This window comes from Brachybacterium sp. SGAir0954 (assembly GCF_005490785.1).
Classification (GTDB): Bacteria; Actinomycetota; Actinomycetes; order Actinomycetales; family Dermabacteraceae; genus Brachybacterium; species Brachybacterium rhamnosum.
The window spans coordinates 450,656-507,452 of sequence record NZ_CP027295.1 but is presented as its reverse complement, the minus strand read 5'-3'; the positions used below and the strand labels follow the sequence as shown (position 1 = coordinate 507,452).

Sequence of the window (56,797 nt, the reverse complement as noted above, 5' to 3'; positions counted from 1 at the left end):
CGCGGGCCCGATTCGTCGAGGCGAACGGATGACCGTCGCCGAGCCGCGCACCGCGGCGCCCCGACGGCGCAGCGGCGCGTGGAGGCGGGCGCTGCGACGCGACTGGCCGCTCTACGTGATGGCGGCGCTCCCGCTGCTGTTCCTGCTGATCTTCCGCTACCTGCCCATGGCCGGGAACGTCATCGCCTTCCGACGCTTCCGTCCCGGCGGCAGCATCTTCGGCGACGAGTGGGTCGGCATGCGCTACGTCGGCATGTTCATCCAGGACCCCGCCTTCTGGAAGGTCTTCGCGAACACCGCGATCATCGGCGGGACCACCCTCCTGGTCTGCTTCCCGCTGCCGATCATCCTGGCGCTCATGCTCAACGAGGTGCGGCGCCGGCACTTCAAGAAGATCGTGCAGTCGATCAGCTACCTGCCGCACTTCCTCTCCGTCGTCATCGTGGTCGGCATGGTCTACCAGCTGCTCTCGCTGCAGGGCACTGCGAACCAGATCGTCGAGGCCCTCGGCGGGGACCCGATCACCTTCCTGCAGCGACCCGAGTGGTTCCGCGTGATCTACGTGGTCTCCGAGGCGTGGCAGACGGTGGGCTGGGGGACGATCCTCTACCTCGCGGCCCTCACCGCCGTCGACGACGCCCTCTACGAGGCCGCACGGATCGACGGCGCGAACCGCTGGCAGCAGACCTGGCACGTGACCCTGCCGGGCATCCGGCCGACGATGGTGACGCTGCTGATCCTCAACATCGGTTCCTTCCTCAACGTCGGGTTCGAGAAGGTCCTGCTGCTCTACAACCCCATGACCTACTCGACCGCGGACGTCATCTCCACCTACCTGTACCGGGTGGGCCTGGTGTCCAACAACCTCAGCTACGCGGCGGCCATCGGCCTGTTCCAGGCGGTCATCGGCTTCGTCATGGTCATGGCCGCGAACTTCATCTCGAGACGATTGGTGGGGACGAGCCTGTGGTGATCGAGGCGATGGCGCCCGAGGCGGCGCCCACGACGAGCCCGCGCAGCACGACGACCCGGATCCGGGACTCCCGGTCCTACCGGATCTTCACCGTGGTCAACACGACCGCGCTCCTCCTGCTGTGCGCGGTGATGCTCTATCCGTTCGTCATGCTGCTGGCGCAGTCCTTCAGCTCGGCGGGCGCGATCAGCGCGGGCAAGGTGAACCTCCTGCCCGTGGACCCGAACCTGGACACGTACCGGGCGGTCGCGAACAACGACACGTTCTGGCGCAGCTACGGCAACACCGTGCTGTACACGCTGATCGGCACCTCGATCGCGATGGTGCTGACCACGACCTACGCCTACGTGCTCTCCAAGAAGCACCTGCGGGGGCGCGGCCTGCTGATCGGCATCGCGGTGTTCACGATGTTCTTCAACGGCGGCATCGTGCCGAACTACGTGCTCATCTCCTCGCTCGGCATGAAGAACACGATGTGGGCGGTGATCCTGCCGCCGGCGCTCTCGGTGTTCAACCTGCTCGTCATGAAGGCGTTCTTCGAGAACCTGCCCACCGAGCTCGAGGAGGCCGCGCACATCGACGGCCTCGGCTGGTTCGGGATCTTCTTCCGGATCGTGCTGCCGCTGTCGAAGGCCGTCATCGCGACGATGGTGCTCTTCTACTCGGTGCAGTACTGGAACGACTGGTTCGCCGCGTTCCTGTACCTCGACCGGACGGACCTCTTCCCCGTGACGCTGTACCTGAGGAACCTCATCGCGGGCGCCTCCACGGCGGCCTCCGAGGGGGCCGCGGCCTCCGGCTCCGCGGTCGCGGACATCAACGCCAACATCCAGTCCGTGACGATGATCCTCATCCTCGTCCCGATCCTGTGCGTGTACCCCTTCGTGCAGCGGTACTTCGTCTCGGGCGTCATGCTCGGCTCGGTCAAGGGCTGAGCGGCCCACCACGCGGCACCCCCTCTGCAGCACCCTCATCACCGTCGAAGGAGACACCATGAGACGCCGTCAGATCCTCACCGCCGGAGCCGTCGCCACGACGCTCGCCGCCGCGACCGCCGCCGCGGCGCACGCGGAGCGGAAGCCCACGCCTCCGGGCCTCGCGAAGAAGGACACCCTCGCGTTCGCCGCGGGGGACGTCCTCGAGATCGGCTGCGCCGTCGCCGGCGGCGGGCACCACCTCTCGCAGCCCTACCCCGACCCCTTCACCCACGACGAGCCCTACCGGAAGGTGCTCGCCGCCGAGTTCACCTCGCTCTCGGCGGAGAACCAGATGAAGTGGGACCATCTCCGCCCGGCGGAGGGCGTCTACGACTTCACCGATGCGGACGCCATCGCGGACTTCGCCGCCCAGAACGGCCAGGTCATGCGCGGGCACACGCTGCTCTGGCACAACCAGAACCCGGCCTGGCTCGAGGAGGGCGACCACACGCCCGCGCAGCTGCGGGAGATCCTCCGGGACCACATCCAGACCGTCGTCGGCCGCTACGCCGGTCGCATGCAGCAGTGGGACGTCGCCAACGAGATCTTCGACGACTCCGCCGCGCTGCGCACCGAGGCCAACATCTGGATCCGCGAGCTGGGGCCGGGGATCATCGCCGACGCCTTCCGGTGGGCCCACGAGGCCGACCCCGAGGCGCAGCTGTTCCTCAACGACTACAACGTCGAGGGGATCAACCCCAAGTCCGACGCGTACCACGCGCTCGTCCAGGAGCTCCTCGCCGACGGCGTGCCCGTGCACGGGTTCTCCACCCAGGGGCACCTCTCGACCCGCTACGGCTTCCCGGACGACCTCGCCGCGAACCTCCGCCGCTTCGCGGACCTCGGCCTGCGGACCGCGATCACCGAGCTCGACGTGCGGATCGACCTGCCCGAGGGCGGCGAGCCGACGGCGGAGCAGCTGGCGACCCAGGCCGAGTACTACCGCCGCACGACCGAGGCGGTGCTGGCCGTCGAGGGCTGCGGCTCGCTCACCCTGTGGGGCGTCGTGGACCGGTACTCGTGGGTCCCCGTGACCTTCCCGGGGCAGGGGGCGGCGACCGTCCTGCGGGACGACCTCACACGCAAGCCCGCCTACGACGCCGTCCAGCACGCGCTCGCTGCGGCGAGCGGACGAGCGGGGCACCCCGCGCTGAGGGACTAGGACGCCCCGCTTCTCCTAGTAGCCTGAGCCGTCGGTGAGCCACGAGAGGGGAGTGCTGATGGCGCACAGCGCAGCGCGTCAGGACAAGGTGACGCTCAAGGACGTCGCGGAGCGGGCGGGGGTCTCCCTCGCCACCGCCTCCAAGGTGATGAACGGCCGCTCCGACGTGCGCGACTCGACCCGCCAGGAGGTCGCCGCGACCGCCGAGGCCCTCGGCTACCGCCCCCGCCGCCGCGAGGTCGAGCGGCGGCGCGCCGTGATGATCCACTTCGACACGCTCACGAGCCCCTACGCGCTGCAGGTGCTCGAAGGGGCGGAGCAGGCCGCCCGCCGGGCCGAGGTCGACATCATGGTCTCGAGCGCCGACGGCGGCGACGGTGCGGTCCCCGCGGGGCCCACCCGCGCCATGATGGCCGACCTCGCCTCCCGCGGCGTCGAGGGGCTCATCGCCGTGACCTCGCCGATCGGGCCGAAGCACGCCCGCTGGAGCAAGGACCTCTCCCTCCCGCTGATCGCGATCGACCCCGTGACCATCGAGCCGGACACCCGCGGCGTCGTCGCGATCTCGGCGACGAACTGGGAGGGCGGCAGCAGCGCCGTCCAGCACCTCCTCGAGCTCGGCCACCGCCGCATCGGGATCGTCGGCGGGCCGGAGGACTCCGTCCCCGCGCGTCAGCGCGTCCAGGGGTACCTCAGCGCCCTCGCCCAGGCCGGGATCGCCGTGGACCAGGAGCTCATCGAGCACGGCGACTTCGGCTACCGAGCCGGGCAGGACGGCGCCGACCGGCTGCTCGCGCTCGCCGAGCCGCCCACCGCGATCTTCGCCGTCGCGGACACCCTCGGCGTCGGCGTCATGCGCGCCGCACGCCAGCGCGGGCTCTCCGTCCCCGAGGACCTCAGCGTCGTCGGCTTCGACGACACGATGATCGCCCAGTGGACGCACCCCCAGCTCACCGCCGTGCGCCAGCCCCTGTTCCAGATGGGGCAGGTCGCGGTGGAGCGTCTGCTCGCGCTCTCCGCGGATCCCGGGCTGTTCGCCCATCCGTTCAAGCTCGAGACCCAGCTGGTCCAGCGGGAGTCGACGGCGCCGCGGCGCGCGTGATCAGCCCCGCAGCGTCCCCCGGTCCAGCAGCACGGGCTGGGGGCGGCGCTCGTGGAGCACGCGCGGCGGCTGCTCGACGAGGGCGCTGAGGGCGCGGCCCACGGCGGCGCCCGTCGCGCGGGGGGCGGCGCCGAGGGCGGCGAGCGGCGGCTCGTGGAGCTGGCAGGCCATCGAGTCGTCCCAGGAGACGATCGAGAGCGTGCCGGGCACGGCGATGCCGCGCAGCCGCGCCCGCTCGAGCGCGCCGAGGGCCATGGCGTCGTTGTCCGCGAGGAGCACGTCGGGCCCGTCGTCGGCCGCGGTGAGCAGGGCGTCGAGGGCGCGGGCGCCGCTGTCCCCGGTGTAGTCGCCCTCCGCGGTGCGCGGGGTCTCCCCGGCCGTGTCGCACCAGTCGAGGTAGGCGCCGCGGCGCAGGGCGGAGTGCACGAGCCCCTGCGGGCCGCCCAGGTGGGCGATCCGCTCGAGGCCGCGGGAGCGCAGGGCGTCGAGCACGCCCCGCATGACGGCGGCGTTGTCCACCGTCACCGAGGGCGCCTCGCCGTCCTGGACCACGTCCCCCTCGAGGACGTGGCCGAGGCCCAGCTCGGCGAGCAGCGCGGGCCGCGGGTCCTCGGGCACGAGGTCCCGCAGCACCACGGCCGCGACCGTGCCGCGCGCCGCCCAGTCGCGGTAGGCGGCCATCTCCTCCTCGCGGGAGGCGACGGCCCGGGTGAGCACCGTGTGGCCCGCTCCAGCGACCGCGTCCTCGATCCCCGCGAGGACCTGGTTGAAGTACTGCTCGGAGCGGGCCGACCAGATGTCCTCGGGGGCGATGAAGCCGAAGGTGCTCATGGGGCCATGGTGGCCCCTGCGAGCGGCTCCGTGCGACGCGAGCGCGCCACGAGCTCGCCCACGTGGCGCACGACGCGCTCCGCGAGGAACGCCTCCGGGTCCAGCTCCACGCCCTCCGGCGCGCTGACCTGCACGGTCACGGCCTCGCCGGGGAGCAGGTCGATCATCTGGCGATCGGCCACGGCACCCGGGTGCACGCGGTCGGCGACGATCACGACGTCCCGCACGAGGGAGTGGGCGCTGAGGGTCAGGGCGACCCCGTCACCGCGGCGCCGGGCGCTCACCGAGAGGGCGTCCGGGTCGAGCTGGAGGTCCTTGTCCTCCGCGAACCAGTGCAGCGCGCGCAGCACCTCGGCGCCCGGCACCTCGAGCTCGAGGACGAGCGCCTCGAGCGCCGGGTCCGCGGGGGAGACGAGCGCCTCGGGCAGCGGGAGCAGGCCTGTGGAGCGCGGGGCGACCTCGGCCTCGAGCGCGGCGGAGGCGAGCACGGTGCCGTCCACGTCGATCCGGCGCAGCCGCAGGGTCCCCGCGAGGGTCCCCTCGGTGTCGTTGCCGATCGCCGCTACCGGCCCGCCCTCGCGCGGCTGCACGGTGAGCAGCACGGGCGCGTACAGGTCCCGCATGGCGTACCAGAGCAGCTTGCGGCGGCCGTCGCCGTCCACCGCGGCCCACGAGGTCACCGGCCAGCAGTCGTTGAGCTGCCAGATGATCGTGCCCCCGCAGTGCGGCCACAGGGCCCGGTAGTGCCCGATCCCCACCCGCAGCGCGCGCGCCTGGTTGAGCGCGGTCGTGAGGTGGAAGTCGACGAAGTCGACGGGGTCGGGGAAGTGCGGCCGGTAGCCGGCGACGAGCTTCCTCTGCCCGTCGATCGCCTTCTGGTGGGCGAGCATCGTGGGGGAGTCGGCGACGAGCGGCCGCTCGCTGATCGCCCGTTCGACGGTCGCCCAGGAGGCGGGGCCCTGGAAGCCGAACTCGGCGGCGAAGCGGGGGGAGGTGTCGCGGTAGTGGGTGTAGTCGTTGTCCTCGTCGCTCGCCCACACGACCCAGTTGTGCACGGTGCCGTGGTCGGGGTCGCGGGGCCGGTCGAGGGCGCCGCGCGAGTAGGGGCTCGAGGGCGTGTAGCTGCGGGTGGGGTCGAGCTCGGCGAGCACGGCCGGCAGGATCTCCGTGTAGTAGGCGTTCCCCCAGCCCGTGGTCTCGGGGAGCGTGTCCTTCCAGCCCCAGTGGTGGTAGCCCTCGACGTTCTCGTTCGAGCCGTTCCAGTGCACGAGCGAGGGATGCCAGGCGAGGCGCACGACGTTCTGCCGCGCCTCCGCCTCGATCTCGCCGCGCAGCGGCTGCTCCTCGCTGTAGGCGGCGCAGGCCATGGCGAAGTCCTGCCACACGAGCACACCCGCCTTGTCGCACAGGTCGTAGAGGAGGTCCGACTCGTAGAGCCCGCCGCCCCAGATCCGCAGCATGTTCATGCCGGCGTCGAGGGCGTCGGCGAGGCCGCGCGCGTAGTCGTCGCCGGTGAGGCGGGTGGGGAAGCAGTCGTCGGGGATCCAGTTGGCGCCCTTGACGAGCACGGGGCGGTCGTTGACGACCATCGTGAAGGAGGTGCCCACCTCGTCGGTGCGCTCGACGAAGCCTGCGGTGCGGAAGGCGACGCGGTGCTCGACGCTGTCGAGCTCGGCGCCGGCGGCGTCCTCGAGCACGAGCCGCGCCGTGTACAGGGGCTGCTCGCCGTGGCCGCGCGGCCACCAGCGCTCGACCTCGTCGAGGTGCACGGCGATCGCGGTCTCCTGCGCGTCCGCGTCGACGGCGATCTCCGCCGCGGCGAGCGCGGCGCCGTCGGGCCCGGCGACCTCGAGGTGCGCGGTGAGCGCCCCGCCGTCCGTGCTCTCGCGCTCGATCGGCACGGTCAGGGCGACCGTGCCGCCCGGGCCCTCCGCGTCGGGGGTGACCTGCGGGCGCACGGCGTCCAGTCGCGCGCCCGTCCAGCTCTCCAGCCCGATCGGGCCGGCGATCCCGCTCGTGACGAGCACGGGCCCCCAGTCCCAGCCGAGGTTGCAGGCCATCTTCCGGATCGCGTTGTAGGGCAGCAGGTTGCCGATGTACGGCAGGTCCCCCTGCGCGGCGGCGTTCTCGCGGGCCGTGCGCAGCGGGGAGGCGAAGCGGATCTCGAGCACGTTCTCCCCGGCGCGCAGCAGCGGCCCCACGGCCCAGCGCCACGAGCGGTGCTGGTTCTGCACGGTCGCGACCTCGGTACCGTTCAGCACGACCGTCGCGGCGGTGTCGAGGGAGGCGGCGACGAGGTCCGTGCGGCCCGCGGGCACCTCGTCGAGGGTGAAGGCGGTGCGGTAGAGCAGGTCGCACTCGCCGCTCCAGGCGAGCTCCGCCTCGTGGCGGTCCAGGTACGGGTCGGGGATGAGCCCCGCGTCCAGGAGGTCCGTGAGGAAGGTGCCGGGGACCGTCGCGGGCAGGTCCTGCACCGGGAAGGGCACGGGGCCGTCCACGACGGTCAGGGTCCAGCCGTCGTGGAGATCGGTGCGGGTCATGCGAGGTCCTCCTGGGGGGCGAGGTGGTCGGGCATCGGCACGCCGCGCCGACGGGCCTCCGCGAGGAAGCGCTGGTTGGTGCCGGGCTCGGGGGCCGCGGCGAGGAGCTTGCGGGTGAACTCCTGCTGCGGGTTGAGGATCACCTCGTCGGCGTCACCGCGCTCGACCACCTCCCCGCGGTACATCACGAGGATCTCGTCGGAGAAGTGGCGGGCGGTCGCGAGGTCGTGGGTGATGTAGAGCATCGCGAGCTCCTCCTCCCGCTGCAGGCGGGCGAGGAGGTTCAGCACGCCCAGGCGCACGGAGACGTCGAGCATCGAGACGGGCTCGTCGGCCACGAGGACCGTCGGCCCCGGGGCGAGGGCGCGGGCGATCGCGACGCGCTGGCGCTGGCCGCCGGAGAGCTCGTGCGGGCGGCGGGCCATGAAGGCGTCGTCCGCGGGGAGGTTCACGCGGTCCAGCAGCTCCTTCGCCGCCCCGGGCGCGGTGCGGGAGGTCGCCCGCCCGTGCACGATGAGCGGCCGCACGAGGTGGTGGCCGATCGAGTGGTACGGGTTGAGCGAGGCGAAGGGGTCCTGGAAGACCATCTGCACCTGGTGGCGGTAGTCCGCGAGGGCCTTCCCGCGGCGGCCGATCGGCTTCCCGTCCAGCAGCAGGCTGCCGGAGGTGGGCCGCTCGAGCTGCATGAGCAGCTTCGCGATCGTGGACTTGCCGGAGCCGGACTGGCCGACGAGCGCGACCGTGCGGCCGGGGCGCAGCTCGAAGGAGACGCCGTTGACGGCCCGCAGCTGCGAGAAGCGCAGGCCGCTGCGCAGGGTGTAGGTCTTGTCGAGGTCCTGGGCGGTGAGGGTGGTCATCGGGTGCCCTCCGTGGAGTAGCCGGCGCGGAGGAAGTCCCCGGCGTCGCCCGTGAGCGAGGGGAAGGATCCGAGCAGGCGGCGGGTGTAGGGGTGCTGCGGGGCGAAGTAGAGGTTCTCCGCGGTGTCGAGCTCGACGATCCGTCCGGCGCGCATGACGGCGATGCGGTCGGAGATCTCCAGCAGCATCGGCAGGTCGTGGGTGATGAAGACGACCGCGAAGCCGAGCTCGCTGCGCAGGCGCAGGATCTCCTGGAGGATCTCCCTCTGCACGACCACGTCGAGGGCCGTCGTCGGCTCGTCCATGATCATGAGGTCCGGGTCCAGGGCGAGCGCCATGGCGATCATGACGCGCTGGCGCATGCCGCCGGAGAGCTCGTGGGCGAAGGCGGTGATGCGGGAGGGGTCCACGCCCACGAGCCGCAGCAGCTCCTCGCTGCGGGCGCGGCGCGCGGCGGCGTCCATGCCGGGGCGGTGCGTGGTGAAGACGTCCTCGAGCTGCGCCTTGATGCTGATCACGGGGTTCAGGGAGTTCATCGCTCCCTGGAACACCATGGCGATGCGGGACCAGCGGAAGGCGCGCAGGGCCTCGCCCTCGAGGGCGAGCACGTCGACGTCCTCGCCGTCGCGGCCGTGGAAGGTCACGGAGCCGCCGGTGATGCGGGCGGGCGGGCGGTGCAGCTGGTTCAGGCCGTAGGCGAGGGTCGTCTTGCCGCAGCCGGACTCCCCGGCGAGGCCGAGGATCTCGCCGCGGCGCAGCGTGAAGCTCGCGCCCTGGACGGCGTGCACGGGCGTCTCGACCTCGTAGACCACGTCGAGGCCCTCGACCGTGAGCACGGCCTCCTCGGAGACGGGGGAGTCGGCGCCGGCGCGGACCTCCTCGATGTCCGGGGCGATCTCCGCCTCGAGCGGGTTCGCGGGATCGGGGGTGGGGGTGCTCATGCCGCTGCCTCCTCCTTCTTCTCGGCCCGGCGCACGCGCCGCGCGTTGGCGGGCGCGCTGCGCAGCCGGGGGTTGATGATCGCGTCGATGGAGAAGTTGATGAGGGAGAGCCCGCAGCCCAGGGCTGCGATGAGGAAGCCCGGCGGGACGAACCACCACCAGCCGCCCAACGTGAGCGCCTGCCCGTTCTGCGCGTAGAAGAGCATCGAGCCCCAGGTCTGGGTGCCGACGACGCCGAGGCCGATGAAGCTCAGGCCCGCCTCGCCGAGGATCGCGGAGATCAGCGCGAAGACGAAGCCGCTGGACATGACCGGCAGCAGGTTCGGCAGGATCTCCACGGAGATGATCCGCCAGGGCTTCTCCCCGGCGATCTTCGCGGCCTGCACGTAGTCGCGGTTGCGGATCGAGAGGGTCTGCGAGCGCAGCACGCGCGCCGAGGCGGCCCACGAGGTGATCGCGAGGACCACGGCGATCAGCAGCAGTCCGCGCTGCTCGACGTAGGAGCCGATGACGATCATCAGCGGCAGCCCGGGGAGGATCAGCACGACGTTCGTGAAGAGCGAGAAGCCCTCGTCGAGCCAGCCGCCGAGGTAGCCGCCGAGGATCCCGAAGAACGCGGAGAGGAACAGGGCGAGCACGGCGACGAGGACGCCCACGAGGAGCGAGCCGCGGGTCGCGTAGGCGAGCTGGGCGAGCACGTCCTGTCCGGTCTGCGTGGTGCCCAGCAGGTGGGCCGCGCTCGGCGGCTGCATGCCGTCGTTGCCGATCGCGAGCGGGTCCTGGACGAGCAGCGGGCCGATCAGCCCGAAGAGCACGATGACCAGGACGATGCCGACGCCGACGACGAGGGTCGGGGCGGGCCGACGGCGGCGCGCGCGGGTCGTCGCGATCGCGGCGGTCGTGGTGGGGGGAGCGGCGGTCTCGGTGGTCTCAGTGGTCATGGGGGCCTCCTCAGCCACGGGCCCGGGTGCGGGGGTCGATGATGCCGTACAGGAGGTCCACCGCGAGGTTCGCGGCGAGCACGGACACGGTGATGATGAGGAACAGGCCCTGCATGAGCGAGTAGTCGTTGTTGTTGACGGCCTGCAGCATCGTGTAGCCGATCCCCGGGTAGGAGAAGACGGACTCCACGACGATCGAGCCGGAGACGACGAAGCCGAGCGAGATCGCGAAGCCGGAGACGCTGGGCAGCACCGCGTTGCGGGCCGCGTAGGTGAGCATGATCCGGCGCGGGTGCAGGCCCTTGGCCTCCGCGGTGAGGATGTAGTCCTCGCTGAGCGTGGAGACCATCATGTTGCGCATGCCCAGCAGCCAGCCGCCGAGCGAGCTCAGCACGATCGTCAGCGCGGGCAGGAAGGCGTAGTAGATCGCGTTGGAGACGAAGGGGTAGTCCAGCGCGGGCCGCACGAGGGTCACGTCGTAGCCGCCGGAGATCGGGAACAGGTGGAGGTTCACCGAGAGGATGTAGATGAACAGCAGGGCGAGCCAGAAGTAGGGCACCGACTGCATGATCGTGGTCGCGGGGATGAGCGAGTCCAGCCAGGTCCCGCGCTTCCAGCCGGCGATCGTCCCGAGCGCCATCCCGATGAGGAAGGTGATCACGGTCGAGACGCCGACGAGCACGAGGGTCCAGGGGATCGACTGCCCGATCACCTGGCCGACGGGGGTCGGGAAGTACGTGACGGAGACGCCGAGGTCGCCGCGCAGCAGGTTCCCGAGGTACTGGACGTACTGCTGGGGGAGCGAGCCCTGGGAGTCGGTGCCGAGCATGACCTCGATGGCCTGCCGGGTCTCGGGGGAGACGGGGCCGCGCAGGGCGAGCTTGCCGAGCACGGCGTCCACGGGGCTGCCGGGCAGCGCGCGCGGGATGAAGAAGTTCAGGGTGACGGCGGCCCAGAGGGCGACCAGGTAGAAGCCGAGCTTCCGGAGGATGTGCACCGGGGGTCCTTTCGTCCGCGGTGCCGCCGCCGCCCCGCACGGGGGCGGCGGCAGCGGGCGATCAGGCGGGGGTGACGGTCTTGAGGACCTGGGCGTTGTCCGGGGCGGACCACGACATGGGGTAGCAGTACAGGTCGTCCTGGGTGGGCCAGCCGGTCACCTTGGAGTTGTTGTACTCGGTGAGGCTCGAGCCGATCAGCACGGGGACGTAGGGCATGGCCTCGACGATGATCTTCTGGATCTTCGCGTACTGCTCCTTCTTCACGGACGGGTCGTCGGTGCCGGCGGCGACCTCGAGCGCGGCGTCGACGTCGGGGTCGGAGAAGCGGGCGGAGTTCTGGTACGGGTTGCCGTTCTCGCCGACCTTCACGGTCGAGTCCGTCGCGAAGAAGGTCTTGTACAGGTAGTACGGGTCCGGGGCGGGGCCCTGGCCGAGGGAGTCGATGACGAGCTGGAACTTCCCGGTGGACTTCGAGTCGTTCCACTCGTTGACGGAGACCTGCTGGGGGACGAGCTCGATGCCGACCTTCTTGTACTGCTCGGCGAGGGTGTCCAGGGCGGTGACGAAGTCGGACCAGCCGGTGGGGCAGCTGATCGTCATGGAGAGCCGCTCGCCGTCCTTCGCGTAGACGCCGTCGGAGCCCTTCTCCCAGCCGGCGTCCTCGAGGACCTGCTGGGCCTTCGCGGTGTCCGCGTTCCAGGGCGCGTCCTCGATCGACGGGTCGATGAAGTCCTTGTCCCGCTCGGGCAGACCGAAGGAGGGGGAGATCGCGGTGCCCAGGTCGTAGAAGGCGAGCTTGGAGAGCTGCTCGCGGTCCATGCCGTAGTAGAGGGCCTGGCGCACGGCGGGGTCCGTCTGCGGGCCCTCGCTGCCGAGGTCCGGGTTCGACGAGGCGAAGAGGGCGCACTGCGAGGTGGGGGAGTTGGTGTAGCTGAGGTCCGGGTTGGACTTCACGTGGTCGTCGAGGTTCGGCATGGAGGTCGAGGTGTAGTCGATCTCGCCGGCGAGCCACTTGTCGGTCGCGGACTGGTTGCCGGAGAGCGACATGACGCGCACGCCGCCGATCGCGGGCTTGCCCTCCTCCCAGTACGAGCCGTTGGCGCTGAGCAGGTAGGACTCGGGGGTGAAGTCGCCGAGGGTGAAGGGGCCGGTGCCGATCGGCTCCTCGTTCGTGTAGGTGGAGAGGTCCTCGACGCCGGTGAAGAGGTGCTCGGGGATGATCCAGGTGCGGCCCAGGGCCGTCGGACCCTCGACGAAGGAGGGGATGGCGTAGGTGAGGACGACGGTGGTGTCGTCGCTCGCCTCGGCGGAGGGGGCCGTGCCGGCGGGGTTGAGGGCCTCGGTGTCCTTGATCCGGTTGAAGGTGAAGGCGACGTCCTTCGCGGTGAAGGCGGTGCCGTCGGACCAGGTCACGCCCGCGCGGGTGGTGACGGTGAGCTCGGTGCCGTCCTCGTTCCAGCTGAAGGACTCGGCGAGCTGGGGGACGGGGTCCACGTCGATCGCGGCGAGCGGGTTGTAGTAGAAGAGCGGCTCGAAGATCATGCCCTGGACCATGCTCAGCACGGTCGGGGAGTGGGGGTTGAAGTTCTTCGTGAAGCCGGCGCCGGCCCCGTTGTAGGTCGTGATGATCGGCTTGCTCTCCCCGTCGCTGCTGCCGGTGTCGAGGTTCGACTGACCGGCGCAGGCGGCGAGGCCGAGCGGCAGGGCGGTGGCGAGGGACAGCTTTCCGAGGGTCCGGCGGCTGAGGTGCATCGTTGCTCTCCTGGGGACGCGACTGTGCGTGCTGATGGGGCGGCTGCATGACTTCCCGAGTAACTTCATTGACTAACTTAAGGAAGTACGAGAAAGTATGCGACGATGCTCACGGCTCGTCAAGCGGACACCGCGGCCGCGACCGGTCACGATGACGTCACGACATCCCCGCGCCCCTCGAGGAGGCCCGCATGAGCTCGATCCCCGCCCGCAGCGGCGCCCGGACCGACGCCGCGATCCTCGACGCGATCCGCCGCTCGCCGGACACCACCCGCGTCGCGATCGCCCGCGAGCTCGGCGTCACCGCCGCGACCGTCACGAACTCCGTCAAGCGCCTCATCGCCGACGGCCTCGTCCTCGAGTCCGGCCGCGCCCGCTCCACGGGCGGCAAGCCCGCCTCCCTGCTCCGCGTCTCGACGACCTCCCGCTGGGCCATCGGCTGCACGGTCGAGAGCGACCGCCTCTCCCTCGTCGCGATGGGCGTCACCGGGGCCCTGCGCGGCCGCGTCATGCTGCCCCTCGGGGCCCTCGACGGGGCGGATCTCACGGAGCCGCTGCGCGCCGCGCTCACCGAGCTCGGCGCCCTCGACCCCGCCCAGCGCCCGGCCTTCACCGGGATCGGCATCGCAGACCTCCGCGGCCACGGCCTCGGCGTCGAGGAGCTCGGCGCCGCGGTCCGGGACCTCACGGGCGCCCCCGTCGTGATCGGGACCGCGGCGGTCTGCGCGGGGCTCGGCAGCGCCTGGGTGGGCGAGCAGGACCCCGAGCGCCCCTGCCTCACCGTGCACCTCGGGCCCACGATCGGTGTGGCCCTGCTGCGCGACGGCCGCCCGCTGCTGCCCGCGACGGGCTGGCCCGGCGAGCTCGACCACGTCGCCGCAGGGCCCGACGGCACGCCCCTGCACGAGATCGCCTCCCCGGCGGCGGACGTCCGCCGCGCCCTCGACCAGGGCCTCGGCGCGGAGCTCGGCCTGGACCCCGCGGGGGAGCGCGTCCTCTCCGACCACGCCCGCCTCACCGAGGCCGCCGGCCACGGGGACGAGCGCGCCGCCGCCGTCGTCACGGCGAGCGCACGGGCGATCGCGGGAGCGGTCGCCGGGATCGCCGGCCCGCTCGGCATCGAGCGCGTCGTCCTGAGCGGCACGAGCGTCTCGATGGCGCCGCGGATCTACCGCGAGGCCTTCGCGGGCGTGCTGCGCTCCCGCACGGGCGCCCTGCCCCCGGGGCACGAGGTCGCCGTCTCGACCGTCCAGCCGCACCCGTGCTCCGTGGGGGCCGCCGCCCTCGCGCTGACCAGCGCGCTCAGCCCCGCGGCGTGAGCGGCACCGCCTCCGCGAGCCACGCGAGCTGACGCTCCCGCTGCACGGTGCCGCCGCCCTCGTGCCCGTTGTACGGGTAGACCTCGACCTCGGCGAGCGCGCCCGGCTCCCCGTGCAGCCCGCCCCAGTGGTTCGCGGCCGCGAAGACGGTCGAGGGCGGCACGATCGTGTCTCGCAGCGCGGCGGAGACCAGCGCCCGGCAGCGGGCCCGCCGGCCCAGGTGCACCCCGTCCACGTAGGAGAGCGTGCGCCAGGCGGCCTCCTCCGCGCCCCGGTTCGCGGCGAGGAAGCGGACGATCTCCTGGTACGGATCCGCGTCGGTGATGTCGATCGCGCGGCGGATGGCGCACAGGAAGGGGACGTCCGGCATCGCCGCGTCGACGTCGGGCACGAGGCCCGCCGCCGCGACCGCGAGTCCGCCGCCCTGGCTGCCGCCCGTGACGACCACCCGGCCGTCGGTCCCCGGCAGCGCCCGCGCCGCGTCGACCGCGCGCGCGGCGTCCGTCTGCAGGCGCACCAGGTAGGAGGTCTCCGGGGAGGTGATGCCGCGGGTCATCGAGCCCGGCGCCGCGGGGCCCGAGCCCACCGGGTCCGCGGTGTCGCCGCCGCTGCCCCAGGCCCCGCCCTGGCCGCGCGTGTCCATGACCAGGTGCGCGTAGCCGGCGGACGCCCACACGAGGTGCTCGATCGGGCGCCCGCGACCGCCGCCGTAGCCGATGTACTGGACGACGACGGGCAGGGGGCCGGTCGCCGCGGCGGGCCGCAGGTACCAGGCGCGCACGGGCGTGCCGTCGTGGCCCGCGAAGGTCACGTCGAAGGCGTCGACGAGGTCGAGGCCGGTCTCCACGGGCGTGACGTCCAGGAGCACCTCGTGCTCGCGGGCGCGGAAGAGTGTGCCCTCCCAGAAGGCGTCGAGGTCCGCGGGCTCGTCGAGCTCGGGACGGTGCTCGCGCAGGGCGGGCAGGGGCAGGTCGAACAGGGCCATCAGGGGTCCTCTCAGGGGAGCAGGCGGGCGGCGGTGCCCGGGGGCAGGGAGAGCACGGCGACGCCGCCGGCGGGGACGGCGAGGCCCTGCGCGGCGGCCGCGCCGCTCACGAGGTCCGTGCCCTCGGCCTGCACGCGCACCGTACGGTCCCCGTGGTGCAGGAGGAAGAGGTGGTCCACCCCGTGGCCGCGCCGGCGCACCGCCTCGAGACCGCGCTCCGCGGCGCCGGGCAGGGTCGGGCCGATCCCGAGCTCCTGCGCCGCCGCGCGCAGCCACGTGTCCCGCGACTCCTGGGTCCAGCGGGCGGAGACGTAGGTCGCGGTGCCCGCGCCGCGGCGGGCGCGGGTGATCGCGGGCAGCCCCGCGAGGTCCGCATGCGTGTAGCGGGCGAGCACCTCGGCGTCCGTCGCCGCGAGCAGCTCGGTCCACTCCTCCGCGACGGTGCCGTCGTCGAGGGTGACGACCTCCCGCGCGGGCAGCGGGAGGATCTCCTCGCCGCGCACGCCCAGCAGCTCCCGCAGCCGGCCCGGGTAGCCGCCGGTCGCGACGTGCAGGTGCTCGTCGGCGAGGCCCGAGAGGTAGGTGACCACGAGGTGGCCGCCGCCCTCGACGTACTCCTCGAGCCAGGTGACCTCCGCGTCGGAGAGCGGGTACTGGCAGGTGAGGACCAGCAGGCGGTACCGGGAGACGTCCGCGAGCGGGCGCACGAAGTCCGTCGGGATCCCCGCGCGGTGGAAGGAGCGGTGGGTGGCCCGCTGCTCCTCGCCGTAGCGCAGCTGCGCGCTCGGCAGGTCCGGCGTCTCGAGCGCCCACCAGCCGTCCGCATGCCACAGCAGGCCCACCTCGGCCTCGACCAGGGGCCCCTCCTCGGGCAGTGCGGCCACGGGGGCGAGGGACTCGAGCACCTCGCCGAGCCGCCTCACCCCGCGGAAGGCGCGCGAGTCGCGGCCCGCATGGGGCACGAGCGCGCCGTGCCACTGTTCGGCGCCGCCCGTGCTCTGGCGCCACTGGAAGAAGAGGGAGGACTGCGAGCCGCGGGCGATGTAGCCCAGCGAGTGCCGCAGCATCCGCTCGGGGCTCTTCGCGAGGGTGCGGCCGTCGACCTTGATGCCCGTCGCGTTCTGCTCCATGAGCACCCACGGGCCGCCGGACCACGAGCGCGCGAGGTCCGAGCCGTAGGCGACGTGGGCCTCCGCGTCGGGGCCCGCCGTGTCGAGGTAGTGGTCGAGGGAGACGACGTCGAGCTCGTCCGCCCAGGACCACTGCTCGAGGTGGTTCCAGGTGGGCAGCATGTAGTTCGTCGTCACCGGGGCCTGGGAGCCCGCGGCCCGGATCTCCTCGCGCTGCTCGCGCAGGGCCGCGCGCATCTCGTCGGAGGAGAAGCGGCGGAAGTCGATCGCCTGGGAGGGATTGGGGAGGTACTGGGTCGCGCGCGGCGGCTCGACCTCCGCGAAGGAGCTGTAGCCCTGGGACCAGAAGGCCGTGCACCAGGCGCGGTTCAGCGCCTCGATGGTGCCGTACCGTGCCCGCAGCCACGCCCGGAAGGCGCGGGCCGCGTGCGGGCCGTGGTCGAGGGTGCCGTACTCGTTGTGCAGGTGCCATCCGCGCAGCCCGGGACGGTCGCCGTAGCGCTCGCCGAGCAGCCGGGCGATCCGGCGCGAGGCCTCCCGGTAGGCGGGGGCGCTCACGGCGTAGGTGTCCCGCGAGCCGTGGGTGAGGCGCACGCCGTCGGGCCGCACGGGCAGGGCGTCGGGATGGGCGAGGGAGAACCACGGCGGCGGGGAGGCCGTGGGCGTGGACAGGAAGTACCCGATCCCGGCGCCGTCGAGGCGGTCCAGGACCTCGTCCAGCCAGGCGGTCTCGAACCGACCCTCCTCCGGCTCGAGGGTCGACCAGGAGAAGATGCCGAGGCTCACGGTGTTCGCGCGGACCTCGCGCAGCAGCTCCACGTCCTCGTCCCAGGTCGCGGGGTCCCACTGCTCGGGGCTCCAGTCCCCGCCCAAGAGCAGCCGGCCCGGGGCGAAGGGCCCGCTCATGAGGCGCCGCCCAGGAGGGCGAGCGGGGCGGAGCCGGCGCGGGCGAACAGGCCCAGCGAGTGCACGTCGTAGGTGCGGCGCAGGAAGCGGCCGCCCGCGCTCGCGTCGACCTCCTCCCCGTCCAGCAGGTGCACCCAGCGGCCCGCGGGCAGGTACACGTCCACGGCGCCGTCCTCCTGCAGGACGGGCGCGACGACGAGGTCCTCGCCGAGCATGTACTGGGCGTCGAGGGTGCGGCAGGCGGGATCCTCGGGGAACTGCAAGACCATGGGCCGCATGACCGGGGCGCCGGTGCGGGTCGTCGTCGCGGAGGCCTCGAGCAGGTAGGGCATGAGGGTCTGCTTGAGCTCCGCGAACTCGCGCATGACGTCGACCGCCTCCTCGTCGAACAGCCACGGCACCCGGTAGGAGCTCGAGCCGTGCAGCCGCGAGTGGGAGCTCAGCAGGCCGAAGGCGACCCAGCGCTTGAAAAGCGTGGGGTCGGGGGTGCCCTCGAAGCCGCCGATGTCGTGGCTCCAGTAGCCGAAGCCCGAGGAGACGAGCGAGAGCCCGCCGCGCAGCGACTGCGCCATGGCGACGTAGGTGGACTCGCAGTCCCCGCCCCAGTGGATCGGGAACCGCTGCCCGCCGGCCGTCGCGGAGCGGGCGAAGAGCACAGCCTCGCCCTTCCCGCGGCGCTCCTCGAGCAGGTCGAAGACGACCTGGTTGTACTGCTGGGTGTAGAAGTTGTGCTCGCGCAGGGGGTCGGAGCCGTCCGCCCAGACGACGCCCTCGGTGGGGATCCGCTCGCCGAAGTCCGTCTTGAAGGCGTCCACGCCGTCCTCGAGCAGCGCGTCGAGCTTGCCCGCGAACCACTCCCGCGCGGCGGGGCTCGTCATGTCGACGAGGCCCATGCCCGCCTGCCAGAGGTCCGTCTGCCACACCGAGCCGTCCTCGGTGCGCAGCAGGTGGCCGGCCTCCGCGCCCTCGGCGAACAGCTCCGAGCGCTGGGCGATGTACGGGTTGATCCACACGCAGACCTTGAGGCCCCGCTCGTGGAGCTTGGCGATGAGGCCGCGCGGGTCCGGGAAGGTCGCGGGGTCCCAGCGGAAGTCGGACCAGTGGAAGCCGCGCATCCAGAAGCAGTCGAAGTGGAAGACGCTCAGCGGGATGCCGCGCTCCGCCATGCCGTCCACGAAGGAGAGCACCGTCTCCTCGTCGTACTGGGTGGTGAAGGAGGTCGAGAGCCAGAGGCCGAAGGACCACTCGGGCAGCGCGGGCGGGCGGCCCGAGCGGGCCGTGTAGCGGTCGATGACCTCGAGCGGGGTGCCGCCGCCGACCACCTCGTAGCGCAGGCGCTCGCCGGGCACGGAGAACTGGGTCGCGGTGACGTTCTCGGAGCCCACCTCGAAGGAGACCGGGCCGGCGTCGTCCACGAGCACGCCGTAGCCGCGCGAGGAGAGGTAGAAGGGCACGTTCTTGTAGGCCTGCTCGGAGGAGGTGCCGCCGTCGGCGTTCCAGATGTCGACGCTCTGGCCGTTCTTCACGAAGGCGCCGAAGCGCTCGCCGAGCCCGTAGATCTGCTCGCCGACGCCGAGCGCGAGCTGCTCGTGCACGAACGGGCCCGTCCCCTCGACCTGCGCGTAGCCGATCGAGCGGGCGGTCGAGGAGGTGAGCACGGTGCCGTCCCACCGGTAGTCCACCTGCCACGGGCCGTGCAGGGCCACGCGCGCCTCGAGCCGGCCGGAGCGGAAGGTGGCCTGCTCCTCGTCCCGGGTGATCACCGGGGTGACGGGGGCGGAGGTGAGGTCGAAGCGGGGCAGGGACTCGCGCCGCCCCGCGAAATGCTCGATCTGCACGGCGATGACATCCTCGCGCGGCGCCGTGAAGGTCACCGTGATCGACGGCGTGTTGAGCGTGTCGCCGCGGCTCTCGATGCGGCGCACGGGCGCGTGGACCCGCAGCGTGTCGCCGAGGTCCTCGACGTCGTGGACCTCGGCAGGGCGCTGCAGGGTCACGCCGTCGCGGATCAGCCAGTAGCCGTCGGTGAACTTCATGGGGTGGGTCTCCTGGGGAAGCAGTGGTGGTCAGTGGGTGGCGAGGCGCAGGCCGGTGAGGGCGGCGCGGCGGGTCAGGTGCACGCGGACGGTGCCGGTGGGGCGGTCGCCGTCGGCGACGACGGTGTGGGGGAGCGGGCCCTCGAGCAGCACGGCCTCGCCCTCGCCATCGGTCTCGACGGCGGCCACGACGGCCCCGGCGGGGAGCACGAAGGCGGCGGTGCCGCCTGCGGCGGTGGCCGCGCGCAGCACGGTCCCCTCGAGCAGGCTCGCGGGGGAGCGGAGCAGGCCCTGCACCTCCTCCGCCCGGTGGGCGGGGACGTGGTTCCCGGTCGCGGCCTCCGGCGGGGCCGACGGCGGCGCCGGGAGCGTGAACGCCTCCGCGGTGCGGGCGGCGGAGCGGGCGATCCGCACGGTGACGGGACCGTCCGGCAGCTCCCACGCCTCGAGGTCCGGGGCGTGGAGGGCGAGGCGCCGCGCGGGGATCCGCAGCGCGACCGTCGCCGCGCCGGAGGCCGGGACCTCCACGGCGGCGCTGCCGACGAGGCGCGTCACGGGCACCTCGTGGCGGCGCCGGGAGAAGGAGGGGGCGGGGACGTCGGCGTAGACCTGGACGACCTCGTGCAGCGGGCCGCCCGTGCGGCGCTCGGCGGGGGCGGTGACCTCGACGTGCACCGCGATCTCGTCCCCGTCCCAGCGGGCGTCGATGCCGTGCCAGTCGCACGCGTCGAGCGTGAGCCCGTGGCCGAAGCCGAAGCGGGCCTCCTGCCCGTACCGGTAGGTCATGGCGGTGCCGATGGTGTCGTAGTCGAGCACCGAGGGCAGGGGCGCGCTCGTGGGCCAGGTCTGGGCGAGCCGGCCGGAGAAGTCGCGCGCGCCGGTGAGGAGGTCCGCGAGCGCCTCGCCCTCCGCCTCGCCGGCGTGGGCGGACCACACGACGGCGCCCACCTGCTCCTCGAGCCCCTCGAGGTCGTAGGGGTAGGAGGAGGTGATCACGAGGACGGTCGCGACCTCGGCGGGCAGGGCGGCGAGGGCGCGCAGGGCCGCGCGGTCCCCCTCGGGCAGGCGCAGGTGCGGGCGGTCCTCCGTCTCGCGGCCGTGGACGTGCGGCTCGTTGCCGAGCACGAGCACCGCGGCGGCCGCGCCGCGCGTCGCCTCCTCCACGGCGGCTCCGCCGCTGCCGAGCACGGTGGCCGTGAGGTGCGCGGCGCCGGCCTCGGCGCCGACGGGCAGGAGCACGAGGTCCCCGGTGTGGTGCTCGATCCCGACGAGGCGGCCGCTGCCGCGATGGCGCAGGCGGTGCTCGCCCTCCGCGCCCGGGAGGGCCTCGCGGGCGAAGGTCTCCTGCACCACCCAGCCGCCCACGCGGGCGGAGCGCGGCCGCAGCCGGCCGCGGTCGTCCGGGGCGACGAGCAGCCCGGTGACCTGCGAGCGGAGGGTGAGCACGCCCTCCCCGAGGTCCGTGAGCACGAGCCGCTCGGGCTCGGAGGCGGCGGGGCGGTGCGCGGGGCGGTCCACGTGCAGGGAGCCGTCCGCGGCGCGGAGCACGGGCCCGTCCCCGGTGACCTCGAGGGCGACCACGTCGAGGCCGTCGGCGACGCGCACGTCCTCCCGGCGCGCGGCGAGCGCGCGGGAGAGCGGGACGGGGTCGATGAGGTCGCCGCTGTACCAGTCGCCGAGCACCGTCCCGGCCTGCGCGCCGAGCACGGCGAGCGGTCCCGGCGGCAGCGGGAGCGCGCGGGGATCGCGGTGGGCGAGCAGCACGGCGCCGCGGGTCGCGGCCTCCCGAGCGAGGGCACGGCGCCCGGCGCGGTCAGCGGGGACGCCCGGGGCAGGGGCCGCAGGATCCGCGTCCTCCCCGAGGAGGGCGGCGAACTCGCCGGTGCGGGCGCGGGCCACGAGCTGGCGCACCACGGCGCGGTCCACATGGGCCTCCTCCACGAGGCCCGCCGCGAGCGCCGCGTGCACGGCCGTGACCGTCTCGGTGGGGTCGGTGTCGTTGTCGGTGAAGGAGTCCACCCCGGCGCGGAGCATCGCGGCGTAGGCGTGGGCGGCGTCCGGGACCACCTTCTGGCTGCGGAAGAGGTTGCCGGGCGCGCCCGCGTCGGAGACCACGAAGAGCAGGTCGGGATCGGGGAGGGCCGCGCGCAGGGCGGAGTCGACGAGGTCGCTGAGGTGCGCGGGGCGGCCGTCCACGAGGTTGTAGGAGAGCATCACGGAGCCGGCCGCGCCCGCCGCGAGCGGGGCCAGGAACCCCGGCAGCTCGAGCTCGTGCAGCACCCGCGGGGGCAGGTCGGAGCTCGTGGCGCAGCGGTCGGTCTCGTTGGAGTAGGCGAGGAAGTGCTTGAGCGTGGGCACGGTGCGCCAGGTGGGACCGTCCCCGCGCAGCCCGCGCGAGAAGGCGGTGCCGAGCTCCGCGTTCAGCAGCGGGTCCTCGGTGTAGGCCTCCTCGGTGCGGCCCCAGAGGGGGTGGCGCAGCAGGTTCACGACCGGCGCCCACACGGTGAGGCTCACGGACGGGTCACCGGCGCGCAGCTCGCGCACCTCCTCGGCGACCACGGCGGCGGCGCGGCGCAGCAGCTCGGGGTCCCAGGTCGCGGCGAGGCCGACGGGCTGCGGGAACTGCGTGGCGGGGCCCCGCCAGGCGAGCCCGTGCACGCCCTCGGTGCCGGTGACGAAGGGGCCGATCCCGAGCCGCGGCACGGCCGGGGCGTACTGGTGCAGGAGCGCGACCTTCTCCTCGGTCGTGAGCTCGCCGACGATCCCGCGCGCCCAGTCGAGCCGTCGACGGTCGTGGGGGTCGAGCGGGGCGGGGGCGGCGAGGGGCATGGCGTCCTTCATCGGGGGATCCTCGCGCATCCGTGCGGGAGGGGTGGGGTCAGGGGTAATCGAATCGCTTCGACTCCCGAACGTCAAGTCCCCTGTCGCGCGGCGGGTGCGACGGGTATCCTCGAGGGGTGGGCGCCAGGGTGGTGCCGCAGGACGGAGCGGTCATGGCCATCGACCTCGAGGGGCGCACGGTCCAGGGGATCGGCGCCTTCGCCGTGATGGTCGTGCTGAACCTGCTCTACCTCCTCGCCTGCGTGCCGCTCGTGACCGCGGGGGCCGCGACGAGCGCCCTGCTCGCGGTCATGCTCCGCTACGCGGACCACGAGCGCGGCCGGCCGCTCGTCGACTTCCTGCGCGCCCTGCGCGCGAACCTCCTGCGGGCGACCGCGGTGCACCTGGCCCTCGGGGTGCCCGTCCTCGCGCTGCTCTTCGCGGCACGCTTCTGGTTCACCGTCGGAGGAGCATTGTCCCTGGCAGGGACGCTGATGGCGGTGCTCATGGCACTCTACCTGCTGGGCGCGCTGCTGCACGGGCTGGCCCTCGTCGCCGCCGTCGACGAGCCCGTGCGGGCCACCCTGCGCAACGCCCTGCTGCTGCCCGGCGCGGAGCCGCTGCGCACTGCGGGCCTCGTGCTGATCCCCGCCGGGATGATCGCGCTCGCGCTCGTGGTCCCCGGCGCGGGCTGGCTGCTGCTGACGATCGGGGCGAGCGCGGGCGGCTACCTCGCGGCCCTGCTCCTGCGCGCCTCCTATCGCCGCCTGGGCGCCCTCGCCTGAGCCATCCCTCGACGGGTCGCCGCCTCCCGAGGGCTGGTGTCGAAGCGCTTCGGCGATTCTCTTGACGAGGCGCCGTCGAAGCGTTTAGTGTCCGACCCGAACTAACCGACCCACGAGGGAGTGCGGAGTGGACGCAGTGAGCATGAGCCCGGGAGGGGAGCGGTGATGGCCGCCCCCGTGCAGGTCGAGGCCGTCGTCGCCTCCGAGGTCGAGGGACGCCCGCGGCGCCGCGGGCGTCGAGGCGCGCAGGCCTCGCACCGCCGCCAGTCCTTCGGGCTCTTCCTGACGATCGTGCCGTTCCTGGTGCTCGTCTTCCTCTTCAGCTACTTCCCGCTCTACGGCTGGATCTACTCGCTGTACGACTACCGCCCCGCGCGCGGCCTCGGCGGCAGCGAGTTCGTGGGCCTGCAGTGGTTCCGGATGCTCGTGGGCTCGCCCACCCAGGTCCAGCAGATCCTCCAGGTCATGGCCAACACCCTCGCCATGAGCTTCCTCGGGATCGCGGCCTCCGTGCTGCCGCTCGCCTTCGCCGTGTTCCTGGGCGAGATCCGCGCGACCTGGTTCAAGAACCTCGTGCAGACCCTCACCACCCTGCCGAACTTCATCTCGTGGGTGCTCGTCTACATGATCGCCTTCTCGATGTTCTCGACGACCGGCATGGTCAACGGGACCCTCGAGAACCTCGGCCTCATCGACGAGCCGCTCAAGTTCCTCGACAGCGACCAGCACATCTGGCTCAAGATGGCGCTCTGGGGGATCTGGAAGACCGTGGGCTGGGGCGCGATCCTCTACCTCGCCGCGATCGCCGGCATCGACCAGTCCCTGTACGAGTCCGCGAAGGTCGACGGCGCCGGCCGCTTCCAGACGATGTGGCACATCACCGTGCCCCAGCTGATGCCCACCTTCTTCGTGCTGCTGATGCTCTCCATCGCGAACATCCTCAACAACGGCATGGAGCAGTTCTACGTCTTCCAGAACGCCTTCAACCGCGAGCACATCCAGGTGCTCGACCTGTACGTCTACAACATCGGCATGACGGGCAACAACCTGTCCCTGGCCACGGCGATCTCCATGCTCAAGAGCGTGATCTCGGTGGCGCTCCTGCTGTCGGTGAACGCCCTGTCCAAGCGCGTGCGCGGGACCTCGCTGGTCTGAGGAGGCCGAGATGACCACTGCATCCCTGACCCGCGAGCGGGGCCACGTCCCCTTCACGATCGTGAACTGCACGCTCTTCGCGCTGTTCGCCCTCGTCTGCGGCTATCCGTTCTACTACCTGATCATCAACTCGATCAGCGCGAACGACCTCTCCGCGCTCGGCGACATCCGCTGGCTCCCGCGCGGTCTCCACCTCGACAACTACGGCCAGGTGCTCGACCTTCAGGGCCTCCCGCAGGCCGCGCTCGTCTCCTTCGCGCGCACCGTGATCGGCACCGCCGCGACCGTGCTCGCCTCCGCGTACCTCGGCTTCATGTTCACCCAGCCCCGGCTGTGGAAGCGGTCCTTCTGGTACCGCGCCGTCGTCATCACGATGTACTTCAACGCGGGCCTCATCCCCGTCTTCATCATCATGAAGACCCTGGGCCTGACCAACAGCTTCTGGGTCTACATCCTCCCGCTCGTCGTGCAGCCCTTCAACATCATCCTCGTGAAGACCTTCGTGGAGGCCATGCCCCGCGAGCTGCAGGAGGCGGCGGAGATGGACGGCGCCGGGATCCTCTCGGTGTTCTTCCGGATCTACCTGCCCAACATGACCCCGATCCTCGCCACGGTGGCGATCTTCAGCGCGGTCACGCAGTGGAACAGCTTCCAGGACACCCTGCTGTACATCACCGACCAGAGCCTCTACACGCTCCAGTTCCTGCTCTACATGTACATCAACCAGGCGGACTCCCTCGCGCAGGCCGCCCAGCAGTCGGGCGGGGACCTCTCCGGGATCGCCTCCGCCGCCACCTCGCAGACGGCCACCTCGATCCGCACCACCGTCGCGGTCGTCGTCGTGCTCCCCATCCTCTTCGTCTACCCGCTGTTCCAGCGCTACTTCGTCAAGGGCATCATGCTCGGCGCGGTCAAGGGCTGACCCCGCCGCCCCCGTGAAAGGACACGACATGACCGGCTCCACCCTCACCCCGCACCACCCCTCCCGCCGCTCGCTGATCGGCGGGGGGCTGAGCCTCACGCTGCTGGGCCTGGGCCTCAGCGGCTGCTCGACCGACGGCGACGCCGCCGCGGACTCCGGCCCCTTCCCCGAGAGCTGGGACGAGGCGCTCACGATCGACGTCTTCGACGGCCTCGCCAACCAGATGGGCGAGCAGCCCGGCTGGTTCGGGCACCTCGTCGAGAAGGACTTCGCGCTCACCCTCAACGTCATCGCCCCGAACGTCGCGGGCGGCGGGGACACGCTCTACAACACGCGCGTCGCCGCCGGCGACCTGGGCGACGTGGTCGTGACCGACGTCGGCCAGAAGCTCGACGAGCTCGTCGAGGGCGGCCTGCTCACGGACCTCACGCCGTACTACGAGCACATGACCAGCGCCGCCCGCTTCGACACCGCGATCCAGAAGGTCAACGAGGGCAAGGACGGGATCTACGCGATCCCCACGCAGGTCTCCTCCCTCAAGCCCACCGAGCCCAGCGAGGGCATCGACCCCACCTTCGGCCCCTTCCTGCGCTGGGACGTCTACAAGGAGATCGGCTACCCGGAGATCGGCACCCTCGAGGACCTCACCCCCGTGCTCGAGGAGATGCAGAAGGCGCAGCCCACCACCGAGAACGGCAAGAAGGTCTACGCCCTGTCGCTCTTCAAGGACTGGGACGGCAACTTCATGAACAACGCCAAGCAGCCCTGCTGCTACTACGGCTACGACGAGGTCGGCTTCGTGCTCGCCGCCGCGGACGGCTCCGACTTCCAGTCGATCATCGACCCCGACGGCCTCTACGTGCGCACGCTGCGCTGGTTCTTCGACCTCAACCAGAAGGGCCTCGTCGATCCCGACTCGACGACCCAGAACTACGACACCCTCTACTCGAAGATGCAGTCCGGGAACGTGCTGTTCTCCTTCTGGCCCTGGCAGGGGCAGGCCGCCTTCAACACCGAGGCGCACGTCGCCGAGGGCAAGGGCTTCATGCTCGCCCCGCTCGCGGACCAGAGGATCTTCTCCTACGGCGCCTCGATCTACGGGGCGCAGCAGGTCTTCGCCGTCGGCTCGCAGGGCGGTGACCCGCAGCGCTCCGCCGCCTTCATCGACTGGCTCTACTCACCGGCCGGCGTCTACGCGAACTCGAGCCAGACCATGGGCGCCGCGGGACCGCAGGGGCTCACCTGGGAGCTCAACGGGGACAAGAAGCCCGAGCTCACGGAGCTCGGGCGGAAGGCCCTGCTGGGCGACGGCGCGGAGCTCCCCGCCGAATGGGGCGGCGGCGCCTACGCCGACGGCGTCTCCTGGCTGAACACCACGACCGTGCTCGGCAGCGACGAGGACCCCGACACCGGCTACCCCTACAACTACAAGATGTGGGAGACCTACCAGGAGAGCGTCGCGAACCCGCTCACCGAGGACTGGGCGGGCCGCATGGGCGGCGCCGCGACGACCATGGAGTACCTCGTCGCCAACGACCAGCTCGCCGTCGCCCCCGGCGCGAGCTACGTCGCCCCGCAGGACTCCTCGGAGATCGAGACGATCCGCAACCAGGTCAAGGCCGCGATCGTCCAGAGCTCCTGGAAGATGGCCTTCGCCGGCAGCGAGAACGACTTCGACGCCCTGCTCGAGGACCTCACCTCGACCGCGGAGGGTCTCGGCTACCAGAAGGTGCTCGACGTCGACATGGCGAACGCGAAGGAGCAGGACGCGGCTCGCAAGGACGTCGCGGAGCAGTTCGGCTGACCCCTAGCGGTCCCGGGTGGTCTCCCGGGGCACGAAGGTGGGGCTCAGCAGGCGGGAGTGCGGCGGTGCCGACGGATCCTCGACGAGCTCGAGGGCCATCGTCACCGCCGTGCGGCCGATCGCCGGGATCGGCAGCTCGATCGAGGAGTGGGCCCCGGCGGCGGCGACGTCGTCCGGGGCGATCGCGACGAGCTGCAGCGCCCCGGGCACGTCCACGCCCGCAGCGGAGAGCGCCCGGGTGAGGTGCGGGAGCGCCCGCTCGTGGTGCACCACGAGCGCGTCCACCGCATCGGGCCCGCTCAGGTGCTCGGCGACGAGCGCGGCGATCGCCTCCGGCTCCGCGTCCACCTCGAGGCGCGGCGCCGGCAGGCCCAGCTCCCGGCAGCCCATCTCGAAGCCGAGGCCCGCGCGGCGGGCATAGGTGGGGACCGGTCCCGTGGGGTCGCGGTGCGGGGTGAGCAGCGCGATCCGGCGCGCGCCGCGCAGGGACAGCTCGCGCACGGCGAGCATCGCCCCGGAGAGGAAGTCGAAGTCCACGCAGGCGATCCCGGCGGCGTCCTGCGGGTAGCCGATGAGCACCACGGGCCGGTGCAGGCGCGCGAGGGCCGGCAGCCGCGGGTCGTCCTCGACGAGGTCCATGACGACGAGGGCGTCGACCTTGCCCTCCTCGACGACCTTGAGGGTGCGCGCGTGGTCCTCCGCGGCGACGAGCAGGACGTCGTCGTCCGCCTCGTGCGCGGCCTCGAGGATCGAGCCCACGAACTCCATGATCACGTGGTCGTCGACGTCCTCGTGGCGGGGCACCGCGACGCCCAGCAGGGAGGTGCGGCCCTTGGCAAGGGCGCGGGCGCTCGCGGCGGGGTGGTACTCGAGCCGGGCGATCGCCGCCTCGATCCGCTCGCGCGTGGAGGCGGAGATCGTGCGCTTGCCGCTCAGCGCGTAGCTCACGGTGCTCAGGGACACCCCGGCCTCGCGGGCGATGTCCGTCATGGTGGCCATGGGCCTCATCGTCCCACGAGGTCGGGCGCGACCGGGGCGCCGTCGGCGGGGAGGTCGACGGGGAGCGTGCGCCCGCCCCAGCGCACGCGGTGCTCGCCCGCGGCCCCCGCGCCGAGCGCGCGCAGCACGAGGCGCGTGGGCACGCCGCCTGCCCAGTCGAGGTCCACGGCGACGCCGGGCCGGGCCCGCAGCCCGCGCACGGAGCCGCTCGCGAGCAGCGGCGGGAGGGCGGGCAGCAGCTCGATCTCGCCGCGGTGGCTCTGCAGCAGGCACTCGGCGACGGCGGCGACGATCCCGAAGTTCGCGTCCATCTGGAAGGGCGGATGGGCGGAGAAGAGGTTCGGGTACAGGCCCGAGCGCTCCCCGTCGGCGGTCTCCGCGGGGCGCATGAACAGCGTGAGCAGGTCCTCGACCTTGTCCGGGCGGTGCAGGCGCGCCCACAGGCAGGCCTTCCAGGCGAGGGACCAGCCGGTGGCCTCGTCACCGCGGGCGAGCAGGGAGGCGGTCGCGGCCTCCTCGATGCCCGGCGCGAGCGCCTCGGTGCCGGGGAAGACGGGCGCGAGGTGGGAGATGTGCCGATGGTGCGGCTCGGGCTCCTCGAGGTCCGCGTGCCACTCCTGGAGTCGGCCGTCGGGCCCGATGCGCGGCGCGTCGACGCGGGGGAGGGCGGCGCGCGCCCGCGCGAGCAGGGTGTCGTCCGCGGCGCCGACGGCCTCGGCGGCGGCGAGCAGGGAGGAGAGCACGCCGCGCACGAGCCAGCGGTCCATGCCCGAGCCCTCCGTGAGCGCGACCTGGACTCCGTCCGGGGTGCGCCACTGGTTCTCCGGGGAGGTCGAGGGCACGGTCACGAGACGGTCGCCGTCGGTGGGGTGCAGCAGGTCCAGGGCGAAGGCGGCGGCCTCGCGCAGGGCGGGCAGGCGCTGCGCGGCGACCTCCGCGGCGGGCAGGCCGGTGAAGCGGGCGAGGTCCTCGAGCTGCAGCTCGAGCCACAGACCGCCCATCGGCCAGATCGCCCAGCGGGTCTCGCCGTCCACCGGGTCGGAGTAGCCCCAGGGGTCGCTGTTGTGGTGCACGGTCCAGCCGCCCGCGCCGTAGAGCCGGCGCGCGGTGTCCGCTCCGGTGCGGCGCAGCAAGGACGTGTACTCCTCGAGGGCCGCCGCCGCGGCGGGCACGTGCGCGGTGCCGGCGGCCCAGTGGTTCATCTCGAGGTTGATGTTCGTCGTGTAGTTCGAGGACCACGGCGCGCGGACCTCCGCGTTCCACAGTCCCTGGAGGTTCGCGGGCGGCAGTCCGGGACGCGAGCAGGCCGCGAGCAGGTAGCGGCCGTAGGCGACGACCTCCTCGAGCTGCTCGGCCCCCGGCAGGCGCAGGGAGAAGCCGTCCGCGCCCGGGGCTGCGGCATGCCGCTCGAGCAGCGCCGCCTCCCCGCGGACGAGGGCGGCCTCCGCCGTGGCCGCGGCCTCGGCGAGCACCTCCGTGGGGGGCCGGTCGGGGCGCTCGCCGAGGCCCCGCCAGCTCGTGGCGATCGCGCACACGAGCAGGGCGCGCTCGCCCTCGCGCCGCCAGCGGACGGCGACGGCGGCGCGGGAGGCGTCCTCGCCCCAGGCCAGGCCCGGGGCGCCGGGGGCATGGCCGGGAGGGGCGTCGGAGGGGACGCGGAGGATCACGTCGAGCCCGTCCTCGCGCTCGGACCGGTGCTCCTCGTGCTGCGGGGACTCCAGACGCACGCGCAGCACGTCTCCCGCGGCGAGCGGCACGGCGTGCAGGAGCACCTCGTCGGCCGCGCTCACGGCGCTCAGGTGGTCCCCGCCCGCGGTGCGCACCCGGTGCAGCCGCGCCTCGAGGTCGAGCTCGCGAGGGCCGGGGACCGCGCCCGGGACCTCGACGTGCAGGTCGCCGACGGGCTGGTAGGCCTGGCTCCAGCTCGCACCGAGGGCGCCGAGGGCCTGCTCCGCGCCGGGCACGTCCCCGGCCGCCCAGAGCCGTCGCGACTCGGCGCGCGCGGCCGCGGCGACGTCGGCCCCGGTGCGGCGGCCGGCGTCCACGCCGGGCGTGCCGGACCACAGGGTCGACTCGTTCAGCCCGAACCGGGCGGCGGCGGGGTCGCCCCAGGCCATCGCACCGATCCGGCCGTTGCCGAGGGGGAGCGCCTCGAGCCAGCGGGCGGCCGGTGCGGTGCGGGTGATCATGCGGTCCTCCCGGCGGGGGTCGCGGCGCGGGAGATCCATGCGCCGGGGGCGTCGAAGACGGGCTGGAGCGCGGCCCGAGCGGCGCCGCGCAGGGCGGGGTCGGGGGTCGTGTCGGAGCGCTCGATCGAGATCGGGCCGGCCTCCGCCGCGAGGGCGTGGGCGGTGACGGTCTCGCGCACCACGGGGGTGATCTCCTCCGCGATCGGGGCGAGGTAGCCGGAGAGCACGACGGTCGAGAGGTCCAGGATGTTCAGGGCGTTCGCGATCGCGAGGCCCAGGGAGCGGCCGATCACGCCGATCACCTCGGCGCGGCTCGAGGAGCGGGAGAGCTCGTCGACGAGGTCCTCGATCCGCACCTCGGGGCCCAGCCCGGCCTGCTCGACCAGGGCGTGGTACGAGATGTACGCCTCGAGGCAGCCGCGGCGGCCGCAGCGGCAGGTGAGGCCGCCCGGCTCGACGACCGTGTGGCCGAGCTCGCCGGCCCAGCCGTGCGTGCCCTCGAGCACGGAGCCCTCGAGGACGACGGCGCCGCCCACGCCGGTCGAGCCGCGCACGTAGAGGAAGGACTCGCTGGGCCGACGGTCGATCTCGGTGAGCACGGAGAGGCGGTTGTCGTTGAGGGCGACGATGTCCCCGGCCTCGGGCGCGAGGTGGGTGCGCAGTCCCTCGACGAGGGGGACGTCGGTCCAGTCGAGGTTGGGGGCGGAGAGCACGAGGCGGCCGTCGGGGGAGATGCGGCCGGGCACGGCGGCGACGACGCCGACGACGGGGAGGTCGGGGGCGTCGGCCCGGACCTCGCGCACGAGCTGCGCGGCGCGGGCGATCGCCTCCTCGGCGGAGGCGGCGCGGCCGTAGACGGTGCGGCGGGAGAGCTCGCTCCCGGTGAGGTCCACGCCGAGGCAGGAGACGTGGTCCGCGGCGATCTCGAGGCCGATCGCGAGCAGCGTCCCGGCCGCGGGGCGCAGCGGGACCATGGGGCGCCCGGCGCCCGCGGAGATCGGGTCGCCCTCGCTGATGAGCCCCGCCCCGATGAGTTCCTCGACGAGCTTGGAGACGGTGGGCTTGGTGAGCCGCGTGAGGGAGGCGAGGCCCGCGCGGGAGGTGGGCTCGCCGGCGGCCTGCAGGGCGCGGAGCACGGCGGAGAGGTTGTGCTCGCGCAGGTGGGTGGACTGCATGCCGGTCCGTCCTGTCCTCGGGTCGGGGTGGGGATCGTGAGGGTCAGCTTGCCATTTCGCGGTTAGTAATGGAAACTTACTAAGCGAACCCGTCACCGCCGACATCACCCCAGGAGCACACCGTGACCGCACCCACCCCCACCCGCGAGGACCGCTTCTCCTTCGGCCTCTGGACCACCGGCTGGGAGGCCCGCGACCAGTTCGGCCTCGCCACCCGCCCCGCCCTCGAGCTGAGCGCCCACATCCGCCGCCTCGCCGAGCTCGGCGCCTGGGGCTTCACCTTCCACGACAACGACGTCGTCCCCTTCGACGCCACTCCCGCCGAGCGCCAGAAGATCATCGACCAGCTGAAGTCCGTGACCTCGGAGACCGGCCTCGAGATCGAGATGGTCACCACCGACACCTTCGCCCACCCCGTCTTCAAGGACGGCGCCTTCACCTCGAACGACCGCTCCGTGCGCCGCTTCGGCCTGCGCAAGGTCCTCGCGAACGTCGACCTCGCCGCCGAGCTCGGCGCGAGCACCTTCGTCATGTGGGGCGGCCGCGAGGGCGCCGAGTACGACGGCTCCAAGGACCTCTTCGCCGCCCTCGAGCGCTACCGCGAGGGCCTCGACACCGTCGCCGGCTACATCAAGGACAAGGGCTACGACCTGCGGATCGGCCTCGAGCCCAAGCCCAACGAGCCCCGCGGCAACATCTTCCTGCCCACCGTCGGCCACGCCCTCGCCTTCATCGAGCAGCTCGAGCACGGCGACATCGTCGGCATCAACCCCGAGACCGGCCACGAGCAGATGGCCACCCTGAACTACACGCACGGCCTCGCCCAGGCGCTGTGGAGCGAGAAGCTCTTCCACATCGACCTCAACGGCCAGCACGGCCCCATGTACGACCAGGACCTCGTGTTCGGCCACGGCGACCTCATCAGCGCCTTCTTCACCGTGGACCTGCTCGAGAACGGCTTCCCGTCCAAGCCCGGCGCCTACGACGGCGCCCGCCACTTCGACTACAAGCCCTCGCGCACCGAGCACGAGAAGGGCCAGTACGACGCGGCCGCCGCGAACATGGAGATGTACCTGATGCTCAAGGAGCGCGCCCTCGCGTTCCGTCAGGACCCCGAGGTGCAGGAGGCCCTGAGCTACTCCGGCATCGACGAGCTCGCGCAGCCCACGATCGCCGAGGGCGAGACCCTCGAGGACCTCCTCGCGGACCGCTCGACCTTCGAGGAGTTCGACGCGGACAAGGCCGGGGAGCGCAACTTCGGCTTCGTGCGCCTCCAGCAGCTCGCCATGCAGCACCTGCTCGGCTTCCGCGCCTGAGCCCGCCCACCTCGCCCGCTCCGTGAAAGGCTCCCGCTCATGACGCTCGTGCTCGGCATCGACTCGTCCACCCAGTCCGCCAAGGCCCTGCTCGTCGACGCCGCCACCGGCGAGGTCGTCGAGGAGTGCCGCGCCGCCCACCCGGACGGCACCGAGGTGGACCCGCGGGCCTGGCTCGCGGCGGTGGACGAGGCGGCCGGGCCGCTGCTCGAGCGGGCCGAGGCCGTCGCCGTGGGCGGCCAGCAGCACGGCATGGTGCTGCTGGACGGGGCGGGCGAGGTGGTGCGCCCGGCGCTGCTGTGGAACGACACCCGCTCCGCCCCGCAGGCCGCGACCCTGATCGAGGAGCAGGGCGGGGCGGAGGCGAGCGTCGGCGAGCTCGGCAGCCTGCTCGTCGCCTCCTTCACCTCGAGCAAGCTGCGCTGGGTGCGCGACGAGGAGCCCGAGGCGGCGGAGCGCGCCCGCTCCGTGCTGCTCCCGCACGACTACGTGTCCCTGCACCTCGCGGCGCCGGGCACGGAGCCCTTCACCGACCGCGGCGACGCCTCGGGCACCGGCTACTACTCGACCGCCGCCGAGGCCTGGCGGCCCGAGCTCGCCGAGGCCGCGATCGGGCGCTCCCTCGACCTGCCGCGCCTCCCCGGTGCGCCGCAGGAGGTCATGGCCCGCACCGCGAGCGGCGCCGTCCTCGCCGCGGGCACCGGCGACAACATGGGCGCGGCCCTGGGGCTCGGGCAGCAGCCGGGGGACGTGTCGATCTCGATCGGCACCTCCGGCGTGTGCGCGATGGTGAGCGACGTGCGCCCGGACGACCCCTCCGGCACCGTCACCGGCTTCGCCGACGCGACCGGCCGCTTCCTCCCCATGACCACGACGATCAACGCCTCCCGCATCCTCGAGGCGGGCCGCGCGCTGCTCGGCGTCACCCACGAGCAGCTCTCCGCCCTCGCCCTCGCCTCCGTGCCCGGCGCCCACGGCGTGAGCCTGCTGCCCTACTTCGAGGGGGAGCGCACCCCGAACCGCCCCGACGCGCGCGGCACCCTCACCGGCCTCACCACCTCGACCACCCGCGAGGACCTCGCCCGCGCCTACGTCGAGGCGCTCCTGTGCTCGCTGGCCGACGGCGTCGCCGCGCTCGAGCAGGTCACCGGGGTCTCCCCGGCGCGCGTCACCCTCATCGGCGGCGGCGCCCGCAGCCGCGCCGTGCAGGAGCTCGCCCCCGCCGTGCTGGGCCGTCCCGTCACCCTCGCCCCCGACGGCGAGTACGTCGCCCTCGGCGCGGCCCGCCAGGCTGCCTGGGCCCTCGCCGGGACCGACGAGCCGCCCGTCTGGGAGCTCGGCGGCGCGCGCACCCTCGAGGCGGAGGCCACGCGCGAGGTGCTGGACGCCTACCGCGCGCTCAAGGAGCGCACCGAGGGCTGGGGCTGAGTCCGGGCTGCCAGCCCACCCCTCGCCGCAGCCTGCCCACCCCTCGCCGCAGCCGCCGCGCCCGCCTACCACGGCCGCCCCCGTCGATGGTCCGATTCCGTTCCAGATCCGAGCCTGGTGTGGAACGGAATCGGACCATCGGGGGAGGGGGCGCGGCGGCTCGCGGCTGGGGGGCGGCGGCTGATGGGCGGTGGCCGGCGTATCGCGCGCACAGATCGCCCGCGCGCAGGCCTTGGCAAGCGCATTCCGTTCGGGGAGGATGGATCTCATGAGCACCGAGCAGCGGGTCACCGCCGACGCCGCCCCCAGCACTGACATCCGCATCGTCGACGACAACGGCTCCTGGTGCTGGTTCCAGGACGAGCGCTCACTCGCCGATCCGGAGACCGGCACCGTCGTCATCGGCGCCGTCGCCTCCGCCGGCGGGACGGACGGCGAGGAGCGCGGCGGGGACGTCGAGCTGATCGTCGCCCGCGAGGACGGCAGCTCCTCGCGCGTCGTGCTCCACGCGGGCCTCGAGTCCGACGACCACGACGACCCGGCCCTGTGGCGCCGGGCCGACGGCCGCTGGCTCGCCGTCTACTCCCGCCACAAGACCGACGAGCTCACCCGCTGGCGCATCAGCGAGACCGCGGACCCGGCCGGGGAATGGGGCCCCGAGCAGGTGTACTCCTGGACCCCGCTGTTCGGCGCGACCGAGCCCGCCCCGCCGCACACCCCCGGCCGCGGCGTCACCTACCAGAACGTGCACCCGCTCGACGGCCGCCTGTACTGCTTCGTGCGCGCCGTCAACGACGACCCCTGCTACCTCGTCTCCGACGACGACGGCAGCACCTGGGAGTTCGGCGGGCGCCTGCTCACGCGGCCCAAGATCGGCTATGTCAACGGCTACGCCCGCTACGCCTCGGGCACGCAGCACGGCACCGACGACCGCATCGACCTGATCATCACCGAGCACCACCCGCGCGACTACGCGACCTCGATCTGGCACGGCTACCTCGCGGGCGGCTCCCTGCACCGGGCGGACGGCACCGTCGTCTCCGCCCTCGGCCGCGGCATCGAGGAGACGGCCCCGCGCGCGGAGGACCTCACGCCCCTGTTCACGAGCGGCAGCACGTGGGGCGGGTCCGTCATGACCCACGCGTGGACCACGGACCTGCGGCGCGGGGCCGACGGCCGCCTCGTCGCCCTGTTCACCGCCCGGGCGGACGACGCCCTCGGGACCGACACCGCCCGCCACGCCTGGGACGCCCCCGCGCACGAGGTCCCCGCGATCGACCACCGACTCTTCCGCGCCGAGCTCGCGCCCGGGGCGGGCGCGTGGAAGGTGCACGAGATCGCCGTCGCCGGGCCCCAGCTCATGCCCCACGAGGAGGACTACACGGGACTCGGCGCGATCGACCCGGACGACCTCGACGCCCTCTGGGCCTCGCTCGAGACGGATCCGCGGGACGGCCGGACCCTCGGCGTGCACGAGATCTTCCACGGCCGCACGGCCGACGGCGGCGCCACGATCGCGTGGACCCCCGTCACCGAGGGCTCGGCGGGGGACAACCTGCGCCCCGTCGCGATCCCCGGGGACCCGGGCCGCGCGGCCGTCACCTGGTTTTGCGGCACCATGCGCCGCTCCCAGGACCTCGACACCGAGGTGGTGCTGCTCAGCAGCCCGCGAACTCCGGGCCGCTGATCGCGTAGGCGTCCTTGAGGATCCGCAGTGACGCGATGCCCTCCGCGGGGCCGATCCAGAACGGCTCGGCCCCGTCGAGGGTCGCGTAGAAGTCCGCGATGAGCTCCTCGTGGGAGACGCCCCAGTAGGAGCGGCCGCCCGCGGTCGCGACCCGGTCGGAGAAGGTGTCGACGCGGCCGTCGGCCCAGCGCACGGTGAGGCCGCCGCCCGCGCCGGAGCGCAGCTCGAGGTACGCGTTCTCGGTCGCGACCTCGAGCTCGACGGGCCGGGCGACGGGCGCGGTGAGCGTCGCGTAGAAGGTCGTCGTGGCGCCGCCCTCGTGGTGCAGGAGCAGCTCGGCGGTGTCCTCGACCTCCGTGACCCCCGCGAACTTGCGCTGCGAGACCAGGCCGTCGGTGCGCTCGACCGGCCCGAGCAGCCACTGCACGAGGTCGAGGGTGTGGATCGCCTGGTTGATGAGGAGGCCGCCGCCGGAGGTCTCCTGGCGCCCGCGCCACGGCTTCGCGGCGTAGTACTCGGCGGTGCGGGTCCACACCACGGAGGCGTAGGCGCCCTGCACGGCGCCCAGCTCACCGCTCGTGAGCAGCCGTCGCAGCTCCTGGCTCGCCCGGTTGTAGCGGTTCTGGAAGCAGATCGCGACGTGCGGGGCGCCCGCGCCGCCGTCGGCCCGCGCGGGGGCGGCGGCGAGGCCCGCGACGAGCCGCTCGGCCTCGGCGAGGGTGTGCGCGACGGGCTTCTCCTGGAGCACGTGCACGCCGCGGGCGATCGCCGCGAGGCTCGGGCCCACGTGCTCGTGGTGCGGGGTGGTCACATGGATCGCGTCGAGCCGCTCGGCGTCGAGCATCGCCTCGACGGAGTCGTGGACGGGCACGCCGAGGGCGGTCGCGGCGCGCTCCCGGGCGGCGGGGTCGGCGTCGGCGACGGCGACGAGCTCGAGGCCGTCGATCGCGGCGATCGCGTCCACGTGGACGACGGAGACGTCGCCGTATCCGACGAGGCCGATGCGGCGGGCGCGCTGGGTCATCTGTGCTGCCTCCTGCCGCGACGGCGCGGCGCGTGGACGGGGAGTGGATGGGTCATCCTCGCGGGTCCCCGGCCCGCGGCGGAAGCGGTTGCCGCGCGGTGCCGGGGCGAGGTCCTCGGCGAGCCTACGCCGATAGGATCATGCCGGTGACCTCGTCTCCCACCCCGTCCCGGGCCAGCGCCCGCATCACCCTCACCCTCGCGACCCTGGCCATGATCGGGCCCTTCACGATCGACACCGTGTTCCCGGCCTTCGGGCGGATCGGGACCGAGTTCGGCGCGAGCGAGGTGGGGCTCCAGCAGCTGGTCTCCGCCTACCTCGCGGCCTTCGCGGTCATGTCGATCCTGCACGGACCGCTCTCCGACGCCCTGGGCCGCAAGCCGGTGATGATCGGCGGGCTCGTCATCTACCTGATCGGCATGTTCGGCTCGATCCTCGCCCCGGGCCTCGGCGGTCTCGTCGCGCTGCGGGTGCTGCAGGGCATGAGCGCGGGCGCCGCGACGATCGTCTCCCGCGTCGTCATCCGCGACATGTTCGCGGGCCCCGAGGCGCAGCGGCTCATGGCCCGCGTCATGATGATCTTCTCCGTCGCCCCCGCGCTCGCGCCGATCCTCGGCGGCTGGCTGCTGCTGCTCGGCGACTGGCGGTGGGTGTTCGCGGGGGTGGGCCTGTACGGCGTGGTCACGCTCGTGCTGACGGCGCTGCTGCCGGAGACCCTGCCGCGGGACCAGCGCACCCCGCTGCGCCTGCGCTCCCTGCTGGGGTCGCTCGTGCACGTGGGCCGCAGCCCGGTCATGCTGCGGATCGCCTCGGCCTCCGCCCTCGGCTTCGCCGCGCAGTTCCTGTTCATCGCGGGCGCCTCGATCATCGTGGACCGCCTGCTGGGTCTCGGCGAGCAGGACTTCTGGGTGCTCTTCGTGCCGCTGATCATCGGCATGATGAGCGGCTCGTGGGTGGTGGGCCGGGCGGCGGCGGTCGTGCCCCGGCCCCGGCTGATCACGATCGGCTACCTCGCCGCGATCCTCGCGGCTCTCGTGAACCTGCTGCTGGTGGCGGTGTCCCCGGCGCCCGACGGGACGATCTCCCCGGCCCTGATCCCGCTCGTCGCGGGCCCGATGCTGCTCGCCTTCGCCGTCTCGCTCGTCTTCGCGCCGATCCAGCTCGAGGTGCTCGACCTGTTCCCCCATGAGCGCGGGGCGGCCGCCTCGCTCGGCACCTTCTTCTCCCTCGTGCTGAACGCGCTGCTCGCGGGGGTGATCATGCCGATCGTGAGCACGAGCCTGCTCGCGGTGGGCACGGCGTCGCTGCTCTTCGCCGCGGGCGGCACGGCCCTGTGGGTCTGGCACCTCGCGGCGACCCGCGGCGGGGCCTCGGCGGTCGCCCCCGCAGGCGCCTGAGCGATCCATCGAAGGGTTGATCCGCCGGGCCGCGCGCACGAGCAGGATCGAGGGCATGACGCGATCCCTGTACACCGCCCTGACCTACCTGATCCTCGGCCTCTCCTCGGGGCTCTTCTACCGCGAGTTCACGAAGCACACCGACGCCCTGCTCAGCCACACCCCGCTGAACACCCTGCACACGCACCTGCTGACCCTCGGCATGATCGTGTTCCTGGTGGTCCTCGCGCTCGACGCGTTCCTGGGCCTGACCGGCCGCCGCTCCTTCACCGTGTTCTGGTGGACCTACAACATCGGCCTCGTCGTGACGGTCGCGATGCAGGCCGTGCGCGGCATCCTCACGCTCGGCGGCCACGACCCGGCGACGACGAGCGCCGCGATCCCCGGGATCGCGGGCCTCGGGCACATGCTGCTGACCGTCGGCCTCGTCTCCCTGTTCGTCGCCCTCCGCGCCGCCGTGCGCGAGCGCGGGGGCGCGTCCCACCAGGTGCCGGCGATTCCTGCGCGCTGACCCCGGCGCCATAGGGTGGCGCCCATGGACACCTCCGCGGCGCCGGGCAGCGGGGTCGGCGTCGCCGTCGACCTCGTCATCCTCACCCTGCACGAGGGGCGGCTCAGCGTCGCGCTCGTGCAGCGCGGGGAGGAGCCCTTCGCGGGCACGTGGGCGCTGCCCGGCGGGCCCGTGGGGGAGCACGAGGACCTCGACCAGTCCGCCTACCGGGTGCTCGAGAACGAGGCGATGATCGGCGAGGAATCGGTGCACGTCGAGCAGCTGCGCACCTTCGGCGCCCCGGGCCGCGACCCGCGCGGGCGCGTGGTCTCCGTGGCCTTCATGGCGCTCGGCGCGGACCTCCCCGCCCCGCGCCGCGGGGCCGACGTCGCCGACGCCCGCTGGTGGGCCGTCGAGGAGCTCGCCGGCGTCGAGCTCGGCTTCGACCACCGCGAGGTGCTCGACTGCGCGCTCGAGCGCGCCCGCGCGAAGCTCGAGTACTCGACGCTCGCCGTGACCTTCCTGCCCGCGGAGTTCACCGTCTCCCAGCTGCGCGGCGTCTACGAGGCCGTGTGGGGGAGCAGCCTCGACGCCGGGAACTTCCACCGCAAGGCGACCCGCACGCCGGGCTTCGTCGAGGAGCTCGACCGCTTCGCCGCACCGACGGGCGGCCGGCCCGCACGCCTGTACCGCGCGGGGAGCGGCACCACGCTGCAGCCGCCGCTGCTGCGCTCGGGGGAGGAGAGCGCATGAGCCTGCCGCTGCTCGAGGGGGACCGCCGCGAGCGGGTCCACGCCCTCGCCCGGGAGCTGCACGCGGATCCCGAGCTCGCCTTCGAGGAGCACCGCTCCGCCCAGCGGGTCTCCGCGCTGCTCGAGGCGGAGGGCTTCACGGTCGAGCGGGGCGTGGGGGAGCTGCCCACCGCGCTGCGCGCGAGCCGGGGCTCCGGCTCCCTCGTCGCCGCGCTGTGCGTGGAGTACGACGCCCTGCCCGGGATCGGCCACGGCTGCGGCCACCACCTCATCGCGGGCGCCTCCGTGGGGGCGGCCCTGCTGCTCGCGGACGCGCTCGCCGCGGATCCGTCCCTGGACCTCACGGTGCAGGTGATCGGCACGCCGGCGGAGGAGCACGGCGGCGGCAAGCAGCTGCTCATCGAGCGCGGCGTCTTCGCGGGCGTGCACCTCGCCCTCATGACCCACCCGACCCCGCACACCGACACCTACGACCCGGTGGGCTCGACGAGCCAGGCCGTGGGCCGCTGGCGCGCGACCTACACGGGCCGCGGCGCGCACGCCGCCGCGAACCCCTCCGAGGGCGTCAACGCGAACGATGCGGCCGTGATCGCCCAGGTCGCGGCCGGTCTGCTGCGCCAGCGGGTGAAGGACGGCCGGCGCCTGGCCCTCGTGCCGCAGCAGTCCGGGGTCACGAACATCATCCCGGCGACCGCGGTCGTGGACTTCGAGTGCCGCGCGCCGGACCTCGAGGAGTTCCACGCCCTGCACGAGTCCCTGCTGGACTGCCTGCGGGCGGGCGCCCTCGCGACCGGCTGCACGCTCGAGGTGGAGGCGCTCGAGCCGCTCTACGAGCCGCTGCGGCAGGACGACCTGCTGGGCGGCCTGTGGAACGAGGCGATGGCCGAGCGCGGCCGCCCGCTCGCGGGGTCGACGGGCGTCATGGCCGCCTCGACGGACATGGGCAACGTGTCCCAGCACGTGCCCTCCCTGCATCCCTTCGTGGGCATCACGGGCGTGGACGCGGCGCTGCACACGGCGGACTTCGCGGCGCAGTCCGCGGGGCCGGAGGGCTACCGGCTGCTCGACGACGCGGCCGCCGCGATGGCGCACGTGGTGCGCCGGGTCGCGGCCGACGGCGACCTGCGGTCGCAGGTGCTCGCGCGGGCGGAGGAGCTCGCGGCCCGCTGAGGGCAGGGCTGATCCCTCCCGGGGTGTCCGGTGGGGCACACCGCGGCTCCATTTGGTTGAACCGTCAACCAAAAGGGTGCATGCTGGGGCCCTCGCCGCCCCGCCCCGGAAGGACCGACCCCTCATGGCTCCCACCCCTGTCACCCCCGCCACCCCTGCCACCCCCGTGGACGAGCAGCACCTCTCCGCCGATCTCGCGATGGACGCCGTCACCCTCCGCGTGGGCGACCTCGAGCTCATGAGCTCCTACTACGCGGACGCCCTCGCCCTCGCCCCGATCGAGGAGACCGCCCGCACCGGCGGCGAGGTCCACCGCGTGCTGGGCCGCGGCGACGTGCCCTTCGTGCGGCTCGTCTCCACCCCCGGGCTGCCCGTGCCCGGCCGCGGCGAGGCCGGGCTGTTCCACACCGCCTTCCTCTTCGAGGACGAGGCCTCCCTCGCCGGCACCCTCCTGCGCGCCGCCCAGGACCCCCGCTCGCGCTTCGCGGGCAGCGGCGACCACCTCGTCTCCGAGGCCTTCTACTTCGCGGACCCCGAGGGCAACGGCATCGAGCTGTACCGCGACCGGCCCCGCGAGGAGTGGACCTGGAAGGACGGCCAGGTCGCGATGGACACCCTGTACCTCGACCCGAACGCCTACCTCGAGCAGCACCTCACCGAGGGCACCGCCGGCGAGCCCGGCGCGCTGCCCGGGATCGTCGGCCACGTGCACCTACAGGTGGGGGACGTGCAGGCCGCGCGGGCCTTCTACATCGACGCGCTCGGCTTCGAGGTCACCGTGGGCTCGCACCCCGGCGCGCTCTTCGCCGCCGCGGGCGGCTACCACCACCACGTCGCCATGAACTCGTGGAACAGCCGCGGCGCCGGGCCGCGCGCCACGAGCCTGGGCCTGGCCGATCTCGCCATCACCGTGCCCGGCCGCGAGGACCTCGACGCGCTCGTCGCCCGGGCCCGCGCCGCCGCCCTGCCGCTCGCCGACGACGGCCGCTCGGTGCGCCTCACCGACCCCTGGGGCACCCCCGTCACGGTGAGCCTGCCCGGCACGAGCGCCGAGCAGGTCCTCGCCCGCTGAGAGGCTCAGGCCTCCGTCGAGGCACGCTCCTCGGCCTCCGCCGCGATCTGCCGCAGCGCCTGCCGGAAGGTCTCGGTGGGCAGCGCGCCGGGCGCGGTGTAGCGGTCGTCGAAGAGGAAGAAGGGCACGCCCCGTGCGCCCATCGACACGGCCTCGCGCACGTCCTCCTCGACCGCGTCGTCATGCGTGGTGCCCGCCCAGGCGGCGCGCGCGTCGGCCTCCGCGAGGCCCGCGGCGATCGCACGGGTGACGACGACCCCCTCGTCGAAGGGGTTCACCGTGTCGGTGAAGTGCCCGCGCTGGAGCTCGAGGAAGAACTCCGTGGCGACCTCCGCGCCGCGCGCCTCCTGGACGGCCTGCAGGACCCGGTGCACGCCGCGCGTGTTGCCCATGGGGCGCGGGGAGACGTACTCGCGGCCCACCTCGCGGGAGAGGTCGCCGATCTGCGCCTCCATCTCGCGCACCTTCTCCACGGGGATGCCCTTGCGGCGGGCGAGGCCCGTGACGTTGTCCTCCGTGGAGCCGGTGGGCGCGGTGGGGTCGAGCTCGAAGGAGTGGGCGCGCAGCGTGACGCGTCCCGTGAGCCCCTCCGCCTCGATCGCCTCGAGCAGGCGCGCCTCGCCCACGTAGCACCAGGGGCACACGACGTCGGTCCAGACGTCGATGCCGAACAGCGGCGTGGGGGTGGCGGGGGTGGGGGCTGCTGCGGTCATCGGTCCGTCCGTTCCGTGGGGTGCGGGCGGTGCCCGCGGTCCCCGGGCACAACGCCCGGGGACCCGAAGATCATCCCGAGGAGGCGGTCAGGCGGCCGCGGGCTCCGCGTCCGCCGGTGCGTCCTCCGGGTCCTCCGCGCCGTCGGCGTCGACCTCGCGGCGCAGCTTCCGCGCGCCCAGGAAGCCGAGCACGAGTGCGAGCACGAGCCAGCCGCACAGCCAGGTGATGTCCCCGACCGGGTCCACCCAGCCGCCGCCGATCGTGCCGCGGAACGCGTCCACCGCGTGGGTCATCGGCAGGAACGGGTGGATCGTCTGGAAGAACTGCGGCAGCGTGCCGACGGGGTAGGTGCCACCGGCCCCCGCCACCTGGAGGGCGATGAGCACGAGCGCCACGAACTTGCCGATCGGTCCGAACAGGGCGCCGAACCCGTGGTTCAGGCCCACGAAGACGATGCTCGTCAGGGCCGCCATGAGGGTGAACTGCAGGAGGTGCACCGCGGTGATGTCGATCGCGAGGTGGAGCACCGCGACCGTGATCGCCGTCTGCACGAGGGCGAGGGCGAAGGAGGGCACGAGACCGCCCACGAGCAGCTTCAGGGCGCCCGCCCCCTTGGCCGCGGCCTCGCGGGAGAACGGCGGCATCATGAGGAAGATCGACATGCCGCCCACCCAGAGGCCGATGCCCAGGAACAGCGGGGCGAGGCCCTCGCCGAAGCGGTCCAGGCCGTGGTCGCGCACGAACTCCATCTGCACGGGGTCCGAGGCGGCGTCGGTGAGGTCCGCGCGCTCCGTGTCGGTGTACGAAGGGACCTCGTCCTGGGCGTCGACGAGGCCGTCGTGCAGCTCGCCGGAGCCGTCCTGCAGCTGCTGGGCGCCGTCCTCGAGCTTCTCGGAGCCGTCCACGAGCTGGCCCGTGCCGTCCTCGAGCTGGCCGGCGCCGGAGTCGACCTGGTGCGCGGCCGCGGCGAGCTTCTCCGCGCCGGTCTGCCCCTTGGAGAGGCCGCTCGCGAGGGTGCGGGCGCCCGAGTCCGCGGAGTACAGGCCGCTCACGAGCTGCGCGCTGCCGCTCTCGAGCTTCCCTGTGCCGGCGGCGAGCTGGTCCGCGCCGTCGCCCGCGGTGGAGACGCCGTCGGTGTACTGGCCGATCCCGGAGGAGAGGGTCGCGGCGCCGTCGGCCGCGGTGCGGGTGGACTCGGCGAGGAGGTCCGCGCCGTCGGAGACCTGCTGGGCCCCGTCGTTGAGGCGGTCCACGTCGTCCGCGCCCTGGGAGAGCGTGTCGTAGGCGTCCGGCAGGGCCGCGGCGGCGTCCTTCGCCTGCTGGGCGAGCCGGGAGGCGAGGTCCGCGGTGGAGGTGTCCTGGTCCGAGCCGGTCGCGGCCGCGGCGGCGTCGCGGGCGTCCTGGCGGGCGCTCGTGATGGTGTCCTCGAGGGAGGAGGCGTCCTCGGCGAGGGAACCGGTCGCGTCGGCGACCTTCGAGGTGCCGTCGGCGACGGTCGAGGTGGTCGTGGCGAGGTCGTCGAGCGTGGTGCCCACCCGGTCCGCGGCCTCGGCCACGGAGTCCGCGGTGTCGGAGACGTCGGTGCCGGCGGAGGCGGCGTCCCCGGCGGCGGTGTCCGCGGCCTTCGCGTCCTCGAGGGCGGTGGAGGAGGCGTCGCGGGTGTCGCCGGAGGTGCCCGCGACCTCGGAGAGCTGCGAGCAGAAGGCCTCGTCGGCCCCGGAGTCCTCGCACGTCGCGGCGAGGTCGTCGACGCTGCCGGTGTAGGTCTGCACGGCGTCGTCGGAGGTCGCGGCGCTGTCCTTCGCCGTCGAGGCCGCGTCGGCGGCGCTCGCGGCGGCGTCGGTGAGGTTGCCGATCTCGTCCTGGATGCTCGAGGCGCCGTCGCGGATCGTCGTGGCGTCCTCGGAGCCGTCCGCGGTGTCCTGCGCGAGGGCCTGGGCGGCGTCGTCGGCGGAGGTCGCCGTGTCGTCGAGGGCGGTCGCGGCGTCGGAGAGGGTCGTGGAGTCCGTGGCGGGGGCGTCGAGCGCGGTGCCGGCGTCCTCGACGGCCTGCTGGAGGGCGGAGATGCCGTCCTGCAGGTCCTGGCTCGCCTGGTCCACGGAGTCCTCGGTGATGCCGAGGTCCTTCGCCTTGTCGCGGGCGTCGGTGATCGTCCGGTCGAGCTGCGCGGTGCCGTCGGCCACCTGGGAGGCGCCGTCGGCGAGGGAGCTCGCGCCGTCCGCGATCTGCGAGGTGCCGCTCGCGAGGGAGTCGGCGCCGTCCTGGAGCGTGGTGCTCTTCGAGTCGAGGGTGTCGAGCCCGGCGGAGAGCTGCTGGGCGCCCGCGTCGAGGGTCGCGGTGCCGTCGTGCAGGGTCACGGCGCCCGCGGTGAGCTGGTCGAGGCCCACGACGAGGTCGTAGGAGCCGTCGGCGAGCTGCGCGGTGCCGTCGGCGAGGGTGTCGGCGCCGTCGGCCAGCTGGCCGGTGCCGTCGTGCAGCTCGGTCGCGCCCTCGTCGAGGGTGGTCGCGCCGTCGGTGAGGTCACCGGCGCCGTCGGTCAGCTCGGTCGCGCCGTCCTCGAGGTCGCCGGAGCCGTCGACGGCGTCCCCCAGGCCGTCGTGGATCGAGGTGAAGCCGATGTAGACGTTGTCGAGGTACTCGTCGAGCACGCTCGTGCGCAGCGTGTCGGTGAGGGCCGCGCCCACGGACTTCGAGAAGTTGCCGCCCACGTAGTTGATCGTGTCGTTCGTGGTGACCGTGAGCAGCGCGGGGGCGGCGTCCTCCGCGTCGCCGCCCAGCGAGGCCACGTTCGCCGAGAAGTCCTTCGGGATCACGACGGTCGCGCCGTAGGTGCCGTCCTCGAGCCCGCGCTTCGCCTCCGCCTCGCTCACCTCGACGAAGCGGAAGGAGGTGTTCTTGTCGATGTCGAGCACCTCCTCGGTGAAGTCCTCGCCGACGTGCAGCTGGGTCTTCGTGCCGTCCGTGGAGGTCGAGGTCGCGCCCTCGTCGAGGTCGACGACGGCCGCGGTGATCCCGTCCATCCGGCCCGAGGGGTCGGAGAAGGACCAGGTGAGGTTCCCGGCATAGATGAGCGGCACCAGGGCGAGCCCGGTGACGAAGAGAGCCGCGATGGGCTTCTTCCACTCGGAGGGGAAGAGGTCGACGAATGCGCGCAGCGCGGAGGAGATTCGGTGCACGCGGCCACGATACATTCATGTATCGAGATCGGGAAGCGCCCGGGTCGCACTGTGGCGGGCCGAACTCCGGGGTGCGTCGTCCGAGGTCAGGCGGGCAGGTCCACGACCCACGGCTCCGACGGCAGGCTCCGCGGGTCCCAGCGCTCGAGCACGTCGCGCGCGCTCCGGCATCCGGGCAGGCCCAGCGACTCCCCGATCCGCTCGACCACCTGCTCCGCGCTCTCGCCGAGCGCGAGGCGGTCACGGAGGGTGACCGCGCCGTCCCGCTTCGCGAGGCGCTCCCCGAGGGCGTTCACGGCGAGCGGCACGTGCGCGTACTCGGGCACGGGAAGTCCCAGCAGCTGGGCGAGGTGCGCCTGCCGCGGGGCGGAGGAGAGCAGGTCGTCGGCGCGGACGACCTGGTCCACGCCCTGCGCGGCGTCGTCGACGACCACGGCGAGGTTGTAGGCGACCACCCCGTCGCCGCGGCGCAGCACGAGGTCGTCGACGGCCCCGGTGACCTCCCCGGCGAAGCGGTCCCGCACGCTCCAGGTGCTCACCTCCGCGCGCAGCCGCAGCGCGGGCTCGCGGCGCAGCGCGCGCATGCGCTCCCGTCCTGCCTCCCGCTCGCGCGCGGTGAGGTCGCGGCAGGTCCCGGGATAAGCGCCGGGCGGGGCGTGCGGGGCGCTCGGCGCCTCGAGGATCTCGCGGCGGGTGCAGTAGCACTCGTAGACGAGGCCCCGCGTGGTGAGCTCCGCGATCGCGGCGGCGTGGGCGTCGCCGCGCTCCGACTGCCGCACGATCTCGCCGTCATGGTCCAGGCCCACGGCGGCGAGGTCCTCGAGCTGGCGGGCCTCCGCGCCCTCGCGCACGCGGTCGAGGTCCTCGACGCGCAGACGGAAGGCGCGGCCGGTCCCGCGGGCGAGGGCCCAGGCGAGGATCGCGGTGCGCAGGTTCCCCAGGTGCAGGTCGCCGCTCGGGGAGGGGGCGTAGCGCCCGGTCGGAGGGAGTGCGGTCATGGCCCCAGTCTCCGTCAGCCGCGGGCCGCGGGGCGATCGAGGACGAGCAGCACGTCCCCGGCGCGGCCGCCCGGCACCTCGCGCCCGGGCCGGCCGGGGCGGAAGCCGAGCCGGCGGGCAAGGGCGAGGGAGGGGGCGTTGCGGGCGGCGGTCACCGCGACCACCTCGGGATCCCCGGGGCGCAGCATGCCGAGCACGGCGCGCAGGGCCTCCGTCGCGAGACCCTGCCCTTGCGCCGCGGGGTGCAGCCTCCAGTAGGCGCTCAGCAGCGGGCCGGCGGCTGAGTCGAGCGGGGCGAGGCCCACGATCCCCAGCAGGTCCCCGCCGCCCGCCGGGAGCACGCGGCGGTACCCGGCCGCCCCGCCGGACTCGGCGTGCGCCACCCACTGCCGCAGCACCCAGGCCATCTGGCCCTTCGCGGTGAGCGGGGCCGTGGAGTCGTGGAGGAAGGCGGCGGGATCGGAGTGCAGGCGCCAGAGCTCCTCGAGGTCCTGCTCGGTGACGAGCGGGAGCCGCAGGCGCGGGGTGCGCAGAACGGCGCGGCCCTCACCGTCCGGGGACGGGGGTGCCGCGCCGTTCATGGCTGCGATCGGGACGCTCAGGCGTCGCCGCGGTGGTTGCCGCGCTTCTCCTCGGCCTCGGTGGAGTCCGCGGACTCGACCTTGACCTCCTTGGGCGTGGTGTCCGCGCCGTGGGAGTCGCCCTTGAGCGAGGAGGCGACGTCGCCGGCGTCGGCCGCGCCGACGGTGTCGGAGACGGTCGAGGAGTCGGAGTCGTCCCCGGCGGAGGCGGGGTAGTGCGCGCGGGCGAAGTCCGCCGGCGGGGCCCAGGGGTCCTCGACGGGGCGGGTCTTCTTCCAGGCGATGTAGCCCGCGGCGGCGCCGGCGGCGGCCAGGCCCAGCACGAGCAGCACCTTGCCGGCGCGGTTCTTCTTCACGGGGGCCGGGGCGGTGAGGGCGGCGGCCTTGATGTCGTCCTGGCCGGTGGCGAGCTCCTTGCGGGCCGCGTCCACGGCGGCCTTGAGCACGGTGCCGGTGGTCTCGGCGGTCCGGCGCGCACGGGGGAGGTAGTCCTCCTGCACGTCCTGGACGAGCTTGTCCGCACGGGGCCCGAGGTTCTGGGAGAGCTTGTCGCCCTGGGCGCGGAGGCGCTCCTCGACGGCGGGGGCGTACTGCCCGTAGAGCTCGGTCGCGCGGGCGCGCGCCTCGCGGGCCGCCTCGGAGGCGACGGGGCCGGCCTGCGCGGCCAGCTTCTGCAGCTCCTGGACGGCCTGCTCCGCCTTCTGGCCGGTGCCGGACACGGCATCGGCGGCCTTCTGGGCGTGCTTCTCGGCCTTCTTGGCCTCACGCTTGGTGGTCAGCGCCATGGTCGTTCCCCTTTCGGTGTATCCGCCGGGTCGGGCCGACGGTGGTCCCTGGGCCGTGATCCGCCGGGGGATCCGAGGATCTCCCGGGGTGACGCGGCCCGTGTGCCACAACTCTAACGCGCGGGGGTGACGGGGCTCCCAGGGGATTCCGACCCGACGGTCGACCCCGCGCCCGGCGCCGCCCGTGTGCGAGGATTGCGCGCATGTTCGCAACTCTGCACACCAACCACGGGGACGTCCGCCTCGAGCTGTTCCCGGACCACGCGCCGAAGACCGTCGAGAACTTCGTGGGCCTCGCCGAGGGCACCAAGGAGTTCACGGACGCCGAGTCCGGCGAGAAGGTGACGCGCCCCTTCTACGACGGCGTCGTCTTCCACCGCATCATCTCCGGCTTCATGATCCAGGGCGGCGACCCCCTGGGCACCGGCACCGGCGGCCCGGGCTACACCTTCGACGACGAGATCTCCGAGAAGAACTTCAACGAGCCCTACGTGCTCGCCATGGCCAACGCCGGCAAGCGCCGCAACGCGATCACCGGCCAGCCCGCGGGCACCAACGGCTCGCAGTTCTTCATCACCGTCGGCCCCACCCCGCACCTGCAGGGCAAGCACACCGTGTTCGGCGTCGTCGCGGACGACGAGTCGAAGAAGGTCGTCGACGAGATCGGCTCCGTGCGCACCGACATGCGCGACCGTCCCCTCGAGGACGTCGTCATCGAGAAGGTCACCGTCGAGAGGTGACATACTGAGACTGCAGCGGCCCGTCCCTGGGGAAGGGGGCGGGCCGCTGCTCTTCTGTGCTGCCGTCTCCTCCCGCTGGGTCAGCCGATCGCGACGCCGAGGGCGGAGCCCAGTCCGTAGGTGACGAGCAGGGCGAGCACGCCGCCGATGATGGTGCGGACGGTCGCGCGGCGGGCGTCCGCCTCGCCGAGGCGGGCGCTGACCACGCCGAGGGCGGCGAGGGCGAGCACGACCGCGGCGAGCGTCGCCGGCAGGCGCAGCGCGGGCGGGGTCAGCAGGATCGCCGCGAGCGGCACCACCCCGCCCAGGGTGAAGGAGACGAGCGAGGCGAGCGCCGCCCCGACGGGCGAGGCGACCGCGTCGTCCTCGACGCCGTGACGGAAGCGCGTGTGCGCCTCGAGCGCGTCGTGGCGCTCCATCGAGCGGGCCACGGGCTCGACGACGTCCGACGGGATGCCGGTGTCCTCGAGCGCGGAGACGAGGGCGCGGTGCTCGACCTCGGGCTGCGCGGCGAGGTCGCGGTGGGTGCGGGCGATGAGGGCGCGCTCGGTGTCCCGCTGGGTCGAGACCGAGACGTACTCGCCCATCGCCATGGACAGGGCGCCCGCGACGAGCGAGGCGAGGCCCGCGATGAGCAGCCAGCGGGTGTCCGTGGTGGCGCCGGCGACGCCCACGGCGAGGCCGGCGACGGAGACGATGCCGTCGTTCGCGCCGAGCACCCCGGCGCGCAGCCGGTTCAGACGGCCGGCGCGCCGGGAGCGCTCGTCGGCCTGCGCGGTGGAGGTGGGGCCGGCGGGATGCGCGGCGCCGAGGGGGCGGATGTTGTCGACGAGGCTCATGTGGACAGAGTAGTTATCTGGACTCGGTCCAGACAAGCAAGGTAAGCCTGCCCTGGCCTGCGATGATCACTCCGTCGGTGCGGAATGCACTCGGCGCTCAGGGCCGCGAGGGCCACCACATCCGATCGCCGACGAGCGCGAACAGGGCCGGCACCAGCACGGTCCTCACGAGCACGGTGTCCAGCAGCACCCCGAGCCCCACGATCAGCCCCAGCTGACCGAGCACCACGAGCGGCAGCACGCCGAGCGCCGCGAACACTGCGGCGAGCACCACACCCGCGCTCGTGATGACCACGCCCGTCGCGCCGACCGCCCGCACCATGCCCTCCGCCGTGCCGTGCCCGGCGGCCTCGTGCCGGGCGCGGTGGACGAGGAACATCGTGTAGTCCACGCCGAGCGCCACGAGGAACAGGAAGGCGAGCAGCGGGACCGTGACGTCGAGCGCCTCCACGCCGAGCAGCGCGCGCCCCACCCCCAGCCCGAGGCCGATCGAGGCCACCGCGCTGAGGAGGTTCACGAGCATGAGCAGCACGGGCGCGACCAGGGCCCGGACCAGCAGCGCGAGGACCACGAGCACCACCAGCAGGATCGCCGGGGCGACCACGGCGAGATCCCGGAAGGACGCCTCGCGCACGTCGAGCGCCTCGGCGCTCGGCCCGCCCACGAGGGCGTCCGGAGCGACCCCGTGCACCGCGGCGCGCAGCTCCCGCACCTCGGTGAGCGCCGCGGCGGAGCCCGGCGACGCCGTGCCGACGACGCTGAGCACGGTGCTGTCCTCGGGCGTCGTCCCGGTGGGGGAGACGCTCACGACGCCCGCGGAGCCCTCGGCGGCCGTCGTCACCGCGTCCAGCTCCGCGGTGGGCACGACGACCGTGTGCGGGGATCCCTGGCCGGCGCCGTAGTGCGCGGCGAGGGTGTCGAAGCCGGCCTGCGCCTCGGTCGCGGTCGCGAACTGCTCGTCCTGCGCGAGACCCACCCGCATGCCGATCAGGCCCGTGGAGAGCACGCCGAGCACGAGCAGGCTGCCGAGCACGCTGATCAGAGGGCGGCGCACCACGCCGCGGGCCGCACGGGCGAAGACCCCGTGCGGGGCGGCGTCGGGGGCCTCGTCGGAGGGGCGGGGCACGAGCGGCCAGAACACCCGGCGGCCGGCCACGGCGAGCAGCGCCGTGAGCGGGAACAGCACCGCGACCAGGGAGATGACCAGGCCGCAGGCGGCGGCGATGCCGATGCCGCGAGCGGCGGGCATGACGGCGAGCAGCAGGCTCAGCAGGGCGATGACGACCGTCGCGTTCGAGGCGAGGATCGCGGGCACGGTGCCGCGCCAGGCGGCCGCGAGAGCCGCGCGGTGGTCCTCGTGCCGGTGCAGCTCCTCGCGGTAGCGGGAGATGAGCAGCAGCGCGTAGTTCGTGCCCGCGCCGAACACCAGCACGCTCACCACGCCCGCGTCGAAGGCCAGGGAGGCACGCTCACCGAGCACGTCGAGCAGGCCCATCGTGACGCGCTCGGCGAGACCCACCACCGCGAGCGGCAGGATCCACAGCACGGGGGAGCGGTAGGTGAGCAGGAGCAGCACGGCGACCACCGCGATGGTCACGGCGAGCAGCGTGAAGTTCGCCCCGGCGAAGGCGCCGCGCACGTCGGCCGCGACGGCCGGGCCGCCCGTGATCTCGACGCTCAGGGACTCCGGGGCCGTGGAGCCGGCGAGGGTGCGCAGCTCCTCCACCTGGGCATCGGCGGCGTCCTTCGACGCGTCCGAGGGGATCGAGGCGACGAGGAGATCTGCCTTCCCGTCCTCCGACGGCATCGGGCCGAGGGCCTCGGCGCCGGTCTCCTCGGCGAGGGCGGTCCGGAGGGTCTCGACGTCCGCGGCGTCCTCGCTGGTGAGCTCGCCGCCGTCGGCCCGCGAGAGGACCACGAGCAGCTGGTCGCGGCCGTCGGCGTCCGCCTCGGCGACGAGCGCCGCCGCGCGGGAGGACTCGAAGGAGTCGGGGACGGCGTCCATGCCCGCGACCGGGCCGGAGCCCTTGAGCAGGCCGATCGCCGCGAGGGCGAGCAGCAGGAACAGGCCGACCAGCACGGGGGCGGAGCGGCGGCCGGTGAGCAGACGGGACACGAGGGGACCTCCGGGGCGAGCGAGCGGTGAAGCGACCCTTCGAGGTTAGGAACGTGCAGGTCGGAGCGGATCAATCCTTCGATGGATCCGCCCTGTGACGGGGTGCGCGCGAGGCGCCGCGGGTAGCCTCCGGGCATGACCCCGCGCCACCTCGTCGGAGCCCGCCTGCTCGCCCAGGGGCTCCTCGCCCCCGACGGGGCCCCGCCCACCCCGGTCGAGGTCGCGCGCTCCTTCGCCGCCCACCAGGGGCAGGACCTCCCCGGCGCCGTCTCCTCCCTCGCCCTGCGCAGCCGCGCGCCGCGCGCCCGGACCGGGACGGCCGCCGTGCAGCAGGTGCTCGACGCCTTCGACCGCGGCGAGATCGTGCGCGGCTACCCCATGCGCGGCACCGTCTTCGTGGTCGCCGCGGACTCCCTCGCCTGGATCACGGAGCTGTGCGCCGCGGGGCCCCTGCGCGCCCAGGTCGCGCGGCGCCCCGCGCTCGGCCTCGACCAGGACCAGGTGGACCGCGCCCGCGCGGTGCTCGAGGAGGTCGCGGGGCCGCGCTCCTCTCCCGGGACGGGCCGCGGCGTGCCCCGCGCGGAGCTCCTCGCGGCATGGGAGGCGGCGGGCCTCGCGACCGCGAAGGGCCGCGGCTACCACCTGCTCTCCCACCTCGTCGCGCTCGGCGTCGCCGCCTACGGGCCCTGGCGGGACGGGGACACCGCCGTCGTCCTCGCGCGGCGCTGGCTGCCCGCGGGCAGCGACCTCGAGGGCGCCTTCGGCGGGGACCGGGTCGCCGCGGTCGCGGAGCTCGCCCGCCGGTACGTCACGAGCCGTGGCCCCGTGACCGAGCGCGACCTCGCCTGGTGGAGCAAGCTCACCCTCGGCGAGATCCGCGCGGCCTGGCCCGCGGCCACGCGCGAGCTCGAGAGCGGCTACGCGGACCGCGACGGCCGCCTCCACGCCCGCGCCGAGGACGCGCGCGGCGGGGACGGGGAGCAGCGCTGGTTCCGCGCCGGCCTCGTCGAGGAGTACGCCGAGCGGGAGAAGGAGGCGATGGCCGAGCTGCTGCTGCCCGGCTTCGACGAGCTCGTGCTCGGCTACCGGGACCGCGGATTCCTCGGGGACGAGGCGCGCGTGGAGGCGCTCGTGCCCGGCGGCAACGGGGTGTTCCGTCGGCCGGCGATCCGACGCGGCGAGATCGTGGGGACCTGGAGGCGGGCGGGCAGCGGCGCCCGGCGCCGGCTCGAGATCGAGGAGCTCACGCCGCTCACCGCTCCGCAGCTCACGCGCTTCACGCGGCTCCACGAGCGCTTCCCGGCCGTCGGCGGCTGAGGCCCACTCCGCGTCCAGGCCGCTCGTGGAGAATGTCTCCATGGAGCGACCGACCTACGGCTACAGCGCCGATGATGCCTCGCAGCCGCAGGACCAGCCCGTCTGCCCCCGCCACCCCGATCGGGTGAGCTACGTGCGGTGCAAGCGGTGCGACCGTCCCGCCTGCCCCGACTGCCAGCGGCCCACCTCCGTGGGCGTGCTGTGCGTGGACTGCGCCCGCGACGTGGAGCGCCAGCAGGCGCAGACCCGCCCGCGCAACGCCCTCGGCGGCCGGATGGGCCCGCAGACCCCGATCGTCACCTACACGATCATGGCGCTGTGCGTGCTCGCCTACGCCGGTCAGGCGCTCTCCGGCGGGCTCGTCGAGCAGTGGGCGATGTTCGCCCCGTTCCGCGCGATCGCCATGCCGTGGACCTTCCTCACGTCCGGCTTCCTGCACGGCGGGATCCTGCATCTCGCCCTGAACATGTGGGCGCTGTACGTGTGCGGGCAGTACCTCGAGCGCACCATGGGCCGCGCCCGCTTCGCCGCGGTCTACCTCGTCTCGATCCTCGCGGGCCACACGGCCGTGCTGATGCTGACGGACCCGCTCTCGCAGTCCTGGTACAGCGGCACCGTGGGGGCGAGCGGCGGCGTGTTCGGCCTGTTCGCGGCCATTTTCGTGGTGAACCGCAAGCTCGGCGGGCAGGTCGCGCAGATCCTTGTGCTGATCGGCCTGAACCTCGCCGTCACCTTCCTCAACCCCGGGATCTCGTGGCAGGGGCACCTGGGCGGCCTCGTCATGGGCGGTGCGCTCACCGCGACGATGTTCGCCCTGCGCCCCAAGCTCAGCCCCGTCGCGGACCGCGCCTCGATCGCGCGGCGCTCCGCCTTCGTGCACGCCGCGGTGATCGGTGCAGGTGTGCTCGTGTGCGTGCTGCTCGTCATCGTGCGCGTCGCGATGGTCAGCGCGATCGCCTGAGCGCGGGCCCTCTCCCGGCCACCTGGGGAATCACAACGGTGTGACTATCCCCAGAGTGTGGACACGATTGTGGACAACTGCGCGAGGTCGGGGGATGACCGGCTGAGAGTGTGGACGAACGGGCCTCCGTTGTGGACGGACGGTGGGGACAAACGGCCCCCCGGGTCGCCCTCACCGCCCTCGATCCGTTCCTCCACAGCGTCACCGATGTGATCCCGCCTGCCTCGGCAGCTCTCGGACCATCAAGCGGAACTTCAGGGTTTGTGCCTGGAATGGGCCCGTGACCTGCCAGGACCGTGTTCGGCGCCCTGTCAAGCCGCTCCCTGTCGGGGTTGTGGACGGACGATGCACCACCCTGATCGCGACACGCCCGGCCGTCGTCGTCCCCAGCCGCCGCACCTGCGGAACTACAGGTCTGTCATTCGTCCACCACTGTGGAGAAGATTGTGGACAACTGGTGCGGGTGTGGACGATCACCCCTCGAGGACCCCTCCTCAGTGGACGGCGCCGCCGCTGCGGTGAAGATCCACCGTCGTGGACAGGGCGGTCTCGACCATCGCGACGAGCGCCCTCGCGGCCTGCGGCACGGGCACCGTGCGGGCCGCGGGGACGTGGACGAAGCCGCCCCGCACCCCGGTCCCCTCGAGCGCCTCGAGGACCCGGTAGAAGACGTCGTTGCACACGAAGGTGCCGGCGGTCTGCGAGACGGCGGCCGGGACGCCGGTCGCGGCCGCCGCGGCGACCATCGCCTTGATCGGCAGCGTCGAGAAGCGGCCGACGGGCCCGCCAGCGACGACCGGCTCGTCCACCGGCGCGGCCCCGGACTCGTCGGCGATGCGCGCGTCACGCACGTTGATCGCGACCCGCTCGGGGGTGATCGCGGCGCGGCCGTCGGCGAGCCCGACGGCGATGACGAGCCGCGGTGCGAGCTCCTCGATCGCGGCGGCGAGCAGGTCCCCCGCACGGTCGAAGACCACCGGCAGCTCCCGCGCCTCGACCGCGACGCCGCGCCCGCGCAGCTGCGCGGCCGCCTCCTGCACGGCCTCCCAGGAGGGGTTGCTCGCGGCCCCGTCGAAGGGCGCGAAGCCCGTGAGGAGAACAGGGGAGTCGGGAGAGGCGGGGGACGCGGGGGAGGAGCTCATGACGGCACCGTAGCCGGGACCGGAATCCGTTCGCCGCCCGGGGCCGAGGTCCGTAACCTGGCGCGATGACGCAGCCGGACGCCCTCGCCCTCCTCCACCCGCCCTTCGCGCTCTCCGTGCGCGCCGGTGACCTCACGCTGCGGGTGCTGCGCGACGCGGACCTCGAGGAGTACACGGCGCTGCTGCGTCGGCCGATCTTCGAGGACCCGCAGTCCGACCTGGTCTTCCCCTGGTACGCGGTGGACCCGGACGCCCGGGTGCGCGAGGCCGTGCGCTTCCAGTGGCGGCTGCGCGCCCAGCTGAGCGCCGAGGACTGGTCGCTGCCGCTCGGCGTGTGGGCCGGGGACGAGATGATCGGCTGCCAGGACCTCGCGGCCAGGGACTTCGCCGTGCGGCGCACCGTGGGCTCCGGCTCGTGGCTCACCCTCGACCAGCACGGCAGGGGCTACGGCAAGCTCATGCGGCAGGCGATGCTCGTGCTCGCCTTCGACCACCTGGGCGCGGTGCGCGCGGAGTCCTCCGCGGTGCTCGGCAACGACCGCTCCTTCGGCGTCTCGCGGGCGTGCGGGTACGTCGACAACGGCACCCAGGTGACGGCGGAGGACGGCCGCGCCCTCACCCTGCAGCGTTTCGTCGTCACGCCCGGGACCGTCGTGCGCCCCGCCGTCGAGGTGGAGGTCGAGGGGGTCGGTCCGGAGCTGCGGGCGCTGCTCGGCGCCTGAGGGCGGGCTCGGGCGGCGCGATCGTTCCTCCCCATCGCCTCCTGGTCCACAGTTCGTGGAGCGTGCTTTGCTCCCCTTCCCGCCCGGCGTGGGATGGGGGCATGACCACTCCTGTGCAGCCCGTGTCCGAGGTCCTCGTGGACCTCGCCCACACCCTGGGGTCCCCCCTGCCCGACGTCGCCGCGGGGATGACCTCCGCCGGGGCGGCGCAGCTGCTCGGGGCCTCCGCGCAGGTCCGCGCCCGGCTCGACGCGCTCGACGTGCGCGCCCGCGTGATCCATGCGGACGCCCTGCGGCGTGAGCGGCTCGCGGAGGCCCGGGAGCGCGCGGCGCGGGAGGAGGAGGGCGCGGGAGATCCGGACCTCGAGGCGGTCGCCGCGGGGGCCGAACGGGCGGCCGTGCGCGACGCCTCGATGATCCTGCGCAGCTCCCCGGCGCAGGCCGCGCTGTCGCTCGCTTCGGCGCGCCGCCTGGTCGAGGACATGCCGCAGATGCTCCATGCCCTCGGCTCCGGCGCCGTGACCGCCCGCGTGGCCGGGGACGCCGCGACCGTGGCCCGGGTGCTGGAGCCGGAGCAGCGGCGCGACCTCGACGCGGCCCTCGCCGAGCGTGCGCCGTACCTCAACGGTGCCGGGCACCGCCGCTGGCGGCGCGAGATCTCCACGCTCGTGGAGCAGATCGAGCCGCTCGCCGCGGGCCGGCGGCACGCCCGCGCGCTCGACGAGCAGCACGTGCGCGTCACGCCGGGCGAGCACGGCATGGCGACCCTCTCCGCCCGGCTGCCCGGTCTCGAGGCCGCCGCGATCCGCAAGCGCCTCTCCCTCGAGGCGGAGGGTCTGCGCGCCCAGGGCGACCGTCGCGGTCACGGCCGGATCATGGCGCAGTCCCTGGTCGCCACCCTGCTGGGCCGCGAGGACGCCATGGATCCCGTCGTGCTGGACGTCGGCGTGATCATCACCGAACGGGCGCTGCTCTCGCCGGACCTCGGGGACGTCGCGCACATCGAGGGCTACGGGGCGGTCCCCGCCGATGCCCTCCGGGGACCCCTGCGGGAGGCGCTCGCCGAGGGGA

Annotated in this window: 45 protein-coding genes and 1 pseudogene (1 of these 46 only partly in view); 23 read left to right on the top strand and 23 right to left on the bottom strand. The window is 73.6% G+C overall.

The genetic code is table 11. From position 1 onward, the window contains the following. The 5 genes in view from C1N80_RS02260 to C1N80_RS02240 are tightly spaced (at most 58 nt apart) and all read left to right on the top strand, a layout consistent with a single transcriptional unit that may run on beyond the window. Window positions 1-32, top strand: the 3' portion of a protein-coding gene (locus C1N80_RS02260) for an extracellular solute-binding protein (protein ID WP_137769292.1). The gene continues 1,648 nt to the left of window position 1, outside the view; 32 of the gene's 1,680 nt are visible here — the last part of the coding sequence; its start codon lies off the left edge, out of view; its stop codon occupies window positions 30-32. After that, entirely contained in the window at window positions 29-973 is a 945-nt protein-coding gene (locus C1N80_RS02255; RefSeq protein ID WP_137769291.1) for a sugar ABC transporter permease, read from the top strand. The genes C1N80_RS02260 and C1N80_RS02255 overlap by 4 nt, the downstream gene beginning before the upstream one ends. Window positions 974-981: 8 nt before the next feature. Then, window positions 982-1,908, top strand: a complete 927-nt coding sequence (locus C1N80_RS02250; RefSeq protein WP_137771610.1) for a carbohydrate ABC transporter permease — start codon at window positions 982-984, stop codon at window positions 1,906-1,908. A 58-nt stretch (window positions 1,909-1,966) separates the two neighbouring features. Then, window positions 1,967-3,112, top strand: a complete 1,146-nt coding sequence (locus C1N80_RS02245) for an endo-1,4-beta-xylanase (protein WP_137769290.1) — start codon at window positions 1,967-1,969, stop codon at window positions 3,110-3,112. 58 nt (window positions 3,113-3,170) lie between these two features. After that, window positions 3,171-4,214 (top strand): LacI family DNA-binding transcriptional regulator, encoded by a 1,044-nt coding sequence (locus C1N80_RS02240; RefSeq protein WP_137769289.1) that lies wholly within the window; start codon window positions 3,171-3,173, stop codon window positions 4,212-4,214. On the opposite strand, the gene C1N80_RS02235 is transcribed toward C1N80_RS02240, so the two are convergent. The 7 genes from C1N80_RS02235 to C1N80_RS02205 form a co-directional block, all read right to left on the bottom strand. After that, window positions 4,215-5,045 (bottom strand): LacI family DNA-binding transcriptional regulator, encoded by an 831-nt coding sequence (locus tag C1N80_RS02235; protein ID WP_137769288.1) that lies wholly within the window; start codon window positions 5,043-5,045, stop codon window positions 4,215-4,217. It lies immediately after the preceding gene. Beyond that, window positions 5,042-7,585, bottom strand: a complete 2,544-nt coding sequence (locus tag C1N80_RS02230; protein WP_137769287.1) for a glycoside hydrolase family 2 protein — start codon at window positions 7,583-7,585, stop codon at window positions 5,042-5,044. The genes C1N80_RS02235 and C1N80_RS02230 overlap by 4 nt, the downstream gene beginning before the upstream one ends. Continuing rightward, window positions 7,582-8,442, bottom strand: a complete 861-nt coding sequence (locus C1N80_RS02225) for an ABC transporter ATP-binding protein (protein ID WP_137769286.1) — start codon at window positions 8,440-8,442, stop codon at window positions 7,582-7,584. Before C1N80_RS02225 ends, C1N80_RS02230 begins: the two co-directional genes overlap by 4 nt. Then, window positions 8,439-9,383: an ABC transporter ATP-binding protein gene (locus tag C1N80_RS02220; RefSeq protein WP_137769285.1), complete on the bottom strand. Its 945-nt coding sequence runs from the start codon at window positions 9,381-9,383 to the stop codon at window positions 8,439-8,441. Before C1N80_RS02220 ends, C1N80_RS02225 begins: the two co-directional genes overlap by 4 nt. Beyond that, the gene (locus tag C1N80_RS02215; protein WP_137769284.1) at window positions 9,380-10,324 is read right to left on the bottom strand and encodes an ABC transporter permease; all 945 of its coding nucleotides are present in this window, start codon (window positions 10,322-10,324) and stop codon (window positions 9,380-9,382) included. Before C1N80_RS02215 ends, C1N80_RS02220 begins: the two co-directional genes overlap by 4 nt. A 10-nt stretch (window positions 10,325-10,334) precedes the next feature. After that, window positions 10,335-11,321: an ABC transporter permease gene (locus tag C1N80_RS02210; protein ID WP_137769283.1), complete on the bottom strand. Its 987-nt coding sequence runs from the start codon at window positions 11,319-11,321 to the stop codon at window positions 10,335-10,337. Window positions 11,322-11,382: 61 nt separating this feature from the next. Then, a complete protein-coding gene (locus C1N80_RS02205) occupies window positions 11,383-13,074 on the bottom strand; it encodes an ABC transporter substrate-binding protein (RefSeq protein ID WP_137769282.1) in 1,692 nt (563 codons plus the stop codon). Between the two features lie 191 nt (window positions 13,075-13,265). On the opposite strand from C1N80_RS02205, the gene C1N80_RS15925 reads away from it, so the two are divergent. Next, window positions 13,266-14,393 carry an ROK family protein gene (locus C1N80_RS15925; RefSeq protein ID WP_137769281.1) on the top strand — a complete coding sequence of 376 codons (1,128 nt, stop codon included), beginning with the start codon at window positions 13,266-13,268 and terminating at the stop codon, window positions 14,391-14,393. Here C1N80_RS15925 and C1N80_RS02195 read toward each other — a convergent pair. Genes C1N80_RS02195 through C1N80_RS02180 form a run of 4 tightly spaced genes read right to left on the bottom strand, consistent with a single transcriptional unit; the run spans window position 14,377 to window position 22,291 of the window. Continuing rightward, a complete protein-coding gene (locus C1N80_RS02195; protein ID WP_137769280.1) occupies window positions 14,377-15,378 on the bottom strand; it encodes an acetylxylan esterase in 1,002 nt (333 codons plus the stop codon). The genes C1N80_RS15925 and C1N80_RS02195 overlap by 17 nt on opposite strands. Window positions 15,379-15,389: 11 nt before the next feature. Then, on the bottom strand, window positions 15,390-17,414 hold the full coding sequence (locus C1N80_RS02190) for a beta-galactosidase (RefSeq protein ID WP_137769279.1): 2,025 nt from the start codon (window positions 17,412-17,414) through the stop codon (window positions 15,390-15,392). Beyond that, window positions 17,411-19,450: an alpha-xylosidase gene (yicI, locus tag C1N80_RS02185; protein WP_137769278.1), complete on the bottom strand. Its 2,040-nt coding sequence runs from the start codon at window positions 19,448-19,450 to the stop codon at window positions 17,411-17,413. The genes C1N80_RS02190 and yicI overlap by 4 nt, the downstream gene beginning before the upstream one ends. Before the next feature lie 30 nt (window positions 19,451-19,480). Then, complete coding sequence (locus tag C1N80_RS02180; RefSeq protein ID WP_168197994.1) at window positions 19,481-22,291, bottom strand: glycoside hydrolase family 3 N-terminal domain-containing protein; 2,811 nt, start codon at window positions 22,289-22,291, stop codon at window positions 19,481-19,483. A gap of 152 nt (window positions 22,292-22,443) precedes the next feature. Between C1N80_RS02180 and C1N80_RS02175 the strand changes: the two genes are divergently transcribed. The 4 genes from C1N80_RS02175 (at window position 22,444) to C1N80_RS02160 (ending at window position 26,936) form a co-directional block, all read left to right on the top strand. After that, the gene (locus tag C1N80_RS02175) at window positions 22,444-23,055 is read left to right on the top strand and encodes a YesL family protein (protein WP_137769276.1); all 612 of its coding nucleotides are present in this window, start codon (window positions 22,444-22,446) and stop codon (window positions 23,053-23,055) included. 165 nt (window positions 23,056-23,220) lie between these two features. Next, entirely contained in the window at window positions 23,221-24,210 is a 990-nt protein-coding gene (locus C1N80_RS02170) for a sugar ABC transporter permease (RefSeq protein WP_137769275.1), read from the top strand. Window positions 24,211-24,220: 10 nt separating this feature from the next. Then, window positions 24,221-25,132 carry a carbohydrate ABC transporter permease gene (locus tag C1N80_RS02165; protein ID WP_137769274.1) on the top strand — a complete coding sequence of 304 codons (912 nt, stop codon included), beginning with the start codon at window positions 24,221-24,223 and terminating at the stop codon, window positions 25,130-25,132. 28 nt (window positions 25,133-25,160) lie between these two features. Then, window positions 25,161-26,936: an ABC transporter substrate-binding protein gene (locus tag C1N80_RS02160; RefSeq protein WP_137769273.1), complete on the top strand. Its 1,776-nt coding sequence runs from the start codon at window positions 25,161-25,163 to the stop codon at window positions 26,934-26,936. A gap of 3 nt (window positions 26,937-26,939) precedes the next feature. Here C1N80_RS02160 and C1N80_RS02155 read toward each other — a convergent pair whose 3' ends face one another. From C1N80_RS02155 to C1N80_RS02145, 3 genes are read right to left on the bottom strand one after another with little or no spacing between them, the layout of a single operon-like run. Beyond that, window positions 26,940-27,935, bottom strand: coding sequence for a LacI family DNA-binding transcriptional regulator (locus C1N80_RS02155; RefSeq protein WP_137769272.1), 996 nt, complete (start codon window positions 27,933-27,935; stop codon window positions 26,940-26,942). A gap of 5 nt (window positions 27,936-27,940) precedes the next feature. Continuing rightward, window positions 27,941-30,124, bottom strand: coding sequence for a glycoside hydrolase N-terminal domain-containing protein (locus tag C1N80_RS02150; protein ID WP_168197993.1), 2,184 nt, complete (start codon window positions 30,122-30,124; stop codon window positions 27,941-27,943). Continuing rightward, a complete protein-coding gene (locus C1N80_RS02145; protein ID WP_137769270.1) occupies window positions 30,121-31,299 on the bottom strand; it encodes an ROK family transcriptional regulator in 1,179 nt (392 codons plus the stop codon). The genes C1N80_RS02150 and C1N80_RS02145 overlap by 4 nt, the downstream gene beginning before the upstream one ends. 122 nt (window positions 31,300-31,421) lie before the next feature. On the opposite strand from C1N80_RS02145, the gene xylA reads away from it, so the two are divergent. From xylA to C1N80_RS02130, 3 genes are all read left to right on the top strand, one after another. Beyond that, on the top strand, window positions 31,422-32,615 hold the full coding sequence (xylA, locus tag C1N80_RS02140; RefSeq protein ID WP_137769269.1) for a xylose isomerase: 1,194 nt from the start codon (window positions 31,422-31,424) through the stop codon (window positions 32,613-32,615). Window positions 32,616-32,654: 39 nt separating this feature from the next. Beyond that, the gene (gene xylB / locus C1N80_RS02135; RefSeq protein ID WP_137769268.1) at window positions 32,655-34,043 is read left to right on the top strand and encodes a xylulokinase; all 1,389 of its coding nucleotides are present in this window, start codon (window positions 32,655-32,657) and stop codon (window positions 34,041-34,043) included. A gap of 268 nt (window positions 34,044-34,311) precedes the next feature. Further along, window positions 34,312-35,730, top strand: a complete 1,419-nt coding sequence (locus C1N80_RS02130; RefSeq protein WP_137769267.1) for a sialidase family protein — start codon at window positions 34,312-34,314, stop codon at window positions 35,728-35,730. Here the strand turns inward: C1N80_RS02130 and C1N80_RS02125 are convergent. Beyond that, a complete protein-coding gene (locus C1N80_RS02125) occupies window positions 35,702-36,754 on the bottom strand; it encodes a Gfo/Idh/MocA family protein (RefSeq protein ID WP_137769266.1) in 1,053 nt (350 codons plus the stop codon). The genes C1N80_RS02130 and C1N80_RS02125 overlap by 29 nt on opposite strands. Window positions 36,755-36,894: 140 nt before the next feature. On the opposite strand from C1N80_RS02125, the gene C1N80_RS02120 reads away from it, so the two are divergent. The 5 genes from C1N80_RS02120 (at window position 36,895) to C1N80_RS02100 (ending at window position 41,635) form a co-directional block, all read left to right on the top strand. Continuing rightward, window positions 36,895-38,151 carry an MFS transporter gene (locus C1N80_RS02120; protein WP_137769265.1) on the top strand — a complete coding sequence of 419 codons (1,257 nt, stop codon included), beginning with the start codon at window positions 36,895-36,897 and terminating at the stop codon, window positions 38,149-38,151. A 55-nt stretch (window positions 38,152-38,206) separates the two neighbouring features. After that, window positions 38,207-38,662, top strand: coding sequence for a DUF2871 domain-containing protein (locus C1N80_RS02115; RefSeq protein ID WP_137769264.1), 456 nt, complete (start codon window positions 38,207-38,209; stop codon window positions 38,660-38,662). Between the two features lie 24 nt (window positions 38,663-38,686). Next, window positions 38,687-39,394, top strand: coding sequence for an NUDIX domain-containing protein (locus tag C1N80_RS02110; protein WP_137769263.1), 708 nt, complete (start codon window positions 38,687-38,689; stop codon window positions 39,392-39,394). Beyond that, window positions 39,391-40,563, top strand: a complete 1,173-nt coding sequence (locus C1N80_RS02105) for a M20 family metallopeptidase (RefSeq protein ID WP_137769262.1) — start codon at window positions 39,391-39,393, stop codon at window positions 40,561-40,563. Before C1N80_RS02110 ends, C1N80_RS02105 begins: the two co-directional genes overlap by 4 nt. Before the next feature lie 124 nt (window positions 40,564-40,687). Next, window positions 40,688-41,635: a VOC family protein gene (locus tag C1N80_RS02100; RefSeq protein WP_137769261.1), complete on the top strand. Its 948-nt coding sequence runs from the start codon at window positions 40,688-40,690 to the stop codon at window positions 41,633-41,635. Window positions 41,636-41,640: 5 nt separating this feature from the next. Here the strand turns inward: C1N80_RS02100 and C1N80_RS02095 are convergent, their stop codons facing one another. From C1N80_RS02095 to C1N80_RS02075, 5 genes are all read right to left on the bottom strand, one after another. Next, window positions 41,641-42,348, bottom strand: a complete 708-nt coding sequence (locus tag C1N80_RS02095; protein ID WP_137769260.1) for a DsbA family protein — start codon at window positions 42,346-42,348, stop codon at window positions 41,641-41,643. Between the two features lie 87 nt (window positions 42,349-42,435). After that, a complete protein-coding gene (locus C1N80_RS02090) occupies window positions 42,436-45,525 on the bottom strand; it encodes a YhgE/Pip domain-containing protein (RefSeq protein WP_240811199.1) in 3,090 nt (1,029 codons plus the stop codon). An 86-nt stretch (window positions 45,526-45,611) separates the two neighbouring features. Then, window positions 45,612-46,523, bottom strand: coding sequence for a tRNA glutamyl-Q(34) synthetase GluQRS (gene gluQRS / locus C1N80_RS02085; protein WP_137769258.1), 912 nt, complete (start codon window positions 46,521-46,523; stop codon window positions 45,612-45,614). A 14-nt stretch (window positions 46,524-46,537) separates the two neighbouring features. Next, the gene (locus tag C1N80_RS02080) at window positions 46,538-47,104 is read right to left on the bottom strand and encodes a GNAT family N-acetyltransferase (RefSeq protein ID WP_137769257.1); all 567 of its coding nucleotides are present in this window, start codon (window positions 47,102-47,104) and stop codon (window positions 46,538-46,540) included. Between the two features lie 17 nt (window positions 47,105-47,121). Next, window positions 47,122-47,889 (bottom strand): hypothetical protein, encoded by a 768-nt coding sequence (locus tag C1N80_RS02075; protein ID WP_137769256.1) that lies wholly within the window; start codon window positions 47,887-47,889, stop codon window positions 47,122-47,124. Window positions 47,890-48,092: 203 nt separating this feature from the next. Here C1N80_RS02075 and C1N80_RS02070 point away from each other — a divergent pair, with 203 nt between their 5' ends. Then, on the top strand, window positions 48,093-48,629 hold the full coding sequence (locus C1N80_RS02070; protein WP_137769255.1) for a peptidylprolyl isomerase: 537 nt from the start codon (window positions 48,093-48,095) through the stop codon (window positions 48,627-48,629). A gap of 80 nt (window positions 48,630-48,709) precedes the next feature. Here C1N80_RS02070 and C1N80_RS02065 read toward each other — a convergent pair whose 3' ends face one another. Then, entirely contained in the window at window positions 48,710-49,468 is a 759-nt protein-coding gene (locus C1N80_RS02065; RefSeq protein ID WP_137769254.1) for a VIT family protein, read from the bottom strand. Between the two features lie 97 nt (window positions 49,469-49,565). Beyond that, window positions 49,566-51,584, bottom strand: a complete 2,019-nt coding sequence (locus tag C1N80_RS02060) for an MMPL family transporter (protein WP_137769253.1) — start codon at window positions 51,582-51,584, stop codon at window positions 49,566-49,568. Between the two features lie 135 nt (window positions 51,585-51,719). Here C1N80_RS02060 and C1N80_RS02055 point away from each other — a divergent pair, with 135 nt between their 5' ends. Together C1N80_RS02055 and C1N80_RS02050 are read left to right on the top strand one after the other, a co-directional pair. Continuing rightward, window positions 51,720-52,901 (top strand): DNA glycosylase AlkZ-like family protein, encoded by a 1,182-nt coding sequence (locus C1N80_RS02055; RefSeq protein ID WP_137769252.1) that lies wholly within the window; start codon window positions 51,720-51,722, stop codon window positions 52,899-52,901. Window positions 52,902-52,941: 40 nt separating this feature from the next. Next, window positions 52,942-53,862 (top strand): rhomboid family intramembrane serine protease, encoded by a 921-nt coding sequence (locus tag C1N80_RS02050; protein ID WP_137769251.1) that lies wholly within the window; start codon window positions 52,942-52,944, stop codon window positions 53,860-53,862. A 494-nt stretch (window positions 53,863-54,356) separates the two neighbouring features. Here the strand turns inward: C1N80_RS02050 and pcp are convergent, their stop codons facing one another. Further along, window positions 54,357-55,004 (bottom strand): pyroglutamyl-peptidase I, encoded by a 648-nt coding sequence (pcp, locus tag C1N80_RS02045; RefSeq protein WP_137769250.1) that lies wholly within the window; start codon window positions 55,002-55,004, stop codon window positions 54,357-54,359. Between the two features lie 65 nt (window positions 55,005-55,069). Here pcp and C1N80_RS02040 point away from each other — a divergent pair, with 65 nt between their 5' ends. Together C1N80_RS02040 and C1N80_RS15695 are read left to right on the top strand one after the other, a co-directional pair. Further along, window positions 55,070-55,726 (top strand): GNAT family N-acetyltransferase, encoded by a 657-nt coding sequence (locus C1N80_RS02040; protein ID WP_137769249.1) that lies wholly within the window; start codon window positions 55,070-55,072, stop codon window positions 55,724-55,726. Between the two features lie 101 nt (window positions 55,727-55,827). Then, window positions 55,828-56,568 (top strand): annotated as a pseudogene (locus C1N80_RS15695) (DUF222 domain-containing protein); the annotation flags it as partial. Window positions 56,569-56,797: the final 229 nt, after the last annotated feature.

Bases quoted from the DNA above. Each gene is read 5' to 3' on its own strand.
- C1N80_RS02255 (WP_137769291.1), top strand. From the start codon at position 29: ATGACCGTCGCCGAGCCGCGCACCGCGGCGCCCCGACGGCGCAGCGGC.
- C1N80_RS02250 (WP_137771610.1), top strand. From the start codon at position 982: ATGGCGCCCGAGGCGGCGCCCACGACGAGCCCGCGCAGCACGACGACC.
- C1N80_RS02245 (WP_137769290.1), top strand. From the start codon at position 1,967: ATGAGACGCCGTCAGATCCTCACCGCCGGAGCCGTCGCCACGACGCTC.
- C1N80_RS02240 (WP_137769289.1), top strand. From the start codon at position 3,171: ATGGCGCACAGCGCAGCGCGTCAGGACAAGGTGACGCTCAAGGACGTC.
- C1N80_RS02235 (WP_137769288.1), bottom strand. From the start codon at position 5,045: ATGAGCACCTTCGGCTTCATCGCCCCCGAGGACATCTGGTCGGCCCGC.
- C1N80_RS02230 (WP_137769287.1), bottom strand. From the start codon at position 7,585: ATGACCCGCACCGATCTCCACGACGGCTGGACCCTGACCGTCGTGGAC.
- C1N80_RS02225 (WP_137769286.1), bottom strand. From the start codon at position 8,442: ATGACCACCCTCACCGCCCAGGACCTCGACAAGACCTACACCCTGCGC.
- C1N80_RS02220 (WP_137769285.1), bottom strand. From the start codon at position 9,383: ATGAGCACCCCCACCCCCGATCCCGCGAACCCGCTCGAGGCGGAGATC.
- C1N80_RS02215 (WP_137769284.1), bottom strand. From the start codon at position 10,324: ATGACCACTGAGACCACCGAGACCGCCGCTCCCCCCACCACGACCGCC.
- C1N80_RS02205 (WP_137769282.1), bottom strand. From the start codon at position 13,074: ATGCACCTCAGCCGCCGGACCCTCGGAAAGCTGTCCCTCGCCACCGCC.
- C1N80_RS15925 (WP_137769281.1), top strand. From the start codon at position 13,266: ATGAGCTCGATCCCCGCCCGCAGCGGCGCCCGGACCGACGCCGCGATC.
- C1N80_RS02195 (WP_137769280.1), bottom strand. From the start codon at position 15,378: ATGGCCCTGTTCGACCTGCCCCTGCCCGCCCTGCGCGAGCACCGTCCC.
- C1N80_RS02190 (WP_137769279.1), bottom strand. From the start codon at position 17,414: ATGAGCGGGCCCTTCGCCCCGGGCCGGCTGCTCTTGGGCGGGGACTGG.
- yicI (WP_137769278.1), bottom strand. From the start codon at position 19,450: ATGAAGTTCACCGACGGCTACTGGCTGATCCGCGACGGCGTGACCCTG.
- C1N80_RS02180 (WP_168197994.1), bottom strand. From the start codon at position 22,291: ATGAAGGACGCCATGCCCCTCGCCGCCCCCGCCCCGCTCGACCCCCAC.
- C1N80_RS02175 (WP_137769276.1), top strand. From the start codon at position 22,444: ATGGCCATCGACCTCGAGGGGCGCACGGTCCAGGGGATCGGCGCCTTC.
- C1N80_RS02170 (WP_137769275.1), top strand. From the start codon at position 23,221: ATGGCCGCCCCCGTGCAGGTCGAGGCCGTCGTCGCCTCCGAGGTCGAG.
- C1N80_RS02165 (WP_137769274.1), top strand. From the start codon at position 24,221: ATGACCACTGCATCCCTGACCCGCGAGCGGGGCCACGTCCCCTTCACG.
- C1N80_RS02160 (WP_137769273.1), top strand. From the start codon at position 25,161: ATGACCGGCTCCACCCTCACCCCGCACCACCCCTCCCGCCGCTCGCTG.
- C1N80_RS02155 (WP_137769272.1), bottom strand. From the start codon at position 27,935: ATGGCCACCATGACGGACATCGCCCGCGAGGCCGGGGTGTCCCTGAGC.
- C1N80_RS02150 (WP_168197993.1), bottom strand. From the start codon at position 30,124: ATGATCACCCGCACCGCACCGGCCGCCCGCTGGCTCGAGGCGCTCCCC.
- C1N80_RS02145 (WP_137769270.1), bottom strand. From the start codon at position 31,299: ATGCAGTCCACCCACCTGCGCGAGCACAACCTCTCCGCCGTGCTCCGC.
- xylB (WP_137769268.1), top strand. From the start codon at position 32,655: ATGACGCTCGTGCTCGGCATCGACTCGTCCACCCAGTCCGCCAAGGCC.
- C1N80_RS02130 (WP_137769267.1), top strand. From the start codon at position 34,312: ATGAGCACCGAGCAGCGGGTCACCGCCGACGCCGCCCCCAGCACTGAC.
- C1N80_RS02125 (WP_137769266.1), bottom strand. From the start codon at position 36,754: ATGACCCAGCGCGCCCGCCGCATCGGCCTCGTCGGATACGGCGACGTC.
- C1N80_RS02120 (WP_137769265.1), top strand. From the start codon at position 36,895: ATGCCGGTGACCTCGTCTCCCACCCCGTCCCGGGCCAGCGCCCGCATC.
- C1N80_RS02115 (WP_137769264.1), top strand. From the start codon at position 38,207: ATGACGCGATCCCTGTACACCGCCCTGACCTACCTGATCCTCGGCCTC.
- C1N80_RS02110 (WP_137769263.1), top strand. From the start codon at position 38,687: ATGGACACCTCCGCGGCGCCGGGCAGCGGGGTCGGCGTCGCCGTCGAC.
- C1N80_RS02105 (WP_137769262.1), top strand. From the start codon at position 39,391: ATGAGCCTGCCGCTGCTCGAGGGGGACCGCCGCGAGCGGGTCCACGCC.
- C1N80_RS02100 (WP_137769261.1), top strand. From the start codon at position 40,688: ATGGCTCCCACCCCTGTCACCCCCGCCACCCCTGCCACCCCCGTGGAC.
- C1N80_RS02095 (WP_137769260.1), bottom strand. From the start codon at position 42,348: ATGACCGCAGCAGCCCCCACCCCCGCCACCCCCACGCCGCTGTTCGGC.
- gluQRS (WP_137769258.1), bottom strand. From the start codon at position 46,523: ATGACCGCACTCCCTCCGACCGGGCGCTACGCCCCCTCCCCGAGCGGC.
- C1N80_RS02080 (WP_137769257.1), bottom strand. From the start codon at position 47,104: ATGAACGGCGCGGCACCCCCGTCCCCGGACGGTGAGGGCCGCGCCGTT.
- C1N80_RS02075 (WP_137769256.1), bottom strand. From the start codon at position 47,889: ATGGCGCTGACCACCAAGCGTGAGGCCAAGAAGGCCGAGAAGCACGCC.
- C1N80_RS02070 (WP_137769255.1), top strand. From the start codon at position 48,093: ATGTTCGCAACTCTGCACACCAACCACGGGGACGTCCGCCTCGAGCTG.
- C1N80_RS02065 (WP_137769254.1), bottom strand. From the start codon at position 49,468: ATGAGCCTCGTCGACAACATCCGCCCCCTCGGCGCCGCGCATCCCGCC.
- C1N80_RS02055 (WP_137769252.1), top strand. From the start codon at position 51,720: ATGACCCCGCGCCACCTCGTCGGAGCCCGCCTGCTCGCCCAGGGGCTC.
- C1N80_RS02050 (WP_137769251.1), top strand. From the start codon at position 52,942: ATGGAGCGACCGACCTACGGCTACAGCGCCGATGATGCCTCGCAGCCG.
- pcp (WP_137769250.1), bottom strand. From the start codon at position 55,004: ATGAGCTCCTCCCCCGCGTCCCCCGCCTCTCCCGACTCCCCTGTTCTC.
- C1N80_RS02040 (WP_137769249.1), top strand. From the start codon at position 55,070: ATGACGCAGCCGGACGCCCTCGCCCTCCTCCACCCGCCCTTCGCGCTC.